This is a genomic window from Brenneria salicis ATCC 15712 = DSM 30166, assembly GCF_003315515.1.
Classification (GTDB): Bacteria; Pseudomonadota; Gammaproteobacteria; order Enterobacterales; family Enterobacteriaceae; genus Brenneria; species Brenneria salicis.
The window spans coordinates 1-48,459 of sequence record NZ_QNRY01000031.1; the positions used below are offsets into that span (position 1 = coordinate 1).

The 48,459-nt window shown below is 49.6% G+C and carries 49 protein-coding genes, 1 tRNA gene and 1 pseudogene; 18 read left to right on the forward strand and 33 right to left on the reverse strand.

Annotation, left to right across the window (positions count from 1 at the left end; genetic code table 11):
• The first annotated feature begins 166 nt into the window (after positions 1 to 166).
• Positions 167 to 1,087, forward strand: a complete 921-nt coding sequence (locus tag DES54_RS12855) for a glutamate/aspartate ABC transporter substrate-binding protein (protein ID WP_113867989.1) — start codon at positions 167 to 169, stop codon at positions 1,085 to 1,087.
• Positions 1,088 to 1,196: 109 nt separating this feature from the next.
• Here the strand turns inward: DES54_RS12855 and DES54_RS12860 are convergent, their stop codons facing one another.
• The 22 genes from DES54_RS12860 to yceD form a co-directional block, all read right to left on the reverse strand.
• A complete protein-coding gene (locus tag DES54_RS12860) occupies positions 1,197 to 1,736 on the reverse strand; it encodes a glycine zipper 2TM domain-containing protein (RefSeq protein ID WP_113867991.1) in 540 nt (179 codons plus the stop codon).
• Between the two features lie 394 nt (positions 1,737 to 2,130).
• Positions 2,131 to 3,435, reverse strand: coding sequence for an NAD(P)/FAD-dependent oxidoreductase (locus DES54_RS12865; protein ID WP_113867993.1), 1,305 nt, complete (start codon positions 3,433 to 3,435; stop codon positions 2,131 to 2,133).
• A 314-nt stretch (positions 3,436 to 3,749) separates the two neighbouring features.
• Positions 3,750 to 4,292, reverse strand: a complete 543-nt coding sequence (gene ycfP, locus DES54_RS12870) for an alpha/beta hydrolase YcfP (protein WP_113867995.1) — start codon at positions 4,290 to 4,292, stop codon at positions 3,750 to 3,752.
• A gap of 73 nt (positions 4,293 to 4,365) precedes the next feature.
• Positions 4,366 to 5,388: a beta-N-acetylhexosaminidase gene (nagZ, locus tag DES54_RS12875; RefSeq protein WP_113867998.1), complete on the reverse strand. Its 1,023-nt coding sequence runs from the start codon at positions 5,386 to 5,388 to the stop codon at positions 4,366 to 4,368.
• Positions 5,389 to 5,458: 70 nt separating this feature from the next.
• The gene (gene thiK / locus DES54_RS12880; protein WP_113868000.1) at positions 5,459 to 6,319 is read right to left on the reverse strand and encodes a thiamine kinase; all 861 of its coding nucleotides are present in this window, start codon (positions 6,317 to 6,319) and stop codon (positions 5,459 to 5,461) included.
• Positions 6,300 to 6,875, reverse strand: a complete 576-nt coding sequence (lpoB, locus tag DES54_RS12885; protein WP_113868002.1) for a penicillin-binding protein activator LpoB — start codon at positions 6,873 to 6,875, stop codon at positions 6,300 to 6,302. The genes thiK and lpoB overlap by 20 nt, the downstream gene beginning before the upstream one ends.
• A gap of 21 nt (positions 6,876 to 6,896) precedes the next feature.
• Positions 6,897 to 7,280 (reverse strand): YcfL family putative periplasmic lipoprotein, encoded by a 384-nt coding sequence (locus tag DES54_RS12890; protein WP_113868083.1) that lies wholly within the window; start codon positions 7,278 to 7,280, stop codon positions 6,897 to 6,899.
• Between the two features lie 11 nt (positions 7,281 to 7,291).
• Positions 7,292 to 7,642 (reverse strand): purine nucleoside phosphoramidase, encoded by a 351-nt coding sequence (gene hinT, locus DES54_RS12895; protein ID WP_113868004.1) that lies wholly within the window; start codon positions 7,640 to 7,642, stop codon positions 7,292 to 7,294.
• Positions 7,643 to 7,899: 257 nt separating this feature from the next.
• Positions 7,900 to 9,333, reverse strand: coding sequence for a PTS glucose transporter subunit IIBC (gene ptsG / locus DES54_RS12900; RefSeq protein WP_113868007.1), 1,434 nt, complete (start codon positions 9,331 to 9,333; stop codon positions 7,900 to 7,902).
• Between the two features lie 311 nt (positions 9,334 to 9,644).
• Positions 9,645 to 10,442, reverse strand: a complete 798-nt coding sequence (locus DES54_RS12905; protein WP_113868009.1) for a metal-dependent hydrolase — start codon at positions 10,440 to 10,442, stop codon at positions 9,645 to 9,647.
• A 19-nt stretch (positions 10,443 to 10,461) separates the two neighbouring features.
• A complete protein-coding gene (holB, locus tag DES54_RS12910) occupies positions 10,462 to 11,475 on the reverse strand; it encodes a DNA polymerase III subunit delta' (RefSeq protein ID WP_113868011.1) in 1,014 nt (337 codons plus the stop codon).
• Positions 11,475 to 12,146 (reverse strand): dTMP kinase, encoded by a 672-nt coding sequence (tmk, locus tag DES54_RS12915; RefSeq protein ID WP_113868013.1) that lies wholly within the window; start codon positions 12,144 to 12,146, stop codon positions 11,475 to 11,477. The genes holB and tmk overlap by 1 nt, the downstream gene beginning before the upstream one ends.
• Complete coding sequence (mltG, locus tag DES54_RS12920) at positions 12,136 to 13,155, reverse strand: endolytic transglycosylase MltG (protein WP_113868015.1); 1,020 nt, start codon at positions 13,153 to 13,155, stop codon at positions 12,136 to 12,138. The genes tmk and mltG overlap by 11 nt, the downstream gene beginning before the upstream one ends.
• A gap of 14 nt (positions 13,156 to 13,169) precedes the next feature.
• Positions 13,170 to 13,967 (reverse strand): aminodeoxychorismate lyase, encoded by a 798-nt coding sequence (gene pabC / locus DES54_RS12925; protein ID WP_113868017.1) that lies wholly within the window; start codon positions 13,965 to 13,967, stop codon positions 13,170 to 13,172.
• A 172-nt stretch (positions 13,968 to 14,139) separates the two neighbouring features.
• Complete coding sequence (gene fabF / locus DES54_RS12930) at positions 14,140 to 15,381, reverse strand: beta-ketoacyl-ACP synthase II (protein ID WP_113868019.1); 1,242 nt, start codon at positions 15,379 to 15,381, stop codon at positions 14,140 to 14,142.
• Positions 15,382 to 15,461: 80 nt separating this feature from the next.
• Positions 15,462 to 15,698, reverse strand: coding sequence for an acyl carrier protein (gene acpP, locus DES54_RS12935; protein ID WP_005970506.1), 237 nt, complete (start codon positions 15,696 to 15,698; stop codon positions 15,462 to 15,464).
• Between the two features lie 153 nt (positions 15,699 to 15,851).
• Positions 15,852 to 16,586: a 3-oxoacyl-ACP reductase FabG gene (gene fabG / locus DES54_RS12940; RefSeq protein ID WP_113868021.1), complete on the reverse strand. Its 735-nt coding sequence runs from the start codon at positions 16,584 to 16,586 to the stop codon at positions 15,852 to 15,854.
• Between the two features lie 14 nt (positions 16,587 to 16,600).
• Complete coding sequence (gene fabD, locus DES54_RS12945) at positions 16,601 to 17,530, reverse strand: ACP S-malonyltransferase (protein WP_113868023.1); 930 nt, start codon at positions 17,528 to 17,530, stop codon at positions 16,601 to 16,603.
• Between the two features lie 17 nt (positions 17,531 to 17,547).
• Positions 17,548 to 18,501 (reverse strand): beta-ketoacyl-ACP synthase III, encoded by a 954-nt coding sequence (locus DES54_RS12950; protein ID WP_113868025.1) that lies wholly within the window; start codon positions 18,499 to 18,501, stop codon positions 17,548 to 17,550.
• A 6-nt stretch (positions 18,502 to 18,507) separates the two neighbouring features.
• Positions 18,508 to 19,554, reverse strand: coding sequence for a phosphate acyltransferase PlsX (plsX, locus tag DES54_RS12955; RefSeq protein ID WP_113868027.1), 1,047 nt, complete (start codon positions 19,552 to 19,554; stop codon positions 18,508 to 18,510).
• A gap of 29 nt (positions 19,555 to 19,583) precedes the next feature.
• Positions 19,584 to 19,754, reverse strand: a complete 171-nt coding sequence (gene rpmF, locus DES54_RS12960) for a 50S ribosomal protein L32 (protein ID WP_113868029.1) — start codon at positions 19,752 to 19,754, stop codon at positions 19,584 to 19,586.
• Between the two features lie 16 nt (positions 19,755 to 19,770).
• The gene (gene yceD / locus DES54_RS12965; RefSeq protein WP_113868031.1) at positions 19,771 to 20,292 is read right to left on the reverse strand and encodes a 23S rRNA accumulation protein YceD; all 522 of its coding nucleotides are present in this window, start codon (positions 20,290 to 20,292) and stop codon (positions 19,771 to 19,773) included.
• A 140-nt stretch (positions 20,293 to 20,432) separates the two neighbouring features.
• On the opposite strand from yceD, the pseudogene DES54_RS12970 reads away from it, so the two are divergent.
• Positions 20,433 to 21,018: pseudogene (locus DES54_RS12970) on the forward strand (Maf family protein).
• Between the two features lie 45 nt (positions 21,019 to 21,063).
• On the opposite strand, the gene rluC reads toward DES54_RS12970, so the two are convergent.
• Positions 21,064 to 22,023, reverse strand: a complete 960-nt coding sequence (gene rluC / locus DES54_RS12975; RefSeq protein WP_113868033.1) for a 23S rRNA pseudouridine(955/2504/2580) synthase RluC — start codon at positions 22,021 to 22,023, stop codon at positions 21,064 to 21,066.
• 582 nt (positions 22,024 to 22,605) lie between these two features.
• On the opposite strand from rluC, the gene rne reads away from it, so the two are divergent.
• On the forward strand, positions 22,606 to 25,872 hold the full coding sequence (rne, locus tag DES54_RS12985; protein WP_113868035.1) for a ribonuclease E: 3,267 nt from the start codon (positions 22,606 to 22,608) through the stop codon (positions 25,870 to 25,872).
• A 68-nt stretch (positions 25,873 to 25,940) separates the two neighbouring features.
• Here rne and DES54_RS12990 read toward each other — a convergent pair whose 3' ends face one another.
• Positions 25,941 to 26,228 carry a putative quinol monooxygenase gene (locus DES54_RS12990; RefSeq protein ID WP_113868037.1) on the reverse strand — a complete coding sequence of 96 codons (288 nt, stop codon included), beginning with the start codon at positions 26,226 to 26,228 and terminating at the stop codon, positions 25,941 to 25,943.
• A gap of 186 nt (positions 26,229 to 26,414) precedes the next feature.
• Here DES54_RS12990 and pyrC point away from each other — a divergent pair, with 186 nt between their 5' ends.
• The 6 genes from pyrC (at position 26,415) to DES54_RS13020 (ending at position 30,302) form a co-directional block, all read left to right on the forward strand.
• On the forward strand, positions 26,415 to 27,458 hold the full coding sequence (pyrC, locus tag DES54_RS12995) for a dihydroorotase (RefSeq protein WP_113868039.1): 1,044 nt from the start codon (positions 26,415 to 26,417) through the stop codon (positions 27,456 to 27,458).
• A gap of 105 nt (positions 27,459 to 27,563) precedes the next feature.
• Complete coding sequence (gene dinI / locus DES54_RS13000) at positions 27,564 to 27,803, forward strand: DNA damage-inducible protein I (RefSeq protein WP_113868041.1); 240 nt, start codon at positions 27,564 to 27,566, stop codon at positions 27,801 to 27,803.
• 169 nt (positions 27,804 to 27,972) lie between these two features.
• On the forward strand, positions 27,973 to 28,230 hold the full coding sequence (locus DES54_RS13005; RefSeq protein ID WP_113868043.1) for a hypothetical protein: 258 nt from the start codon (positions 27,973 to 27,975) through the stop codon (positions 28,228 to 28,230).
• A gap of 212 nt (positions 28,231 to 28,442) precedes the next feature.
• Positions 28,443 to 28,697, forward strand: coding sequence for a biofilm formation regulator BssS (gene bssS / locus DES54_RS13010; RefSeq protein WP_113868045.1), 255 nt, complete (start codon positions 28,443 to 28,445; stop codon positions 28,695 to 28,697).
• A 442-nt stretch (positions 28,698 to 29,139) separates the two neighbouring features.
• Complete coding sequence (locus DES54_RS13015; RefSeq protein WP_113868047.1) at positions 29,140 to 29,694, forward strand: cytochrome b; 555 nt, start codon at positions 29,140 to 29,142, stop codon at positions 29,692 to 29,694.
• A gap of 29 nt (positions 29,695 to 29,723) precedes the next feature.
• Complete coding sequence (locus DES54_RS13020) at positions 29,724 to 30,302, forward strand: YceI family protein (RefSeq protein ID WP_113868085.1); 579 nt, start codon at positions 29,724 to 29,726, stop codon at positions 30,300 to 30,302.
• Positions 30,303 to 30,376: 74 nt separating this feature from the next.
• On the opposite strand, the gene trhO is transcribed toward DES54_RS13020, so the two are convergent.
• Positions 30,377 to 31,432 (reverse strand): oxygen-dependent tRNA uridine(34) hydroxylase TrhO, encoded by a 1,056-nt coding sequence (trhO, locus tag DES54_RS13025; protein ID WP_113868049.1) that lies wholly within the window; start codon positions 31,430 to 31,432, stop codon positions 30,377 to 30,379.
• Between the two features lie 228 nt (positions 31,433 to 31,660).
• Between trhO and DES54_RS13030 the strand changes: the two genes are divergently transcribed.
• The 3 genes from DES54_RS13030 (at position 31,661) to mdtG (ending at position 35,472) form a co-directional block, all read left to right on the forward strand.
• Complete coding sequence (locus DES54_RS13030) at positions 31,661 to 32,755, forward strand: NADH:flavin oxidoreductase/NADH oxidase (RefSeq protein WP_113868052.1); 1,095 nt, start codon at positions 31,661 to 31,663, stop codon at positions 32,753 to 32,755.
• A 357-nt stretch (positions 32,756 to 33,112) separates the two neighbouring features.
• Positions 33,113 to 34,033 carry a Kdo(2)-lipid IV(A) acyltransferase gene (locus DES54_RS13035; protein WP_113868087.1) on the forward strand — a complete coding sequence of 307 codons (921 nt, stop codon included), beginning with the start codon at positions 33,113 to 33,115 and terminating at the stop codon, positions 34,031 to 34,033.
• 212 nt (positions 34,034 to 34,245) lie between these two features.
• Positions 34,246 to 35,472: a multidrug efflux MFS transporter MdtG gene (gene mdtG / locus DES54_RS13040; RefSeq protein ID WP_113868053.1), complete on the forward strand. Its 1,227-nt coding sequence runs from the start codon at positions 34,246 to 34,248 to the stop codon at positions 35,470 to 35,472.
• Positions 35,473 to 35,536: 64 nt separating this feature from the next.
• Here mdtG and mdoH read toward each other — a convergent pair whose 3' ends face one another.
• From mdoH to DES54_RS13070, 5 genes are all read right to left on the reverse strand, one after another.
• Positions 35,537 to 38,086: a glucans biosynthesis glucosyltransferase MdoH gene (mdoH, locus tag DES54_RS13045; protein ID WP_113868055.1), complete on the reverse strand. Its 2,550-nt coding sequence runs from the start codon at positions 38,084 to 38,086 to the stop codon at positions 35,537 to 35,539.
• The gene (locus tag DES54_RS13050; protein ID WP_113868057.1) at positions 38,079 to 39,587 is read right to left on the reverse strand and encodes a glucan biosynthesis protein G; all 1,509 of its coding nucleotides are present in this window, start codon (positions 39,585 to 39,587) and stop codon (positions 38,079 to 38,081) included. Before DES54_RS13050 ends, mdoH begins: the two co-directional genes overlap by 8 nt.
• Before the next feature lie 509 nt (positions 39,588 to 40,096).
• Positions 40,097 to 41,767, reverse strand: a complete 1,671-nt coding sequence (locus DES54_RS13055; protein WP_113868059.1) for a methyl-accepting chemotaxis protein — start codon at positions 41,765 to 41,767, stop codon at positions 40,097 to 40,099.
• A 670-nt stretch (positions 41,768 to 42,437) separates the two neighbouring features.
• The gene (locus DES54_RS13065) at positions 42,438 to 42,701 is read right to left on the reverse strand and encodes a hypothetical protein (RefSeq protein WP_113868063.1); all 264 of its coding nucleotides are present in this window, start codon (positions 42,699 to 42,701) and stop codon (positions 42,438 to 42,440) included.
• Positions 42,702 to 42,860: 159 nt separating this feature from the next.
• Positions 42,861 to 43,139 carry a hypothetical protein gene (locus DES54_RS13070; protein ID WP_113868065.1) on the reverse strand — a complete coding sequence of 93 codons (279 nt, stop codon included), beginning with the start codon at positions 43,137 to 43,139 and terminating at the stop codon, positions 42,861 to 42,863.
• A gap of 254 nt (positions 43,140 to 43,393) precedes the next feature.
• Here DES54_RS13070 and DES54_RS13075 point away from each other — a divergent pair, with 254 nt between their 5' ends.
• Both DES54_RS13075 and DES54_RS13080 read left to right on the forward strand, forming a co-directional pair.
• Positions 43,394 to 43,579, forward strand: coding sequence for a GhoT/OrtT family toxin (locus DES54_RS13075; protein ID WP_113868066.1), 186 nt, complete (start codon positions 43,394 to 43,396; stop codon positions 43,577 to 43,579).
• A 119-nt stretch (positions 43,580 to 43,698) separates the two neighbouring features.
• The gene (locus tag DES54_RS13080) at positions 43,699 to 43,965 is read left to right on the forward strand and encodes a DksA/TraR family C4-type zinc finger protein (protein ID WP_113868068.1); all 267 of its coding nucleotides are present in this window, start codon (positions 43,699 to 43,701) and stop codon (positions 43,963 to 43,965) included.
• Between the two features lie 44 nt (positions 43,966 to 44,009).
• On the opposite strand, the gene DES54_RS13085 is transcribed toward DES54_RS13080, so the two are convergent.
• Entirely contained in the window at positions 44,010 to 44,438 is a 429-nt protein-coding gene (locus tag DES54_RS13085) for a universal stress protein (protein WP_113868070.1), read from the reverse strand.
• A gap of 763 nt (positions 44,439 to 45,201) precedes the next feature.
• On the opposite strand from DES54_RS13085, the gene DES54_RS13090 reads away from it, so the two are divergent.
• Complete coding sequence (locus tag DES54_RS13090; protein ID WP_113868073.1) at positions 45,202 to 45,462, forward strand: biofilm development regulator YmgB/AriR family protein; 261 nt, start codon at positions 45,202 to 45,204, stop codon at positions 45,460 to 45,462.
• Positions 45,463 to 45,734: 272 nt separating this feature from the next.
• Positions 45,735 to 46,046 (forward strand): hypothetical protein, encoded by a 312-nt coding sequence (locus DES54_RS13095; RefSeq protein WP_113868075.1) that lies wholly within the window; start codon positions 45,735 to 45,737, stop codon positions 46,044 to 46,046.
• Between the two features lie 331 nt (positions 46,047 to 46,377).
• On the opposite strand, the gene DES54_RS13100 is transcribed toward DES54_RS13095, so the two are convergent.
• Positions 46,378 to 46,465 (reverse strand) — tRNA-Ser (locus DES54_RS13100).
• Positions 46,466 to 46,690: 225 nt separating this feature from the next.
• Here DES54_RS13100 and yccA point away from each other — a divergent pair.
• Together yccA and tusE are read left to right on the forward strand one after the other, a co-directional pair.
• A complete protein-coding gene (gene yccA / locus DES54_RS13105; RefSeq protein WP_113868077.1) occupies positions 46,691 to 47,350 on the forward strand; it encodes an FtsH protease modulator YccA in 660 nt (219 codons plus the stop codon).
• Positions 47,351 to 47,476: 126 nt separating this feature from the next.
• Entirely contained in the window at positions 47,477 to 47,806 is a 330-nt protein-coding gene (tusE, locus tag DES54_RS13110; protein WP_113868079.1) for a sulfurtransferase TusE, read from the forward strand.
• Between the two features lie 3 nt (positions 47,807 to 47,809).
• Here tusE and yccX read toward each other — a convergent pair whose 3' ends face one another.
• On the reverse strand, positions 47,810 to 48,088 hold the full coding sequence (yccX, locus tag DES54_RS13115) for an acylphosphatase (RefSeq protein ID WP_113868081.1): 279 nt from the start codon (positions 48,086 to 48,088) through the stop codon (positions 47,810 to 47,812).
• Positions 48,089 to 48,459 lie beyond the last annotated feature (371 nt).

Consider the following 48,459-nt stretch of genomic DNA (forward strand, 5'->3'; position numbering starts at 1 on the left):
AAAAATGTCAGACAATTTATTAAAACCGCATCACCTTTCCCAGGCAACAAACCTGGACTAACAAAAGTGGAGCGGTAATAGGCGCAGTTATTTAGACTAAGGGACTGGGAAACGCGCCTGAGAAATCGTTCTTATGCGACATTCCCACATAACAATGGAGTACATAATGAAAGTACAAACACTGGTTCCATTACTGCTGATCGGGATAGCTTCCAATACGGCCTATGCCGCAGACGCCAACGCCAACGCCAAAACAGGGATAATGCAGACCGATACGCTCAAAAAAATCAAGGATACCGGAACCATCGTCGTCGGACACCGTGAATCCTCCGTTCCCTTCTCCTACTATGATAATAACCAAAAGGTCGTCGGTTACTCCCAGGAATACTCGAATGCGATTGTCGAGGCGGTAAAAAAACAACTGGCTATGCCCAACCTGACGGTAAAAATGGTGCCAATCACCTCCCAGGCGCGGATTCCTCTGCTGCAAAACGGCACGATTGATTTTGAATGCGGCTCCACCACCAACAATGCGGAACGTCAGCAGCAGGTAGCTTTCTCCAACTCCATCTTTATCGTCGGCGGAAAGTTGCTGGTTAAAAAAGGCAGCGGCATCAAAGACTTTCAGGATCTGTCAGGAAAACCCGTCACCACGACTTCCGGCACCACCAACGAAATTCTGCTCAACCAGTTGAATGATAGAAACAACATGAAGATGCGCATCATTTCGTCCAAGGATCACAGCGACGCCTTCCGCACGCTGGAAAGCGGACGGGCGGTAGCCTTTTACATGGATGATCCATTACTGGCTGGTGAACGCGCCAAGGCGAAGAAACCCGATCAATGGGAAATCGTGGGGACGCCGCAATCCAACGAAGCCTATGGCTGTATGTTGCGCAAGAACGATCCTGTCTTTAAGAAGCTGATGGATGAGACTATCGCCGATGCGCAAATGTCTGGCGAAGCGGAAAAATGGTATCAGCGCTGGTTTACTCAGCCGATCCCGCCCAAAAACATTAACATGAATTTTACTATGTCGGATGAGATGAAAGCGCTGTTCAAAGCACCGAACGATCGTATCCTGTAGGCGACGACATGGTTTCAGGCAGGTATCGCGTGACAAGCGCGTGATAAAAGAAAACGCCGCCCTGATAACAATGCTATCTGGGCGGCATAGAGAAAAGCCGTACCGGGTGTTAACTCTGTTGATTCAAAATCAACTGACCGTTTCTATCCACGGGAATCTGTGTTCCAGGATCGCGATCCATGCGGATTTTGCCCTGCTGGTCGCCAATTTTATAAGTCACGTCATAGCCCAGCACTTTCTGCGATTTATCGTATACCGTCTGGCAACGTTGCTGCGTGGTGGTATACGTATCATTGTCCTGCATACTGCCTTGAACACGGTTACCGGCATAACCGCCCGCTAAAGCGCCCGCAACCGTCGCCACATCTTTACCGCGCCCACCGCCGAATTGGTGCCCCAGTACGCCCCCCGCAACCGCCCCCAGAACAGACCCTGCAATCTTATTTTCATCCTGAACAGGACGACGATGCGTTACTGAGACGTTACGACATTCCTGGCGAGGCGTTTTCACCGTTTCTTTAATTGGTGTTGCCGTCAGTACCTGCGCATACTGCGGTTTAGATGAGAAAACATCCATACTCGCCACGGCTGCCACACCCAATGCCGCAGCCACACCGATACCTACACCCGCTAACATTGATTTGTTCACAGGATACCTCCCGAATATATTTCCGCGCATTCCCCATCCACAATCCCGTAATAACGATGCTTTATCTTTATTACGCCTCGCGTGATAAGCGATGGAACCGATGGCGCCTCCCAAATGATGTCATTCAGGATTTGCGGCGTGCGCGCAACGCCGTCTGTAAACAGTGGAGAGTCTGCACAATGTTTATTAACCTCGCAATAAGACTAATTAACCAAAAATGTCACTTTCGTAACATAAAACCATCATTTGAGAATTGTCTTAACGTGAATAGGTAATAAGCGCTATTTTATTCTGAGGAAAAACGAAGGGACAACCGTCTGTCCTGTCTTGAACGACAGGACAGACATTGAAGGACACTCGATAAACGCTGGCCCGGTGCTGCGATATCAGAGAATTAGTGCAGTTTAAGACGCGGCCGGATCACCCGGTTAATGCCGCCAACCAGCATCATCAGGCCGGTCTTCACATAACCATGCAGCGCAATCTGATGCATACGGTATAAGGAAATGTAAACAAAACGCGCTATGCGTCCTTCCACCATCACCGAACCACGCATCAGGTTACCCATCAAGCTCCCTACTGTACTGAACTTGGACAGCGATACCAGCGAGCCGTGGTCTTTATACACATATGGCTTCAGCGCCTGCCCGTTCAACAGCGCCACGATATTGCTATGGCAGCGCGAGGCCATCTGGTGCGCGGCCTGCGCACGCGGCGGTACAAAACCGCCGCCTTCCTGCGGGCAGGAAGCACAGTCGCCAATGGCGAAAATATCAGGATCGCGGGTGGTCTGCAATGTCGGTTCAACCACTAGCTGGTTGATGCGGTTGGTTTCCAGACCGGCAATTTCTTTCATTGCATCCGGTGCTTTAATCCCGGCGGCCCATACCATCAGGTCAGCTTCAATAAACTCGCCGTCTTTGGTATTCAGACCGCCAGCCTCGGCGCTGGTCACCATGGTTTTGGTGAGAACACGAACGCCGATATTCGTCAGTTCCTGATGCGCCGCTGCTGAAATACGTGCTGGCAACGCAGGCAAGATGCGCTCACCGGCTTCAACCAGCGTCACATTCAGCGTTTCCTTACCCAGCCCATCAAAACCGTAGCTGTGTAGCTGCTTCACCGCGTTATGCAATTCAGCGGACAGTTCGACGCCGGTCGCGCCACCACCGACGATGGTGATATTCACCTGCTCTTTTTCATCTGTCCTGGCGGTGAATTTCAGGAACAGATTCAACATTTCGTTGTGGAAACGCCTGGCCTGTTTGGGGTTATCCAGGAAGATACAGTGATCTTTTACCCCCGGCGTACCAAAGTCGTTCGAGGTACTGCCTAACGCGATCACCAGAATGTCGTAAGGAATTTTTCGGGCGGCCACCAGCAATTCACCCTGCTCGTCACAGATTTCCGCCAGTTGAATGTTCTTCTGCTCGCGATCGATATCCGTCAACATGCCAAGTTGGAACTGGAAGAAGTGATGGCGGGCATGTGCCAGATAGCTCAGCGCATCCATATCGTCATCCAGCGATCCGGTTGCCACTTCGTGCAGCAACGGTTTCCACAAATGGCTATGGTTACGATCAACCAGCGTCACTTCCGCTTTTTTCTTGCGGCCTAACTTGTGACCCAGGCTGGTCGCCAGTTCTAGTCCGCCGGCTCCCCCGCCGACAATAACGATTTTTTTGGTTGGTGATGTCAAAATGACCCCCTAAAATGTGAACCGATAGTTAATAAAGGGTAAAGGAATAATATCCTTATATTACATAGGGTTCGCGTAAGTTAAACTTGGTATCTGCGGAAAGAATATCACGGCAGGTCATTTGGTCATACCAAAATTGATATATATCAATTTATTTTCAGGAGCAAGCTGAAACCTATCAGCTTTTCAGTCGATTAGCCGATTATGCACAGCAAAAAAATGGGCTGGCGTCAGGCAAACCACGGTGCGGGAGAGAAAGCCCGGATGATGCTTTCTCCTGTTGCAGCAAAAAGACAGGGTACTGATTCAAGTCATCACCCCAGCGTCTTAAACGCCTTCATGCGTTGCAGGTGTGGTGAAATGCTTTTGAATTTATGTGACTGAACCTCATCCCAGACGATTTCATAGTAGTTACCCAACACCTGCGCGCTACGCTGGCTATCCAGCATTTCATCCTGACGCGACAGCACCACCAGACAACGATCTCGGTTCTTCTCACGGAAATTCGCCACGCACTTGGTGGCGATATCCAGATACTCTTCCGGGCGATCGATTTTGCCGATCATGTTTTCCTGCGGAAACAGGTTGGGATTGAATATCACCTGCCGGATATCACACAGAAACCCCACCCGTTCAGCCCAAAAACCGCCAAGCCCTACCCCGCATATCAGTGGACGTTCATCGTTGGCATGCTGAATCATTTTATCCACCTGTTTCAACAGGTGCTGCATATCATGACGCGGATGCAACGTGCTGTAGCTGAGCAACTGAACATCCTCATCGATAAACTGTAGCTGTAACACTTTTTCGTGGTTACCGGGGCTGTTTGAGTCAAAACCATGTAAATAGATAATCATCGCTATCCTCACCACTGTTTACGCACACGCCGTGGCTAACACCCGCGCATAAAGTGTAGCCTTGTTAACGTAATCAGGCAGATTTATACGCTTGCCAGCGTTCGCTGAGCGCCGTCAGCGTCTGATTCGCCAGCTTCCAGCGTGGCGAATCCAGCAACTGCCTGCGGGAATACTTTCCCTGATGATATAAATTGGATAACCGCTCCGCTTTGACCGGGGACAGATTATCCAGCACGCTGACTGCGCCATTCCGGTTATTGCAAACCAGAATCATGTCGCATCCCGCATCCAGCGAAGCCTGAGCGCGTTCGGGGTAACTCCCCATCACCGCCGCGCCTTCCATTGACAGATCGTCGGAAAAAATAACGCCATTGAAATTGAGCTCCTGACGCAATACCTGTTTTAACCAGAACGCTGAGCCGCTGGCCGGACGCGGATCGGCGGCGGTATAAATCACATGAGCGGGCATGATGGCGTCCAGTTGCTGTTGCTCAATCAACTGGCTGAAAATAAACATATCGTGCGCACGGATCGTCTCCAGCGGGCGAGGATCGTGCGGCGTTTCCTTATGAGAATCCGCGCTCACTGCGCCGTGACCGGGAAAATGCTTGCCCGTCACTTTCATTCCCGCGCTATGCATACCACGAATAAAACGTTGCGCCATCATCAGCGCCGTTTGCGGTTCGGCATGGAAGGAACGCTCGCCAATGGCCGCACTCTGGTGACCAATATCCAGCACCGGAGCGAAACTGATATCGATATCCATCGTAATCATCTCTGCCGCCATCAGCCAACCCGCTTCTTGCGCCAGCCGTTGCGCTTCGGTTTCCGTATTCAACGCGGCAAACGCCTGCGCAGCCGGTAAACGGGTAAACCCGTCGCGAAAACGCTGAACACGTCCGCCCTCCTGATCGACCGACACCACCAGACGCGTACGCGCGGCGGCACGGATCTGCCGCACCAGTTCACGCAATTGTTCCGCATCATGAAAATTGCGGGTAAATAAAATCACGCCGCCGACCAGCGGATGCGCCAATACTTCGCGATCTTCCGCATCCAGCTGATAGCTGGCAACATCTAACATTACCGGACCCACACCAACCTCATTCTTTGCTGTTTAATTACGCCAATCAAAAAACGCCCCTTATCATTGCCCGGCTTGGGATTCAATTTAGCCCCAGTTGCCGGCGCAAGGCTGGGAGCGCCCGCAAAAATCTGTCCTGCCGCGTTTGCCGCCAGCGGACTTCGAACCACATCAAGACCAAATAATCGACCCAGGGCAACCACTGCATAACATGCCGATAAAGCCGTCTGGTAGACAATCCAGGGCGATGCCGCTGATATGCCGCTAAAAAATCAAGTTGCGCGGGGATGTCCATCTGATTCGCACGAAAGATGAACGCCATCTCAAAAGCGATATCTCCGTCCGAAGCATATTCCCAATCGATAAGCATGATACCCGGTTCGGTTACCAACAGATTTTCAGCATGAACATCCAGGTGCAACGGCGCATAAGCCAATGGCGTCGGCCAGGACGAACGTTGGAAATGCTGGTGCAGACGCAGCAACGCTGGCGAGCGGCGCCGCGCATCCATCTGTTGCCAGTGTCGGGCGAACAGCGCTCTGAGATCCAACGGGTAACCGCTGCACGGCTGCTGATGAATTCGGGATAATACGCCCGCCAGCGTGCCATTGACCAGCAAGTCGGCAAATTCGTCCGCCGTGGCGATACGCCCTGGCACCCATTCAATGAGCAACCAGTCGCATCGCCAAAGTAGCGGACGCGGCGCTAATCCAACGGCGCTCATCCGGCGCAACAGATGAAACTCGCGCTGACGATCGGTGCCGGTCTGCCGGCCCCATGCCGATTGCGGACGCGCCAACCATTCGATATCCGGCCCGGAGATACGCCAGCTTTCACTGCTGAGGCCGCTGATAGGTTCGAAATGAAAACCGGCGGTATCAACCGCCGGAAAATAGTGCCGCACAAGTTCAGTAAGCTGCGGTTTACTGTTGAATGCTTTCATTGCCCGACCAGATAATTTCGCCCGTCTGCACCAGCATCAACTGCATATCGATGGTCGGCGACTTCACGTCGCCGCTCACGTCGCTGTACAACACATATTGCGCGCCGACATAACGCGCCAACCCAACGGCCTTGCTACGCGAACCTAAACTGTCATCCACGGATAATCCCAGCGTCTGCTTCGCCACCGCCAACTGTTCACGCGGCACCAGCGTGAAGGTGTTGTCGGACGACAAGGCGTTATACAACGCGCTATTGGCTTTTGCCGTTTGCAGCGATCCATTGGTGTTGTTTTTCACGCTATCCAGCAACAGGATACTGCCTTGCGTCACGCCATCGGCTTTCAACATTTGCGCAACCAGCGGGTCGATGCTGGCTTCCCAGTTTAATGTCTGAATTTTTGGCGGAGACGGAACTTGCTCGCCCGGCGGCGGCGTCGCCGGAGCAGGCGGTTCGACGGGCTCAATGGTCGCGGGCGGTTCAACAGGCTCCGGCGGACGACTCGGACACCCCGTCAATACCAACACGGCCAGCGCTACCCCTAGATACTTTTTCATGTTTCCTCTCTCAACACACCATTATAAAAATAGATGAAGGCGGATCTGACGCACATCAGGATTGCTGCGCGTTGAAGAAATTGTTATTTCCGTCTGAGGCGGGAGCACAAGCGTTTGTACATCGTCATACGGCAAGATATCCAACCCATTGTCATCATACCAATAGAAACGGTAATGCACAGTGACAGGCTGTTGCGCATCGTTGCTGACCACAGATGACGTTCGGCGTTTACCGTTTTCCAGACCAAGAGAAGGCGCATCGGCCGTAACTCCGGCTGATAACAGCGGCGCATCCATTACCAACGTTTGCCGTTCATTGATCGTCAGCACTTTTGGCGTGCTGCACGCCAAAAGTACGCCCGCCATCAACAGCAGCGACAAACACCGCATCATGGTATTACGCATCGCAAACTCCATTAGTCAGCCAGCAAAGGCCCCAATGGATGACCTCCCAGCAGGTGCATATGAATATGATAGACTTCCTGCCCGCCGTGGCGGTTGCAGTTGATAATCAGACGATAGCCTTCATCCGCAATGCCTTCCTGACGGGCAATTTTTCCGGCGACGGTGATCATGCGTCCCAGCGCGGCTTCGTGTTCAGCGCTGGCTTCATTGACGGTCGGAATGAATACATTAGGAACGATCAGAATATGGGTGGGCGTGCGTGGCACAATATCACGAAAGGCGGTTACCAATTCGTCCTGATAAACGATATCGGCAGGAATTTCCCGGCGGATGATTTTACTAAAAATGGTTTCTTCAGCCATGATTGATTTCCTTTTTAAACAAACGCAGATCAAAGTCGTATAGGCAGTATGAGTGACATATTCCATTTCTTTCAACCTTCTTCGTCTATTTCTGACGCGGATGATTAAAATACGACAGGTCTGACGCGCGCTAATTTCGCGTTCCCTCCCGGCGGGATGCTATTCCCTCGTAGATGGTCAATCCACTGGCTGCGAGGGCGTGCTGACGGCAACCATGAAAAAAGGGGCTTGCGCCCCTGATATTTCCCAATAACCGATCAGTGTTGACGAATGTAATCATCCATGTCGGTTTTCAGGTTATCGGATTTCGTACCAAAAATGGCCTGAACCCCGGAACCGGCGATCACCACCCCGGCAGCGCCCAGTTGTTTCAAACCAGCCTGATCGACTTTCGATACATCATCCACGCTAACCCGCAGACGTGTGATGCACGCATCCAGATTGGTGATGTTGTCTTTACCACCGAAAGCGCTGACCAGCGCCGCCGCCATCTCCGAGCTATTCTGAGCGGTCTGCTCCGAAGACGAATCTTCACGACCAGGGGTTTTCAGGTTCAGCTTGACGATCAATACACGGAAAATCGTGTAGTAAATCAACGCATAGCCCAGCCCGACGATAGGGAACAGCCACAACTTGCTGCCGTTGCCGCTCAACACGACGAAGTCGATCAAGCCATGCGAGAAACTTGTGCCGTCGCGCATGCCCAACAGGATACAGATCGGGAAAGCCAGGCCAGCAAGGATCGCGTGGATGACATACAGGATCGGCGCCACGAACAGGAAAGAGAACTCGATAGGCTCGGTAATACCGGTCAGGAACGCGGTCAATGCCGCGGAGATCATGATACCGCCGACTTTAGCGCGGTTTTCCGGTTTGGCGGAGTGCCAGATAGCAATAGCCGCCGCCGGCAGACCGTACATTTTGAACAGAAAGCCGCCTGACAGTTTGCCCGCCGTCGGGTCACCCGCCATGTAACGCGGAATATCACCGTGGAATACCTGACCGGCCGCGTTGGTGAACTCGCCAATCTGCATCTGGAAAGGCACGTTCCAGATATGATGCAGGCCAAAAGGCACCAAAGAACGTTCTACCAGTCCATACAGACCGAATGCCAGCACCGGGTTCTGATACGCGCCCCATTGGGAGAATGTCTGGATAGCGCGACCGACCGGCGGCCAAATAAAGGACAACGCGATACCGAGTACAATGGCGAACAAGCCCGAAATAATCGGCACAAAGCGCTTGCCCGCGAAGAAGCCGAGATATTCCGGCAATTTAATGCGATAAAAGCGGTTAAACATATACGCAGCGATAGAACCGGCGATAATCCCGCCCAGTATGCCGGTATCCGCCAGGCGCTGAGCTTCAATCTCAGCCGCCGGCAAGTGCAGCACCAGAGGCGCAACCACCGCCATAGTCTTCACCATAATGCCGTAGGCAACGACCGCCGCCAGTGCGGAAACACCATCATTATTGGTAAATCCCAGAGCAACGCCGATAGCGAAGATTAACGGCATATTGGCGAAAACGGACCCACCCGCCTCCGCCATAACATGGGATACCACCGCGGGTAACCAGCTAAAATTGGCCGCGCCGACGCCCAGCAGAATACCTGCGATAGGCAATACGGAAACGGGCAGCATTAACGACTTACCTACTTTCTGTAGGTTTGCGAATGCATTCTTAAACATAATTGAGTGTACTCCTGAGTAATAGTGCTTTACTGCTGATACTGCATATCGGCAAAGGGGAGGAAAAAATCCTTTGCATCTTGGGGTGTCTTAGCTCCCTTTAATTTTTACGCAGAGTAAAATAAATAGCATGCACAATGTTTGATTGCTATCACGTTTCCATGAGTAGACCGGTCAAAACAGCGCATAAATTAAGCTTATTTGTGATATTTAGCTAAAAAATAGTCAATTCTGACGAGAAAACACCAGAACATGATCGCTATGAATCATGATTAATTACACAGATAAAAAAAGTTTGTTATTTTCGACCACTATCGCGTGATGGTCAACCGTGCGGGATCGATGTGGAACAGCCGGTAAAAGTTATCTGTCGTGACAGCCGCCAGCGTTTCCAGCGTCGTCCCTTTCAGCACGGCTAAATATTCCGCTACATCACGAACATAGGCAGGCTGATTTTCCTGTCCGCGGTAAGGAACCGGCGCCAACCAGGGGGAATCGGTTTCAATCAGCATGCGCTCCAACGGCACGTAGCGCGCAACTTCACGCAGTGCTTCCGCAGTGCGGAACGTGATAATACCGGAAAAGGAAATATAGAACCCCATATCCAGCAGCGTTCTGGCCGTAGCCAGATCTTCGGTAAAGCAATGCAACACGCCGCCGCACTTCTCTGCCTGTTCTTCCTTCAGAATGGCGAGAGTATCTTCCCGCGCCGCACGGGTATGGACGATAACAGGCTTATGCAAATCATTGCCTATACGAATGTGCTCGCGAAAAGACGCCTGCTGCTGCGCTTTGGTTTCCTGCTGATAATAGTAATCCAGCCCCGTTTCTCCCATCGCCACCACCAGGCTGGAAGCAGCCAACTGACGCAGTTCGGCATAGTCATAGGGTTCATCCTGATTCAAAGGATGGACACCGCAGGAAAACGCCACGTTATCCCGCATGCCGATCTGTTCCGTCATGGCGCGGAAACCCGGCAACGTCGTCGCTACCGCCAGAATGAAACCGACCTCGCGGCTTTTCGCCTTCTCAAGCACGTCAGACACGTCTTTATGTAACGACTGATAATCCAGTCCGTCAAGGTGGCAGTGGGAATCAACTAACAACATGGTATTTACTCAAAATTGATTAAGCAGAGAATGGATGAAAATGTCGCTGAACCGTGGCGGACAGGCTTTGTTCAGCATCAAGCAGCCGTTCCGTCAACAGCAGTTCACGGTTAACACCGGTCACCGTCAATAACTTTTGTCGGCAAACCAACCATTGGCGCAGTTCATACTGTAATTGGGCGTTGGCGGATTCATGCGCTAAACGTTCAACCAGTATTGCCTGATCCTGATTAACCCGATGTTCACCCGCGCCTTGCTGCCATTTTATCGCATCCAGCAGCAATGAACTCAACCAATGAATACGTTCATCGACATCATCATGATTTAGCAGGGAAATTAGTGAGAGCATATCGTGTGAAACAAGCGAGCCAAGCAGCCCCTGACACAACGCGCCACGTTGTTTCCAGCGCTCCGGTCGCAACAGCGACTCGGCGGCCAGCGGCGCGCCCGCCTGCAACCTTAACGCGGTGCGTATCGCTTGCGTGTCGTTGCTATGACGCGAGTTCAACCATAGCACGCTCTGGGTTTCGTCTGGCACCGCCAGATACTGATACAGACAACGGCTGCGCATCGTCGCCAATAGACGCGATGGTTCGCGGCAGCCAAACAGAAAATAGGTGCTTTGCGGCGGTTCTTCCAATGTCTTCAGCAACGCATTGGCCGCAGCTTCGGTCAAAAGTTCGGCAGAAGGCAGCCAAATCACTTTAGCGCCGCCTTGTCGTGAATGCTGATAAAGTTTATCCAACACGTCACGCACGGCATCAACGCCCAGACTCTGCTTCCCTTTTTCCGGGCTGAGCGTATACCAGTCAGGGTGTGTCCCCGCGATCATCAAATCACAGGCGTGACACTTGCCGCAGCTTTTCACGCCGGCGGGATGTTGACACATCAGCCAGCGACTCAACGCATAGACCAACGAGTCACCGCCCATGCCGGTCAGCCCATGCAGCAAAATGGCGTGATGTCCTCTTCCCGCCTGATATTGCGCGATCAACTGACGGTAAGGCGCGTTAAGCCACGGATACCAATCCATTAGTCACAATCCTGAGAAAGCGCGACGGGCTGTTGAGGTAACCCCTGCTGTTGCAGCCATTCCCGCAAGGTTGCCTGAATAGCCGCACTGACGTTTTCCAGCGGTTGAGAAGCATCGATGGTGACGATATCAGGCTCTTGCGTGGCCAACGCCTGATAGCGGGCGCGTGTACGTTCAAAGAACGCCAACGACTCCTGTTCGATGCGATCCAGTTCCCCACGCGCCCGCGCCCGTTGCAGCCCGATGGCGGGCGGCAAATCAAGATAAAGCGTCAGATCTGGCCGAAAGTCGCCCAGCACGGTATCGCGCAATGACAGCAACAACTGCGGATCAATGCCGCGTCCTCCGCCCTGATAAGCCTGCGAAGAGAGATCGTGTCGATCGCCAATCACCCACTGACCGTTGGCTAACGCAGGCTTGATGACGTTATCGACCAATTGCACTCTGGCGGCGTACAACATCAGCACTTCTGCTTTGTCCGTCACCTTTTCATCCGCCATGCCTTGCTTGATCAATTCCCGCAACTTCTCGGCCAGCGGCGTACCGCCAGGCTCACGCGTGAAAATAACGTCCTGTATACCGTATGTCCGCAACGTTTCGACAACAATCTCGCGGGCGGTGGTTTTCCCTGCGCCTTCCAAACCTTCAATAACAATAAATTTACTGTTCATCCCGTTCCTTTAGCGCTGAGCGATATACCCTCACAGCACGGTTATGATCGGCAAGGTTAGTGGTGAAACGATGCCCGCCTTTGCCATCGGCCACAAAATAGAGATATGACGTTTTAGCCGGATGCGCGGCGGCTTCCAGCGACGCTCTGCCTGGCATGGCAATCGGCGTTGGCGGTAGACCGGAGATGATATACGTATTGTAAGGCGTTGGCGTATCCAGCGCCTTACGGGTAATCGTTCCTGTGTACGCCTCTCCCATGCCATAAATAACCGTTGGATCGGTTTGTAAACGCATGCCGATGCGCAGACGGTTAACAAAAACCGAGGCCACCTGAGGGCGCTCTTCGCTGACCGCCGTTTCTTTCTCAATGATCGAGGCCATAGTAAGTAACTCATCCGGCGTTTTGTAAGGCAAGCCGTCTTCTTTACCCTGCCATACTTCATCGATAGTGTTCTTCATCCGCTGGTGAGCACGTTGCAACAGTGCCCGATCGGTAGTGTTCGCCGTATACAGATACGTATCCGGGTAAAACCATCCTTCCGGGTTGGGTGTATCTTTTATACCAAGATCAATCGCCACTTCCTGCATGCTTTTATCATGCAGTTCATGTTTAATATAGGGCGATTGACGCAAGGTTTCGAGCCAATCTCTCAGTCGTGACCCTTCAGCAAACCGAATAGAAAACTGAGCTTCTTTACCGCTGGCTAACAACGCCAGCATCTCACGGACGGTCATACCGATGGTAAAGCGGTATGTTCCGGCCTTAAACTTTGCCAGTTCTGGCTCGGTACGCAGCAACCAGGGAAAGAAGGTTCCTTCGGTTATGATTTTCTGATCCAGCAATAACGTTTCCAACCCTTCACGCCCCGTCCCCGCTGGCAGCGTAAAAATCGTTTCTTGTTCAATCGCGAGTGGCGAACCGGCAAACCGCTGAAGTTTCTGCCACAGAAGCAGACTCGCCAACAGCAGCAAAGCGACTATCAGTACACCAATCTTCTTTCTCTTCATAAATCAACCATCGTCTAACAGTTAGGGCTCAGAAACCGGTAGAGATCTCTGGAGCGATAACACCAGACGTGCGCCTGGTTTACGGGGATAACGGGCATTAATGCGTTACAGACTAAAACCTCATCAGCCTCTTCGAGTGCGCTCAACGGTTCAGTGACAATGTGTACCTCAAAATCAGCGACGGCCAGCAGCGAAAGAATATGCTGTCGGGCTACGCCATCGACTCCGGCATAGGATAAATCCGGCGTATAAACCTGATTTCCCTTACGCCAGAATAAATTGGCCGCACAGCACTCCACCAGAGCGCCGGAAGTGTCAAGCACCAGCGTCTCATCGGCGGATGTCCCCTCAAGATGCAGTCGAATTAAAACCTGTTCCAGCCGATTAAGATGCTTGATGCCGGCCAGCAGTGGATTTTTTGCCAACGCGACAGGACTCAGGTTCAAACGAATGCCCTGCTCACGCCAGCGGACATAATGCGCGGGATAGTCAGCCTGCATAACAATACGCGTCGGCTGCGTACAACCCTGAGCACCGTATCCTCTGCCCCCCTGACCTCGCGTCAGCATGACTTTTACCACGCCTTGCCGACATCCCTGCGCGGCCTGTATCATTTCCGCGCTCAGCAGCGTCCGGTCAACAGGCGGCAACATCAGACGTTCAGCCGCGTGTTGCAGGCGCACGATATGACGTTCAAGCCAGATAATCCGCCCCTCGTCAACTCTGGCCGTGGTAAAGCAGCCATCGCCGTACTGAGTAGCACGGTCTGAAACCGGCAACATTTCCTGCCGCTGACCATTTATCCAACGCATGCCTTACTCCCTTTCAGCCAAAAGCCATTAGATTGCCAGTAAACCAAAGCACCCGACAAGCAGCCATATCCGATTTTAGACGGACCAACAAACGCGCAGCGTTGACCCGCAGAGGGGTTGCCAGGCGACAAAAAAACCCGGAAACCGGGTTTTTTTAACGGGATAACGATGCTCAAACCTTACGGAATACCAGAGAACCGTTTGTTCCACCGAAACCAAAGGAGTTACACAGCGTATATTCCATATTGCTGACCTGACGTGCTTCATGAGGCACAAAATCAAGATCGCAACCTTCATCTGGATTATCCAGATTGATCGTAGGCGGTACCGCCTGATCCCGCAGCGCAAGAATACTGAAGATCGACTCAATTGCGCCTGCCGCTCCCAGCAGGTGACCGGTCATCGATTTCGTCGAACTGACCAATACACGCCTGGCATCCGCACCAAACACCGACTTGACGGCTTGCGTTTCAGCTTTATCACCCGCAGGCGTAGAGGTGCCATGCGCGTTGATATAACCAATCTGAGAGGTTGCGATCCCCGCGTCAAGCAACGCATTTTCCATCGCCAGCGCTGCGCCTGCGCCATTTTCCGGCGGAGACGTCATATGGTAGGCATCGCTGCTCATACCAAAACCGACCAGTTCCGCATAGATTTTAGCGCCGCGTCTTTTGGCGTGCTCATACTCTTCCAGCACCAGCATACCGGCGCCATCACCCAGCACGAAACCATCACGGTCTTTATCCCACGGTCGGCTTGCCGCCTGCGGGTTATCGTTGCGGGTTGACAACGCGCGCGCGGCGCCAAAGCCACCCACGCCCAATGGCGTACTGGCTTTTTCCGCGCCCCCCGCCACCATGATATCCGCATCGTTATAAGCGATGATACGGGCGGCATGACCGATGTTATGCACACCAGACGTGCAAGCCGTGGCGATAGAGATACTGGGTCCACGCAAACCGTACATAATGGTGAGATGCCCGGCCACCATATTGACGATGGTGGAAGGCACGAAGAATGGACTGATTTTACGTGGCCCGCCGTTCACCAGCGAGCTATGGTTCTCTTCAATCAAACCCAGGCCACCGATGCCTGAGCCAATCGCGGCACCGATACGCGATGCGTTCTCTTGCGTTACTTCAATACCGGAATCTTTCATGGCCTGAATACCCGCCACGATCCCGTATTGTATAAAGGCATCCATCTTGCGTGCTTCTTTACGCGAAATGAATTCCTCATAGTTAAAACCTTTTACTAAGCCGGCAAAACGCGTTGCGTAGGCACTAGTATCGAAATGGTCCATCAGGCTGATACCACTCTGACCGGCAAGAAGAGCACTCCAGGTAGACTCAACTGTATTGCCGACAGGAGATAACATGCCCAGTCCGGTCACAACAACTCGACGCTTAGACACGCTTGTCCTCCAGGGAGGGAAAAAATTACACTGCGGGACAAAAAACTTAGGCGGTCGAATGACCGCCTAGAGATGTTCGCTTACTGCTGGTTAGCCTGAATGAAATCGATGGCTGCCTGAACAGTCGTGATTTTTTCGGCTTCTTCGTCTGGAATTTCAGTATCAAATTCTTCTTCCAGGGCCATTACAAGCTCAACAGTGTCAAGAGAATCAGCGCCGAGGTCGTCAACGAAAGAAGCATTGTTTACGACTTCTTCCTGCTTAACACCAAGCTGTTCAACGATGATTTTCTTAACGCGTTCTTCGATAGTGCTCATACTCTTAAATTTCCTATCAAAACTCGCTTTCGCGAAGGTTTTCGTAGTGTATAAAATGTTGAAAAAGATGCAACAAAATCCCGGCTGGTCGAACCACGATTTTGTGCTATTTTGCGGTCATCACCGCAAATAACGCAAATAGTTTCGTACTTTTTAGATCATATACAGGCCGCCATTGACATGCAATGTCTCGCCGGTAATGTAACCCGCCTCGTCAGAGGCTAAAAATACCACAGCACTGGCTATTTCTTTAGCATCGCCAAGCCGGTTGGCTGGAACCTGGCTCAAAATGCCTGCACGCTGTTCTTCTGTCAACGTCTGAGTCATATCAGTTTCAATAAAACCCGGCGCGACAACGTTTACTGTAATGCCACGCGAGGCCACTTCACGAGAGAGAGATTTGCTGAAACCAATCAGCCCAGCCTTCGCCGCCGCGTAGTTTGCCTGTCCCGCATTCCCCATCGAGCCAACAACGGAACCGATAGTAATAATGCGGCCAAAACGTTTTTTCATCATAGCGCGCATGACAGCTTTGGACAGTCGGAACACGGATGTCAGATTCGTATCCAGAATATCCTGCCATTCGTCATCTTTCATGCGCATCAACAGGTTATCGCGTGTAATTCCGGCGTTATTGATCAAAATGTCGATTTCACCGAATTCAGCGCGAATATCCGCTAATACATTCTCGACTGACGTCGCATCCGCGACATTCAGCACAAAACCTTTACCCTTCTCACCCAGCCAGGCGCTGATGGCTTCAGCCCCTTTTTCGCTGGTTGCGGTCCCAATGACTTTTGCGCCCCTGGCAACCAATGTTTCAGCAATCGCACGGCCTATGCCTCGGCTTGCTCCAGTAACCAGCGCAACTTTTCCCTCAAAACTCATTGCTTTCTCCGTCCTTATTTTTCAAGTGCCGCTGACAACGAGGCAGGATCATTCACCGCAGCGGCTGTCAGGGTATCGATGATTCGTTTCGTCAACCCGGTAAGAACTTTGCCAGGCCCCACTTCCAGCAATGACTCGACGCCTTCTGACGCCATTAACTCGACACACTCGGTCCAGCGGACCGGGCTGTAGAGTTGGCGCACCAGTGCGCTGCGGATCGCTTCCGGCGTCGTTTCAATACGCGCGTCAACATTATTGACCACAGGAATCGAAGGAGGCTGGAATTCGATGGACTCAAGCGCCGCAGCCAATCTTTGCGCCGCGGACTCCATCAAAGCACAGTGAGACGGTACGCTGACGGGCAACGGCAAGGCGCGTTTGGCCCCCGCCGCTTTACAAGCAGCGCCGGCACGCTCTACCGCTTCTTTGTCGCCGGCGATAACAACCTGTCCCGGCGAGTTGAAGTTTACGGGTGACACTACCTGTCCCTGCGCGGACGCTTCGCACGCTTTGACGATCGCCTCATTATCCAGACCGATGATCGCATACATGGCGCCCGTGCCTTCCGGCACCGCTTCCTGCATAAATTTGCCACGCAATTCAACCAGGCGGACAGCCTGTTGGAAATCCAGCACGCCCGCGCAAACCAGTGCTGAATACTCGCCCAGACTGTGACCTGACATCAGCGCAGGCAGTTTACCGCCCTGCTGCCGCCAGACACGCCAGATCGCCACTGAGGAAGCCAATAACGCAGGCTGGGTCTGCCAGGTTTTATTTAATTCCTCAGCAGGCCCTTGTTGGGTAAGCTGCCACAGGTCATAACCCAACGCGTCGGAAGCCTGAGCAAAAGTTTCGGCAACCACCGGATAGTCCGCGGCCAATTCAGCCAGCATACCGACAGTTTGAGATCCCTGCCCCGGAAAAACCATTGCAAATTGCGTCATATAAAAATCCTGTTTAATCAAAAACGAATCAGTGCGGAACCCCAGGTAAAGCCGCCGCCAAAGGCTTCGAGCAATACCAGTTGTCCAGGCTTGATACGCCCGTCGCGCACCGCTTCATCCAATGCGGAGGGTACAGAGGCCGCGGACGTGTTGCCGTGACGATCCAGCGTCACCACCACTTTATCCATCCCCATTCCTAATTTTTTCGCCGTCGCGTTGATAATACGCAAATTTGCCTGATGCGGAACCAACCAATCTAATTCGCTTTTCTCCAACTGAGCAGCCTGTAACGTTTCCTCAACGATGTGCGCCAGTTCCGTCACTGCAACTTTAAAGACTTCATTGCCCGCCATGGTCAGATAGGCTGGCGTCTCGCGATGGTGACGATCCTGATGCGGCAATGTCAGCAATTCGCCGTAGCGACCATCCGCGTGCAGATGAGTCGACAGAATGCCCGGTTGCTCCGATGCTGCCAACACGACGGCGCCGGCGCCATCGCCAAACAGAATGAGCGTACCGCGATCTTCAGGATCCAGCGTGCGGGATAAGGTATCGGAACCGATAACCAAAGCATAATCCACCGCGCCGTTTTTGATATATTGATCGGCAACGCTTAAGGCATAGGTAAAACCGGCGCAGGCCGCGGCCAGATCAAAGGCGATCGTATCTTTTATATCGAGCAATTGCTGGATCTGACAGGCTGAGCTTGGGAATGCATGGTTTGACGACGTCGTCGCAACGATCAGTAAACCGACTTTCGACTTATCAATGCCCGCCATGTCCAGCGCGTTTTTCGCAGCATGGCATCCCATGGTCGCGACATTTTCATCTGGCGCGGCAATGCGTCGTTCACGAATGCCGGTACGCGTCACGATCCATTCGTCAGACGTCTCCACCATCTTTTCTAAATCAGCGTTCGTCCTGATTTGCTCAGGCAAATAACTTCCCGTTCCGATTATTTTTGTATACATGTACGCTCAGTCACTCTTGGGTAATACAGCTTCTAGACGGGCGGCAATTCGCTCTGGCAGTTGCCGCCGTACCGTCTGCATTGCCTGTTCAATGGCAACGGCAAACGCTCTCTGATTCGCTGCGCCATGGCTTTTGATTACAGTTCCCCGCAATCCTAACAGACATGCGCCATTATATTGGTCAGGATTCAAATGACCGAAACGCTTTGACAATCGTTTTTGTAACAAACGGCCCAACCACTTCAACCACCAGGACTGTTTTGACTTATGCTCAGTACCGGAAGAAGAGGATTTCAGCAGCGATAGAAACATCCTTACCACGCCTTCCATGGTCTTCAAGGTAACATTACCGACAAAACCGTCACAAACCATGACATCCGTCTTTCCTGTCAACAATTCATTGCCTTCAAGATAACCTATGTAGTTAATCGACGGCGTATTTCTCAATTGGCTTGCCGCATCGCGGATGTTACTGAGACCTTTACTCTCTTCTTCACCAATATTCAGCAAAGCAACCCGCGGATTGTCCAGATCCAGCACGACTTCCGCCATCACTGAGCCCATCACGGCAAACTGAACCAACATCGTGCTGTCGCAGTCCACATTGGCGCCCAGATCCAGCACCACTGTTTTGCCATGCCGCTGATGAGGCAAAATGGAAACCAACGCCGGGCGCTCAATTCCCTCAATAGGCTTAATCAAAAGCTTCGCCAGCCCCATCAGCGCGCCGGTATTGCCCGCACTGACGCAAGCTTGCGCTCTTCCGTCTTTAATCAGTTCAAGTGCGATACGCATCGAGGTTCCGCGACTGGCACGGATAGCCTGCGACGGTCTTGCATCACTGGCAATAACCGATTCGGCCGGAATAATCTCTAACCGGGATAATCGTTCAGAATCGACTTTGGCAAGTAATGGCGTAATCGCAGCGGGATCGCCAACTAATAACAGACTGAGAGCAGGATTAGAAGCCAGCGCCTGCAATGCAGCAGGCACTGTTACGCGGGGACCGAAGTCCCCGCCCATCGCATCTAACGCCAGAGTTAGGCGTGTCAAGGTATTGCCTTGCTAATAATTCGCAAGAATTACTTGGCAATAACCTTGCGACCGCGGTAGTAACCGTCCGCCGTGATGTGGTGACGCAGGTGAGTTTCGCCGGAAACTTTATCTACGGATGCAGAAGAAGTGGTCAGCGCATCGTGAGCACGACGCATACCACGTTTGGAACGGCTAGGTTTGTTTTGTTGTACGGCCATGGACCTTACTCCTTAATTACTTACGCTTTAAACTGGCTAATACGGCAAACGGATTCGGCTTCTCCGCCTCTTCAGGCAGCTTGCCGAACACCATGTCCGCTTCGGACACTTCACAGTGTTCAGAATCATGTACCGGGGCGATAGGCAATGTCAGGATGATTTCATCTTCAATCATTGCCAGCAGATCGACTTCGCCAAACTCATCAACGTCGATCGGTTCATACACTTCCGATAAAGCTTCGGCCTGTTCATCATTGATGACCGGGCTAAAACAAAATGTCGCATGAACCTGATGCTCAAATGGCTTTCCGCAGCGTTGGCACATTAATGTCACCGTCACATCCGCACTACCGTCAATCACCGCCAGGCGCTGATTATCAATATGGAAAGACAAAGAAGCCTGAACATCACTGTCCACACTCACCACTGACGCAGCCACGCGCATTACTTGTTCAGACGTATAGATACCAACATAATCCAAACGCTTTTGAGCAGTGCGAACCGCATCAACGGTTAAGGGTAATTTTACCTTTTGCATAGGGCGCGCATATTAACGTCGTAACGACATAGAGTCAAAGAAAAAGGCGGTGAAGCACGACCTTTCACCAATATTCGCTTCCAGAGCGGCGCATAGTTTAAAATGCCTTTCATCATTACGCTACGGTTTATAAAAAAATTATGCATCAGATCGTTCTCGCTTCCACCTCACCTTATCGAAAAATGCTGCTGGAAAAGCTGGGTGTTCCTTTTATCTGCGCCGCATCGGAAATTAATGAAACCCCGTACCCCGGCGAAGATGCGAGGGCGTTAGTGGCACGACTAGCGCAAAGCAAAGCCAACGCATTAGCCGCGCGCTATCCCAACCATCTCATTATCGGCTCCGATCAGGTGTGTGCTGGGGGATAAGATTACCGGCAAGCCGCACAATAAATCCAATACTGTGCGCCAATTACAACGGGCAAGCGGTCAATGCATCTCTTTTTTTACCGGATTAGCGCTTTTCAACAGTGCGCAACAACGTATGCAAAGCGTGGTTGAACCGTTCGATGTTCATTTCAGGACACTGACGGATGATGAAATTGACGGCTATCTGGAAAAAGAACAGCCCTGGAACTGTGCCGGCAGTTTTAAAAGCGAAGGATTGGGCATCGCGTTGTTCGATCGCTTATCGGGACGAGATCCCAATACACTGATCGGCTTACCGTTGATAGCGCTGACCGCGATGTTGAAAAAGGAAGGGGTGAACCCGCTGTCCAGAGACTAACTCGTCGGCCAGCCTTCGCCAGGGGAAGCCGACAGGATTGAGAGATTACGTTTTTGTTTTACGCAATACTTGCAGACAGCGACGCAACTGTTCATCCAGCGGCGCTTCAATTCTGAGCGTCTCCCCGGTTTCAGGGTGCGAAAAACGTAACGCCTGCGCATGCAGGAAGAGACGTTTCAGCCCCGTCCCCGCCAGTTGCCGATCGAATTCCCGCTCGCCATAACGATCGTCAAACGCGATGGGGTGTCCGGCATATTGCGTATGCACGCGGATCTGATGAGTCCGACCGGTTATCGGGCTGGCGCGAACCAATGTCGCCAAATCATCAAAGCGCTCTTCCACCTTGAAGCGCGTTTCAGACGGCTTGCCTTCGCTATTTACACGCACAATACGCTCGCCGCTTTGAAGAATGTTTTTCAGCAGTGGCACCTGCACCACTTTACAGTGCGACTGCCACTGTCCGCGAACCAGCGCCAGATAATCCTTCTGCATCCCCTTGAGACGCAATTGCTCATGTAACGAACGCAGCGCCGAACGCTTTTTGGCTACCAGCAGCACGCCGGATGTGTCACGGTCGAGGCGATGCACCAATTCCAGAAAACGCGCTTCGGGACGTAACGCCCGTAGTCCCTCGATCACGCCGAAGCTCAATCCGCTGCCGCCATGCACCGCCGTACCGGATGGTTTGTTTAACACCAGCAGATAATCATCTTCATAGATGATGCAATCGGCCAGCGCCGCGACTTTGCCGAGGCTGGCGGAAACCGGCGTTTCATCACGTTCCGCTTGTCTGACCGGCGGAATGCGGATTTCATCCCCAGCCAGCAATTTATATTCTGGCTTTATCCGCTTTTTATTTACCCTTACCTCGCCTTTTCGCAAGATACGGTAAACCATACTTTTCGGCACGCCTTTTAACCGGGTATGCAAAAAGTTATCAATGCGCTGTCCCGCCTCATCAGCGGAAATCGTCACAAATTGTACTGAAGGATTGTCTGTTTTCATGATGCGCGATTCTAAATAGAGCCGCCAGATAGCGCCACTTCTTTTTCTGTGCTTAACTGTGTGTCTGACTTATGAAGATAATTGTTGCACCAACAGGTTTGGCTGATTTTAGTCGCAACCACTATCAGTTTGAGTGATGACAGCACAACTATCTTGATACTGACAGGCAAAGTCACCTTGCTATAACAGTGTCAGCAATGGAATAATGCTTTTGCGTTTTCCGTGCTGATTTCCATTAAAACAAGGGAAATTGCGGAATTATTAAGTTTGCCTGATAACACAAACACGCAGCAATGGCGTAAGACGTAATGTGTAATCAAGCAGTTAGCGGGCTGCGGGTTGCAGCTTGGCCGGCCAATGGAATCAGATCTGGCGACATTATTCAGAAGCTGTTCCCTCAGTAAATGCGCTGTTTTCCATCAGGAAACACAGGCTACCGAAACATGCGTCTCTATGCAGGCGACAACCGGGAGGTTGACGTCCCTGCGATAAGCCACGAGGCCATCGGTTCATTCCGGTCATGCGGGTCTTTTGTCCGCAGCTCTATCAATAATGCAAGTAAAAATAACGAGTAAGTTAAAGATGAAGAGAATGTTGATTAACGCAACTCAGCAAGAAGAGTTGCGTGTTGCCTTGGTTGATGGTCAACGGCTGTATGATCTGGATATCGAAAGTCCCGGTCATGAGCAAAAGAAAGCAAATATCTACAAAGGTAAAATCACGCGTATTGAACCCAGCCTTGAAGCCGCTTTTGTTGATTATGGCGCTGAAAGACATGGTTTTCTCCCTCTCAAAGAAATCGCTCGCGAATATTTTCCCAACAACTACGCTTCTCATGGCCGACCCAACATCAAAGATGTCTTGCGCGAAGGTCAGGAAGTCATTGTTCAGGTTGATAAGGAAGAGCGAGGCAATAAAGGCGCAGCACTGACAACGTTTATCAGTCTGGCCGGCAGCTATTTGGTGCTGATGCCGAACAACCCCCGCGCCGGCGGAATTTCTCGCCGGATCGAAGGCGATGACCGCACGGAACTGAAAGAAGCCTTAGGTTCATTGCAGTTGCCGGACGGTATGGGATTGATTGTTCGCACCGCTGGCGTGGGCAAATCCGCCGAAGCGCTGCAATGGGATTTGGCTTTCCGTCTGAAACATTGGGAAGCCATCAAAAAAGCGGCGGAAGGACGCCCTGCGCCGTTCCTGATACACCAGGAAAGCAACGTCATTGTACGCGCCTTCCGCGATTATCTGCGCCCTGATATCGGTGAAATCCTGATCGACAACCCCAAAATTCTCGATCTGGCCAAAGAGCACATTTCCGCGCTTGGTCGTCCCGATTTCAGCAGCAAAATCAAACTGTACAGCGGTGAAATTCCCCTGTTCAGCCATTATCAAATCGAATCACAGATCGAATCGGCTTTCCAGCGCGAAGTGCGTCTGCCATCCGGCGGCTCTATCGTCATTGATACCACCGAAGCGCTGACGGCCATCGATATCAACTCCGCCCGCGCCACCCGCGGTGGCGATATTGAAGAAACGGCCTTCAATACCAATCTGGAAGCCGCTGATGAAATTGCCCGCCACTTGCGTTTACGCGATCTGGGCGGACTAATCGTCATCGACTTTATCGACATGACGCCGGTACGCCACCAGCGTGAAGTTGAGAACCGTTTGCGTGATTCGGTGCGTCAGGATCGCGCTCGTATTCAGATTGGCCGCATTTCACGTTTCGGTTTACTGGAAATGTCTCGTCAACGCTTGAGTCCGTCGTTGGGCGAGTCAAGCCATCACGTTTGCCCTCGTTGCAGCGGCACCGGGACCGTGCGTGATAATGAATCGCTCTCGTTGTCTATTCTGCGTCTGATCGAAGAAGAAGCGCTGAAAGAGAACACCAAAGAAGTTCACGCCATCGTTCCCGTGCCTATCGCTTCCTATCTGTTGAACGAGAAACGTGACGCCGTTAATGCGATAGAGAAACGTCAAGGCGGCGTTCGCGCCATTATCGTTCCACACGATGGCATGCAGACACCGCACTACTCAGTGGTGCGCGTCCGTAAAGGCGAAGAAAAAACGACGCTCAGCTACCTGTTGCCACAGCGACTGGAAACCGAAGCGCAACAATTGCAGGAAGAACAGACTGTTGAGCGCAAGCTGCCGGAACAACCGGCGCTGGCAACCTTTACCATGCCGGATATGCCTGCGGTTGCAGAAGATCGCGCATCGGAGGCGGCGAAAGCCGTTCCGACGGCGACCTCAACCACAGCGGTGCAAACTGGCTTCATCAGCCGTGTTCTTGGCGCGCTGAAAGGTATTTTTGCCGCCGAAAGCGCGGCTGAAGCAACCGTCGCGACTGACGAGCAAAAGTCAGCATCCGCCACCCCAGGCGAAGGCCAACGTCAGGAGCGTCGTCCTTCTCGTCGTCAAGGTAATAATCGTCGCGATCGTGGTCCTCGCGATAATCGTGAACAACGTGAAGAGCAGCGCCGCAACAAACGTCCGGCCCCGGAGAACATTGCTGAGGAACCGGTTATTGGCGATGAAAAAGTCTCGTCGGATGAGCCGCCTCGTCGTGAACCACGTGTAGAACGTCAGCGCCGTCGTCAGGATGACAAACGTCAGCCACAGCAGGAAATCAAAGCGCAGAATGTGAGCGTTGCCGAGACGGATGACAACAGCGACGAACAGGAAAAACCCGCTCCGGTTATGCAACGCCGTCAACGTCGTCAGTTGACGCAAAAAATTCGCGTCCAATCCGAAAGCGAACTGAATGCCGTCGATACGATACCTGCCGTCGCTGTGGAGGCTGTCCCTGCGTCGGTCAAACCGGCTGTTGAACCCATTAACGCGGCAGATAATATCGAAACCGATAATGATCAATCGGCGGAGACCAACCGTGTCAATGCGGAGAATGGCGGTATGCCGCGTCGTTCGCGTCGTTCACCGCGTCATTTACGCGTCAGCGGACAACGCCGTCGTCGTTATCGCGACGAGCGTTACCCGACACAATCACCGATGCCATTGGAATATGCGGCCTCATCGCCGGAAATGGCGTCTGGGAAAGTGTGGGTAAACTACCCTGTCGCGCAGACTCATACCGCTTCAGCTTCGCAAGAGAGTGAAATGGCGGCGCTAACCACGCCACTTCTGCCGGTCATTGTCGATGATGTCGCGCCGATCTCTGAAAGCGCCGTGCAAAATGCTCCCATTCAGACAATTATCGACACCGCTTCCAGCGTAGCGGTCGCCACTGAAATTGTCGAGCAAGAGCAAGCGATCACGACTGAACAAGTCCCTGAAATATTTCAGGAACCTGAAGAGAGCACCACACACGCCGTGAATATTCAAACGGTTACGGCTGTTGAGTCAGCAGAAAAACCTGCCTTAGAATCAGCGGCTGCAGAAACCACCGTAGTGGAACCTGAAGTGATTGAGCACGAATCTATTGTGCAGGATCTCGTCGATACCGTTGCAGACGTTTCCACTGCCGCAAAGGAAGCCACGGCCGCGATACCGGAAGAGCAAACGGCAGAAGTCAGCAACCCGCCAGAAGAACCGGCGGCTGATGACGGCATTGCTCAGGTTGCGGCGAAACACGCAGCGCAGCCTGTTATCGTTACCGCTCAACCGGAAATAGCATCGGCATACGCTGGCGTTGAAAAACCGGCTTACAAACATCTTGCGACAGCCCCCATGACTAAAGCGCCGGCACCGGATTATCAGCCGGAACCTGCTCGTCATAGCGATTGGGTTCGTCCTGAGTATCAGTTTGCCGGAAAAGGCTCCGCAGGTGGACATGCCGCGGTTAACAAGGCAACGGCCCCTGCAACCAAACCAACCGCGATCAGCGAATAAAATTCTATTTGCTTTATTGCCAAACACAACACCCGCCGTTTGGCGGGTGTTTTTTATCCCTACTCCGGTTATCCCAGAGACTTAAGCAACTTTATCTCCATCCCTTCCGTTTTACCGTCCAGTTCGGCGATCAGGCGTTTAAAATGCGCGCTTTGTTCATGCTTATCCAGCATCGCCTGGCTCTTCCAGCGTTCGAAAAAAACCAAAGATCCAGGAGTGTCGATCTCTTCGTGAAGATCATACTGTAAGTTGCCTGGCTCCTGACGGCTGGGTTCGACCACCCTTTTTACCACCGCGGCGACATCATCTAAAAATTCAGCTTTCGCCTGCAAACTAGCAACGATACGAATTTCCATGCTAACCCTTACGTTAAGTGTTGATTAAAAGATCTTTCCATGAGAGGACAATTGCGACTTAATTTCAAGCAGTCATCAACAAATGGATGCATTCACCACGCATTGGGCTTATTCTTATTCCCCGCCGTTTCAGTCCCACATTCAACGGACAGATGATGTTTTTACTGACCGCCGGAGCGTTATTCCATGACCGCACTGCCAACTATGCTAAAAATTCGCCGCCCTGACGATTGGCACATTCACTTACGTGACGATCAGATGCTGAAAGCGGTTCTGCCCTATACCAGTCGCTTTTTCGGTCGTGCTATCGTCATGCCCAATTTGACGCCGCCCGTCACCAGCGTAGCAAGCGCTATAGCCTATCGAGAACGCATTCTTGCGGCGATCCCGGAAGGCGACAATTTTCAGCCCTTGATGACCTGTTATTTAACGGACTCACTGGATGTCGCTGAGATCGTAAACGGCTTTGAGCAAGGCGTATTCACCGCAGCCAAGCTATACCCGGCCAATGCCACCACCAACTCCAGCCATGGCGTCACAAACATTACCCATATCGCGTCTGTTCTGGAAAAGATGCAGGCGATCGGCATGCCGCTACTGATCCACGGCGAAGTGACAGAGCCGTCAGTTGATATTTTCGATCGTGAAGCCAGATTTATTGAATCGATTCTGGAACCGTTACGGCAGCAATTCCCGGAACTGAAAATCGTCCTTGAGCACATTACGACCAAAGAAGCAGCACAATATGTTGTCTCTGGTAACCAATATCTTGCAGCGACCATTACACCTCAACATTTGATGTTCAACCGTAACCACATGTTAGTTGGCGGAATACATCCACACCTTTATTGTCTGCCGATCCTCAAAAGAGATATCCACCAGCGGGCCTTGCGTGAAGCCGTAGCCAGTGATTGCGAACGGCTGTTCCTCGGCACAGACTCGGCGCCGCATGCCAGACACAGAAAAGAATCCAGTTGCGGCTGCGCAGGGGTCTTTAACGCCCAGGCTGCGTTAAGCGCCTACGCAACCGTGTTCGATGAAATGGATGCGTTGAGCAAGCTTGAAGCCTTCTGCTCCCTGAACGGCCCACGTTTCTATGGTTTACCGGTCAATCAAGACTGGATCGAGCTTTACCGCAAGCCGATGACTTTTCCGCAGGAAATCTCCATGGGAAGTGAATCATTGATTCCTTTCCTGGCCGGACAAAGCCTGAACTGGTCGGTTCGCTAATCGCACTCCCCATCATCCTCAGGATGATGGGCTAAATTTTTCCTGCACACCTTGCGAACCCTTAGCGATAACTGTATAAATAAACAGTTAAAAACGGAGGCAATCATGCATGTAGAAATCACCCTGTCAAAGTCGTCCCCTTTACCCGCGGGCGCAATAGAAGCGCTTCAGCATGAACTGGAGCAGCGCATCCACAAACATTATCCCGATACCCCGATTCTGGTTCGCTATGACGGCGCCAATAATCTGTCTATCATGGGAGCAAGCAAAGAGGATAAAGATCGTATTTCTGAAATCCTGCAAGAAACCTGGGAAAGTGCCGATGATTGGTTTATGTCGGAATGATTAAGAAAAAACTGAATATGTATGTCTCCACATAAGGTTTCCGCGATTTCGCCCTATGCTTTAGTCACCAGCGCGATGTTCCATCTGTTGAAAACTGCGTATGAATGATAAATTATGTTCAGTAATTTACAGTGGTGTCATGATGATGTGATAACGGAGGATACCGATTATGACAGTAGAAAAGCCTGAAGAAGCAATGACATTTGGGGAGCTGCTGGAGTTAATCGCTGAACAACAGCGAAAAATTGACGTTCTGGAGATTGCTTTTTCGTCTCTGGTTCTCTGTCTTGATGAAAAATCAAATCAGCTGATGATTCACAATCTGAAGCTGGAATCACAAAACGAAAACCGTGATCCAGCGATGAAAAAACATCTTGCCCGCTTTGCCGCTACATTAGAAAAAAATGCAGGTTTAAATACCGAGTAGTTTTTTCATCCTTTTCTGCTTGCCTATCATTTGGAGTAAATGGATATTAGTCTCATGCGTTTTAATTTATGTTAGTATTTTTTTGCAAAAAAATTGAAACTATTTTCCATAAATTAAATAAGCAAGGATATACTTAAGTTGCTCTGGTAAATAAAGAGCCGCCTAAACCTCGTTTGTCACTCATGTTAGTAACTAGTCAATAAGGGGTAATTATGGATAGAAAAAATGAAGTTATTCAGACACATCCTCTTGTAGGTTGGGACATCAGCACCGTTGACAGTTATGATGCCATGATGATCCGTTTACACTACTTGTCCACCTCGGATCAAGCACCTGACGAAGCGCAAGTTGACCGCACGCTATGGTTAACAACAGATGTGGCCAGACAATTGATATACATTCTTGAAGCTGGCATTGCGAAGATTGAATCCACGGATTGTCAGTCCAGTGACTACCGTAAACATTAGCTGTTGATTTCGCTTGTAATTTTGAGTACAGATTTATCTCATCACCTAGCTATAATGACAACACCGCTTTCATTGGCGGTGTTGTTATTTTTAATACAAAGCGCCATATCCTAAAATCACACCACCATAATTTTGCTCAACGCTGCATAATAAATAATCACGGACTGCATCATTATTCAACGAATAAACAAATGATGAAGTGGAGAATTTAATGCTGAGATACTATGATCTGCCTTGTCTGTATTGAAACGTTTACTGATAAATACGTAATACCCTTATCATCTATGTTGATTGCATTGAATGAGGCTCGAATTTAAATTCAAAATTTTTGCTGAAAGTTACAATAATGTGTTTTTTTGAAATTTTATTTTGCATTTGTTTTTTTTCATGTTTAATTTTTTCCACGTTGATCATGTTATCTATGTAACAAGGAGCTATCACCATGCTTTGGCGTAATACCTCGTCCCGCTACGGGCATGTCAGCATTCTTCTTCACTGGATATCCGCACTCACTATCTATGGCATGTTTGCGTTAGGGTTGTGGATGGTAACACTGGGATACTATAACGATTGGTACCATCGGGCGCCGGAAATTCATAAAAGTATCGGCGTTCTCCTGTTTGCGTTGATCATCTTTCGCCTCGTCTGGCGTTTCATCTCGCCGCCGCCCGCGCCGTTAAACAGCTATTCCACGCTTACACGCATCAGCGCCACGCTAGCGCATATTGCCTTGTATGTTGTACTGCTGGGCATTTTAATCAGCGGCTATCTGATCTCGACTGCCGAAGGGCAACCTGTTTCAGTGTTTGGCTGGTTTTCTATACCAGCCACATTAAGCGGTTTGACGGATCAAGCCGATATCGCAGGCACCGTGCATCTTTATCTTGCCTGGGCGGTGGTTATTCTCTCAGTCCTGCACGGGTTAGCCGCATTAAAGCACCATTTTATTGATGGTGACACCACGTTGAAACGGATGTTGGGTCGCAACATCTCTTAACTTTCTGGATTTATGGAGAAAAAACAATGCTGAAGAAAACATTATTGGGCCTGACAGCCTTTTCTTTACTTGCTTCCGCCAGTTCCGCACTGGCCGCTGAGTACAAATTGGATAAAGAAGGCCAGCATGCGTTTGTTCAATTTCGCATCAAACATCTCGGCTATAGCTGGATTTATGGCGGTTTTAATGATTTCGATGGTTCTTTCACTTTTGATGAAAAGAACCCTGCGGCAGATAAAGTGAATGTCACCATCAATACCAATAGTGTCGATACCAATCACGCAGAGCGTGACAAGCATATCCGCAGTGCGGATTTCTTGAATGTAACCAAATATCCGCAAGCAACCTTTACATCTACTGAAGTGAAAAAAGACGGTGATGATGAGTTTGATATCACGGGTAATCTGACGCTGAATGGCGTCACCAAACCAGTGAAACTGGAAGCGAAACTGATGGGCCAAGGTGATGATCCCTGGGGCGGTTATCGTGCCGGTTTTGAAGCTGAAGGCACCATCAAGCTGAAAGACTTCAACATTACCACTGATCTGGGTCCCGCATCACAGGAAGTGGAATTGATTATTTCTGTCGAAGGTGTTCGTCAGAAATAAGTTTTCCGTAGCAACCGAAATACCCGACAAGCCCTTTTATAATAAAGGGCTTGTTTCAAACAGGCTTCATCTACTCATCGGATGATGGTCCGGGAATAATGCAAAGCCGACTTCAATAATCCTTTCGATTTATTAAAGGCCTTCATCCCGTTTTCACGTCCGCTACGCCTTACCCGCTGTTCTTCCATTGGAAGCTTCATCTCTTCCTGACAGTTTAGACTACAACATCCATGATATTTTTCAGCACATGACGGACACTGAATAAACAGCAAATGACAACCTTGGTTACAGCAGTTGGTGTGACTGTCGCTGGGCGCGCCGCACTGATGACAATGGGCTATCACATCATCAGAAATACGCTCTCCCATACGCTCATCAAAAACAAAGTTTTTACCCATAAACTTCAACGGCAACCCTTTTGCTTTCGCCTGACGTGCGTACTCAATAATACCGCCTTCAACATGATAAACATTTTTAAAACCATGATGCAGCATATAGGCACTCGCCTTCTCGCAACGAATGCCTCCGGTGCAATACATGACGATATTTTTGTCACGCGCTTCATTGAGCATTTCTACCGCCATAGGCAATTGTTCACGAAACGTATCGGAGGGAACTTCCAGCGCATTTTCAAAATGCCCGACTTCGTACTCATAGTGATTACGCATATCAACGAATAGCGTGTTCGGGTCCTCCGCCATTGCGTTGACCTGCTCAGCTTGCAGATACTGGCCCACCTTAGCCGGGTTAAAGGTGGGGTCGTCAATACCATCCGCCACAATGCGATTGCGCACCTTCATGCGCAATACCCAGAATGATTTACCATCATCGTCCAGCGCAATATTCAGCCGAATTTGATCAAGAGCAGGATGCATATTGAACAGCGTCGATTTAAATGCCTCAAACTGATTACTGGGAACACTGATTTGCGCATTGATACCTTCAGACGCAATGTAAACGCGGCCAAAGACCTGTAACTGCTCAAATTGAATATACAGACGGTCGCGAAATGCTTGCGGCTCATCAATCGTAAAATATTTATAAAAAGAAACTGTGGTGCGCGGCTCGGTTTCCGCAAGCATACGCGCTTTCAGTTCCTCATTGGAAACCCGGTTATGTAACACTGGCATGGTGTACTTTTCCTGTCTGCATTGAGGTAAATGAGTGCTTTTAGCCGCCTGGATTCTCTCTGGCGGACAAAAGCGCCCGCATCATACCTGATCACGTGACGGCTGTCAGTGTGTGCAATTGTAGAGAGAGTATGAAATAGTTATCGCATTATACGCAGGACGCCATACTGTTAATCTGGAGTGTGTTCTCCAAATCTAATGAGTAAATCACAATCTAAGGTCGTCACTATGAGTCAGCTATTCTCTCCCGTTTCGCTTGGTAAACTCACGCTACCGAACCGAATCATCATTGCGCCAATGTGCCAATACTCAGCGGATGAAGGCAAAGCAACCGCGTGGCATACCATGCACCTGGGAAACCTTTCGCATTCCGGCGCGGGGCTACTCATCATAGAAGCAACGTCGGTCGCACCGGAAGGCCGCATCTCGCCCAAAGATCTGGGATTATGGGATGACGTGACTGAACAGGCGCTCGCGCCAGTGATCCAGGCAGTAAAGCGCTACTCTGACATGCCATTGGGCATACAACTGGCGCATGCTGGCCGCAAAGCGTCAACGGACGTTCCGTGGGGCAATCGCGCATTTCTGCGCGCAGGGCAAGGCGGCTGGCAGACGGTGGCGCCCTCCGCCATCCCCTACAATGAAACTGACGATGCGCCGCTCGCAATGTCGCAGCAGCAGATTCGTGAATTGATCACTGCTTTTGTTGAATCGGCCAGGCGCGCGGATCGTCTCGGTTTTGATTTGATAGAACTTCACGCTGCTCATGGATATTTACTACATCAGTTCCTGTCTCCATTGGCCAATCAGCGCACGGACGAATACGGCGGCTTATTGCAGAACCGTCAGCGTTTGCTGCTGGAAGTTTACCGGGCGGTTCGTGACGTCTTCCCTGCTCATAAAGCGGTGGGTGTGCGAATCTCAGCAACAGACGGCGTCGACGGTGGCTGGGATTTAGCGCAATCCCTTGAACTCAGTAAAGCGTTGCATGAATTAGGATGCGATTTTATTCATGTCTCCAGCGGCGGAATGTCTGCAAAACAGGAGATTCACCCGGCGCCAAACTATCAGGTGCCTTACGCCCAGCGAATCAAACAGGAAGTCGGCATTACTACGATTGCCGTCGGATTGATCACCGAACCTGAACAGGCTGAAGCCATTGTCGCAACGGGCGAGGCCGATGCTGTAGGGTTGGCTCGCGCCATACTGTTCAACCCGCGCTGGCCGTGGCACGCGGCAGTCAGGCTAGGTGCTCAAGTCAGTGCGCCGCCGCAATACTGGCGTAGTGAACCTCGTTATGCCAAAAATATATTTAAGCAGTGATGCATGATCGGCAATCCTGATGGGTTGCCGGTTCTATCCTTCCGTAACACCACCAAAGGTTAAAAAACCGCATCAGGAGATGATATCATTACGTTTGCTCCATTTTTTGTATAAAAATCAGGCTGAAACACGTTGCCAATTTGTTTTCTTATGAAACTGCCGCAATACTTTACCCTGCTGGGTAAAACTTTATAGCCAACAGATTTCAAGGCGCCGAAATCGGCTGCTCGTTCCCTTGTCTCATACTCAACGGTGTGACGGGATGAAAAGGTAGCCCAGACCTGAAAGATGGCGGATATATTCATTCTTTTTAACGGTATGTGTGCTGATACGCACCAAAATGTTGATACTAAGGCCATGACACAAATCCCTTATTTTAATCGTTCACTGTTGCACCCGCGTTACTGGGTAACCTGGCTGGGTATCGGCATGCTTTATCTCGTCGTGCTATTGCCTTATCCCTTGCTGTATTGGTTAGGCACCCGACTGGGGCGGCTATCCATGCGTTTGCTGCCACGGCGTGTTGAAATTACCACCCGGAATATTGAACTTTGCTTCCCCGACATGCCACTGGCGGAACGCCATGAGTTGGTCAAAAAGAATTTCGAGGCCGTCGGGATGGGCCTGCTTGAAACCGGTATGGCCTGGTTCTGGCCAGACTGGCGTATTGAACGTTGGTTCAGCATCAAGGGTTTTGAGCATATGCAGCCGCTGCGGGAACAAAATCGCGGCATTCTGCTGATCGGTCTGCATTTTCTGACGCTGGAACTGGGCGCGCGTATCTTCGGCATGAAAAACGCGGGTATCGGTGTCTATCGCCCCAACGATAATAAATTGATTGATTGGCTCCAAACCTGGGGCCGACTGCGGTCGAATAAAACCATGCTGGATCGTAAAGATCTGAAAGGGATGATTCGGGCGCTGAAACAAGGGGAAATCATCTGGTACGCGCCGGATCATGACTATGGCCCGCGCAGCAGCGTATTCGTTCCCCTGTTTGCGGTGGATAAAGCGGCGACCACAGTAGGAAGCTATATGCTGGCCAAAGCAGCGCGTCCGGCTATTGTGCCTTTTGTTCCCCGGCGTTTACCGAATGGGCGCGGATACGAATTACTGATCCAACCAGCGGAATTGGATATTCCGGTGGAAAACGAAACCGTGGCCGCAGCATGGATGAACAAAATCGTTGAACAAAATATTATGCTGGCGCCCGACCAATACATGTGGTTGCACCGTCGTTTTAAAACGCGTCCGACAGGTGAGCCCTCACTCTATTAATCGTCCCGCCATCCCTCCACGACAACGGCGTGGAGGGTGCTGCACCTGAGCGTCATCTGCCTGAAAAATTAAAGCATTTTTGCTAAACTGGTACGATCGCCTTGCCGATATCCGGTAAGCGGTTCATACTAAATCCATTGCCTGCTATGTAAATATTTTCGCTTTGCCGCTCGCCCTTCATCCAAAAATAGCAATAACATGCCCGGAAAATTATGACGCCAGAAACGGAACCGATTGATTGGAAGCGTAACCTTTATGTCACTTGGCTGGGTTGCTTTTTTACCGGTGTTGCATTCAGCCTTGTCATGCCATTCCTCCCCCTCTATGTCGAACAACTCGGTATCACGGGCCATAGTGCGCTAAACATATGGTCGGGGCTTGTTTTCAGTATCACATTTCTCTTTTCCGCTATCGCCGCGCCCTTCTGGGGACGGCTTGCCGATCGCAAAGGCCGCAAACTGATGCTGCTACGTTCAGCGCTGGGGATGTGTATCGTCATGATCCTGATGGGATTAGCCCAAAACATCTGGCAGTTTCTGTTCTTGCGGGCAGTGCTTGGCATTTTGGGTGGTTTTGTTCCCAATGCAAATGCCTTGATCGCCACGCAGGTGCCGCGCAATAAGAGTGGATGGGCATTGGGAACGCTATCGACCGGCGCGGTGAGCGGCGCATTAATCGGCCCGCTGATCGGCGGCTATCTGGCGGACACCTACGGGTTACGTCCCGTTTTTTTCATCACCGCCAGCGTACTGTTTATCTGTTTTCTGATTACGTGGTTATTCGTGCAGGAACGTTTTACCGCAGTACGTAAAAAAGACATGCTCAGCGGGCGTCAGGTGATGACGTCCCTGAAGAATCCCAGACTGATTTTAAGCCTATTCATCACGACGCTGATTATCCAGGTCGCGACGGGTTCGGTCGCGCCCATTCTCACGCTGTTTGTTCGCGATCTGGCTGGCACCACGCAGAATCTGGCTTTTATCAGCGGCATGATCGCCGCGATCCCCGGCGTGTCAGCGCTGCTCAGCGCCCCCAGACTCGGCAGATTGGGTGATAAAATAGGCCCGGAACGTATTCTCATCGCCATGCTGATTCTGTCTGTTCTGCTGCTTATTCCCATGGCATTTGTTCAAACGCCCTGGCAACTGGGCATACTGCGGTTTTTATTGGGCGCAGCAGACGGCGCATTGCTGCCGGCGGTGCAAACGCTGTTGATTTATCACTCTTCTCATCAGGTTGCCGGACGAATATTCAGCTATAACCAGTCATTTCGCGACGTAGGTAATGTCACCGGGCCGATCATCGGCTCGGTCATTTCAGCTAATTATGGCTTCCGTGCGGTATTTATCGTGACGGCGCTAATCGTTTTCATTAATGTCATCTACTCCTGGCGCAGCCTGCAACGCCGCACATCCAGAGTTGAATTGCCGGGAGAATAAAAAAGACAAGTAAAAAAAAGCAACAGCCAAAGCCGTTGCTTTTTATCTATCGTTTGAGGAAATATCAGGCTTTGATCAAAGGAGCCGAGAGTTTCCGATAATCGTCAGACCATGCCGCATACTCTTCAGGCTGCTGCCATACATGGTAATGCAGACGGGAAATCATCACCGGATCGCTGAGCAGCGCCAAACGCTGCTTGTTATCGACGTCTTCGGGTTTGCGACTCAGCGCATCACGAACACGCTGCTCACGCACCTCATCAATCGCCTGACTAAAACGATGACGCGCGGTTGCCATCGCGCTGGCAAGCGCATTGATGGAAGGATCAAACACCGCCTGCATGAAACCGTTTTCCAGTTTACGTTGGCGATTCAACTGGCAATATCTATCCGTTGCGACAAGCTCACGCGGCGGTTCGTATTCTTCCGGGATCAGCAATAATTTGGCACGTTTACAAACAAGCCCCAACGAGGCACGGCTAGAGTAAACCGAGACAAACGGCGACAGGATCAATGAGAATACGATCGGCGCAAGCCACCACAGGAAACGCAGATCCAGCCACGCCATACCGATAGCCCAAACCAGCCCCAACGCCAACTGGGAGCCGTGACGGACAAAGGCCTCTCCCCAGGGGGTGGCGTCGTCATCACGTTGCGGCGATTTCCATTGGACAGACCAGCCAAGGAACGCGCTAACCACAAAAACGGTATGGAACAGCATTCTGACTGGCGCCAGAAGCACCGAAAACAGCATTTCCATCAACAACGAAACGAATAAACGGAACACGCCGCCATAAGCTTTCGCGCCTTTCGCGCAAATCAAAATCACACTTAACAATTTTGGCAGAAACAACAGCACCAGCGTTGTTGAGAATAGTGCGATGGCGAGTTCCGGTCTCCATTGCGGCCAGACGGGAAATAGCTGTCTTGGTTGCAGGAAGTATTGCGGTTCCATCAAGGTATGCACCACCTGCAAAGCCGTCGATAACATCAGGAACATGAACCATAACGGCGCTGACAGATAAGACATCACCCCGGTGAGGAATACGGCACGGTGTACCGGATGCATCCCTTTGACCAGAAAAAGACGGAAGTTCATGAGGTTACCATGACACCAACGGCGGTCGCGCTTCAATTCGTCCAGCAGATTCGGCGGCAACTCTTCATAGCTTCCCGGCAGATCATACGCAATCCAGACTCCCCACCCCGCACGACGCATCAGCGCCGCTTCAACGAAGTCGTGTGAAAGGATAGCGCCGGCAAATGAACCTTCGCCTGGCAACGGGGCCAGCGCACAATGTTCAATAAACGGCTTCACCCGGATGATGGCGTTATGTCCCCAATAATGGGATTCACCCAATTGCCAGAAATGCAGTCCGGCGGTGAACAGCGGCCCGTAAACACGGGTGGCGAACTGCTGGCAACGCGCATAGAGAGTATCCATGCCTGACGCTTTCGGCGAAGACTGTATAATCCCTGCGTTCGGGTTTGCTTCCATCAGTCGGACGAGTGATGTCAGACATTCGCCGCTCATGACACTATCGGCGTCGAGGATTACCATGTAGCTGTATTGATTGCCCCAACGACGGCAGAAGTCATCAATGTTGCCACTCTTACGTTTCACACGGCGACGGCGGCGGCGGTAAAAAATACGCCCCGCGCCGCCGACATCGCAGCAAAGCTCCATCCAGGCTTTTTGTTCCGCAATACACGTATCCGGGTCGTCGCTGTCGCTCAGCACATAGATATCGAAGTGCTCAAGCATGCCGGTCGCTTCCACGGATTCATATGTAGCTCGCAACCCCGCGAACACGCGCTCTACATCCTCATTGCAGATAGGCATGATCAAGGCGGTGCGATGATCCGGGTTGAGTGGTTCATCCCCCACCGTGGTCGATGAAATGCTGTATTTGTCGCGTCCGATTAACAGTTGCAAAAAGCCCATCAGTGCCGTCCAGAACCCGGCGGAAACCCAACAGAACAATACAGCGAACAGAACCAGAATGCCGCTTTGCAGAACATAGGGAAGGATCTGCATCAGTGAACGCGTCAAAGGCTGCCCGGCCATTTCGAACGGGTCAATCAGCGCCCAACCCTGATAAGGCAGAATAGTCTTCATGTACCACGTGGCAATCGCCGTCTGGAAAAGCGTCAGGATCAACAGGACATAGCGGCGCATCGTACCGACCATACGCCAGCGATTTTCAGCAATTCGTTCTTCCGGACTGGAATGACGACGAGGCGGTGCTGAGCGCCCCAGCAGACTTTCCCACCATCGCACTAACGGATTAGTTCGCCAGATATCAGGAAACATGGAAGAGCGGGTAATTGTCGGCATGGCCTTCAATGCTGTCCGCCCTTCCCTGTCTTTACCCAGTTGCTTACCGCCGTTTAATCCATCCGGCCAGGCCATTTCCAGCCGGGTCTTAACCGATTTCAGCGCCGCATCATCTTCTGAATGAATATTAACCTGTTTGCCTTCGGACAAAACCTGATGCAATACAGACTGTTCGTTCTTATCTGATGGCGCGAGCTTTTCATGCAGAACCCCTGTCTGCTCGGCAGACAGGGGCAATTTTTCAATATAACCGAGATGAGAAGTTGACTTATTCATTAGCAGGTAGCTGATAGCTCCAGGTTTCAGTCAATGTCGTTTCACCATTAACCAGCGCCGCCCTCATTTCTGTTGGCTGCTTATTGTCTTTCACGCGTAGACGCAATGTCAGACGCCACCCCTTAGTCACCGGGTTATAACGAACGCTGTTCTCAACAATTTCACCATTGTCGCCGATGCTGACCTGAGAAGTGACAGGCGTCGTCTCATCCATCTCCTTCATCTGCGGACCGACAAAATCCACCAGGAAAGCGATGGAACCATCGGGTTGACGGATCAGATTCGACTGCTTCACATCCCCGGTAGAGCGACGGGTTTGCTGAACATAGGCGATTTCCGGCGAGTGCAACTGGTCTTCATTAAGGGTGAAATGCAGGCGATAACGCATTTCCAGCGGTTTACCGGTTTCAGGCAACACATCCGGCGTCCAGAACGCAACGATATTATCGTTGGTTTCATCAGCCGTCGGAATCTCTACCAGTTCGACTTTACCTTTGCCCCATTCGCCTCTCGGCTCGATCCATCCGCTTGGGCGCAAATCATAACGATCATCCAGATCTTCGTAAGCGGAGAAATCACGGCCACGTTGCAGCAGACCGAACCCTTTAGGATTTTCCACCGCATAGGTGCTAACAGACAAGTGTCTGGGGTTGTTCAACGGACGCCAAATCCATTCGCCATTACCGGCATGGATCGACAGGCCATTAGAGTCATGCAGCGCCGGACGATAGTTGAGCGTAGGGGAAGGCTGATTCGGCCCAAACAGGAACATACTGGTCAGCGGAGCCACACCCAGCTTGCCGACATTGTCACGCAAGAAGACTTTGGACTGGACATCGACCACACTATCGCTTCCCGGATAGACAATGAAGCGGTATGCGCCCGTCGCACGCGGCGAATCCAGTAGAGCGAAAATCACCAGATGTTTGTCATTCGGTTTCGGACGCTCAATCCAGAACTCACGGAAGCGAGGAAACTCCTCACCGGAAGGCAACGCCGTATCGATAGCCAGACCACGCGCGGACAACCCATAAATCTGGCCTTTCCCGACCACCCGAAAATAGCTCGCGCCCAGCATACTGACGATTTCATCGTCCTTATCCGCTTTGTTGATGGGATAAAGAATTTTGAAGCCAGCGAAGCCAAGGTTCTTCACCGTTTCAGGATCATGTTTGACAGAGCCGAAATTAAAATAATCTGTTGAATATTTAATCTCCTTGACTGTCGTCGCCGTCACCTCATTAATTTTGACCGGCGTATCGAAATACATACCCTGATGGTAGAACTGAAGTTTGAATGGCGTCTGTAACGTGTTCCAGTATGATTTTTCGTTGTTGAAAAGAATCTGCTGATAATCCGCAAATTTCATATCCCGAAATTGCGCCGGAAGATTACTTTTCGGCGCTTCAAAACTCTTAGCCGCCAGCTTTTCTGCCTCTTTTGCAACATCGTCAATAGAAAATGCCCAAGCCGGTGTTGCGCTTAAAGACAACATAACCATCGCTGAAAGCCAGCGAAGGCTGACAACCCGCTGTTTAACTCCAGATTTATTAACCAGCACAACTCCCCCTATACGTGTGCTTCAATCAACTAAAATCCATATTAAAGGATAAGTTAGCTTTCCGACAACTTGGTTCATCATAATAGGTCAGCGTTAAAACAACCAGAACACCTAAAAAAGCGCACTTCAGACAGAAAAATAGAAAACGAATATTCCCTATTGCCGTCTTCATTAAGAATAACATCTGACAGACAATCCGCTCAAACGCTTGTCATCGCGGATGATACACCGCTTCAGCGGTTCTTCGTCAGTATTTGTCAGTAAAATAACGGCGGTCCGAACAATCTGAAAATTCTTTTTTCAGACACCGTATGGGAAAAGTCTTAATCCATATTTAATCCCCGCATGATGATTGATTTTGTTGTTCCGCGTTTTTAAAAAATTGGTGGATAAGAAAAAACCGCCATTGAATGCTTCCATGGCGGTTTGGCAAATTTACGTTAAACGGATTAGAACGAAGTCCAGTCTGCCGGCTCCCCGATTTTCTTCTCTTTCTCGCCTGTATTCGCCGTACTTTTGGCGGCAAGCAGGACCGATGTTTGTGGTTTTTGACCGCTAGCCGGGCCAGTGAAAGCTGAGCCGAGTTTGAAAAGACTGACTGTCTGGGTCAGGTTATGCGCCTGATCCTGCAACGAGAGCGCAGCAGCCGCGGACTCTTCGACCAAAGCCGCATTCTGCTGGGTAGTAGTGTCGATCTGTCCGACCGCCAGATTAATTTGATTAATGCCATCACTTTGCTCGCGGCTAGCCTGAGCTATCTCACTAATGATGTCGTTGACCCCCTGCACATTTGTCACCAGAGAATTCATTGTGACGCCAGTCTCCTCCACCAGCCCCATACCGGCCTGAACCTTTTGAAAAGAATCATCGATTAGCTCTTTGATTTCTTTGGCTGCTGTCGCGCTGCGTTGCGCCAGCGCTCGGACTTCGCTGGCGACGACCGCAAACCCTCGGCCCTGCTCACCCGCACGGGCCGCTTCCACAGCGGCATTCAACGCCAGAATATTGGTTTGAAAAGCGATACCGTCAATCACGCCGATAATTTCCGACATCCGCTGCGAGGAGTCTCTGATGCCGCGCATTTCTTGCGTCACTCTGGACATCATATCGCCGCTTTTTTGCACTGTTTCTGATGTGCTCGCAGCCAGCGAGGTAGCCTGAACGGTATTATCAGCCGTATTTTTGATGGTGGACGTCAATTGCTCCATTGACGATGCGGTTTCCTCCAGAGAACTCGCCTGCTCCTCCGTTCTGGCGGAAAGATCCTGATTACCCGCCGCAATCTGTGACGCCGCACTCGAAATGGTTTCAGCGCCATCTCTGACCTGGCTGACAATCTGCCGCAGGCTGATGTTCATATGATGCAATGCCGTCAACAGCATGCCGGTTTCATCTTTACGGTTGATACGAATTTCTGACGTCAAATCGCCTTGCGCCACATTTTCCGCCACCACCAACGCTTCTTTTATAGGATGTGTCACGCTGCGGGTAATCAGAGTGGCGATGATCAAGCCTATAATCACACTGGTGATAATAATGATAGTCAGCAGAATTAATGTCTCATGGTAGCTGGCCGCCACGTCTTGTGCGGCGATGCCCATGTTGTCATCCTGCACATCGATAAACTCAGTGACCTTCTCTATATATCTTTGCTGGCTCATGCGGGTAATATTGAAGTATTCCGCCAATGCCTCGTCGGTGTTTCCAGCCAGGATAAAGGTGGTGAGTTTATTTGTTGAACCAAGAAATTCACGCCGTATCTCCGCGATATTCTGCAAAATCACGAGCGACTTCTCATCACTGACCGATTTTTGCAGGTCATTCATCAGTCCGGATATTATGGATGAACTCTCTTTGGTCAATGCCAATTGCTGATTGATCTCTGTTTGAGATTTGAGCAATAAAAGCAATTGCTGATTGTTGAGAAAACGGTTCAACTCATCAATAAGCTGATTACCCTTCTGCGTCAGCTGATAACTTTGAGAAACGATGCTATCCATTTTATTCTGAAAATCAGTCAATTTAGAAATCGTAATACCGCCGACTATCAGCAGCATCAATAGCAAAAAAGAAAAACCTGCCCCCAGTCGATACCCTATACGCCAGTTGGATAAACTCATATCAATCTCCTTTATTCATCCTTATCTATCCGCACCAAAACCCGCACACATCATTGATTGCAGAAACCGGATGAGATGCCATTATTGGTCAGTGCCTATATATAATTTCAATGTACTTTTTATATTAAAAACCCCTGAATACTGGGCTTGGCATGTATTAAATTTGGTGATAAGCATAATTAAACGCCAGGAGACAATATCATTAAATATCGTCGCCAACGGCGAAAAAAAAGCATTCATCAACTCTAAATAACTGATAAATAGCATAAATACAACTCAAGGCTTAAACAAAGCGCTCAACGCAGATCATAAAAGCCTATCAGTAAAGTTTAGTGATAAATATTAATTAATCATGCTGGTAAAGAAATAGAGAACCCACCAACTTCTTTATACACCGAGAGGGGTATCGGCACAGAATCGCTATTCTTTATATTTATTTATTTTAAAAATTTAACCTACATATCAATTTAATCGATCAATTATAGATAATTTACCTATTTATTAGATAAATGGGGTTATTCGTGGTTGTTGGAATAAAAATTTGAATCGGTGAAAATTGAAATAATTTATAAAATTTATTTCTGTGCTATTTATCATAATAACGAACCGACATCATTAATAATGCCGGCCTTGAAAAAAGTAAAATTATCTTTCTATTATATATTTAATTTTATAATGATCTCATCACAAGGTAATTTTCTTTCCAGTGAGACTCGCATTCCTTTCTGGCATTGGGAATATAATGTGATCTAAGATCATAATGTGAATTTTCAATTACCCAGGTAATAAAAAAAGAACCATCAGCAATAATATTTTTTTGCATGTAGATAACAGCAAAAAAACCGCCTTTACTGTCATTCTTATAGATCTCATACCGATGGGAACCCACATTATTATCTTGCCTGAAAACCAAGGTTTCTTTCAGTGTTCCCATAAATATAATTGCCTCCCACTAATCCAATGATTAGCGTTTATCGGCAAAAAAAACGAAACCTTATTGATCTATATCGCAAAAAAATGATTTTTGTTATACTAAATAGCACGCTATCAGCCTGAGTGAGAGCAGACTCGTAGCATGCCGCACAATAATGAATTATTTTTTCTTTGAAGAATGCTTTGACCTAATTTTCAGTAACTCTCTGATTCTTTTTATTTCTTTCTGTGTTAGTGGTGACTCGGACACTTCTTCGGTGCTCTGATTATCGACAGACTCCACCGAAAGCATAGATGCAGTATTGCTGTCATCAAAGCTTTTGAGTAGTCGCGCACAGACTTCAGCACTAATGGAGACATTATTCTCAAGAGCGGCGACTCTAATCTGCTCTTTCAGATCCATTGGGATTTTCAACGACAGGCTAGATATCTCACTCATTTTATTCCCTTTCTCGTGTGATAAAGCATCAAACTATAACAGTCTTTAAATAAAGTCCATACTGAAACAAAAAATTAATATTTCTGTAACAGATAATTATGTGACAACTATCTCATTCATCAAACTTTAACCCGGTGGCGGATCCAAAATCTTTTTTTGCATATTATTATCTATGAATTCACAGCGTTAAAAAATTGATCATGGAATATTAACAGCATAGAATGCGGGAGCGTTAAATACAAAAGGAAATATCCGTGCCACATTCCTCTGTGTGGGAAATCATTAAGCTTGTTTACTTCATCGGTTTTGCGATTTCGATGCTGGTGACTTTACTGCTAAGCAGAGACAAATCCTGGTCCATGCGATTACTCGCCGCGTTGTTGATCGGGCTGACGTGGCCATTAAGTTTTCCTGTTGTGTTGCTCTTCTCTATTTTCTAAGGGTTACCAGGAAAGGAAGGTCGTTTTTTCTGTCCTGCAAAAAACTAAGACGTCCGCTTGAATCGCTTAAAATCTCCCCAATACTGAGAATAGAGGTACGCGACGCTGAGGAGATAATCATGGCGAGTGGCTGGTCAGGTGATGGTTCCGTTCAGGAGCAAATTGATGCGACGATAGAAGATGCAATCGCCCGTGCACGTAGCCAGTTAAATCACGGTAAAAGCGCCCGCTGCTGTGAAGAATGCGGTGCGCTGATCCCTGAGGCACGGCGTAATGCGTTGCCGGGAGTTCGCTATTGCATTCAATGTCAGGAACAATATGATAAAAAACAGACGCAAAACAGCGGCTATAATCGGCGAGGCAGTAAAGATAGTCAACTGAGATAGCAGTACTTCGGCTTGCTCAGCAATCTGAACAAGCCGATTGCGTACTAACGGATCACTAATACCGACGTTTTCGCATGTCGCACAATTGCAGCTGCATTTGAGCCAAGCAAATACGTTTTTACGTCAGGCCGGCGCGATCCTATCACGATAAGATCAGCATTTAATTCTTCCGCCAATTGCAAAGCTTCATCTCGTGGTGTGCCGAAACTCACACTGAATGATACGCGAGATGCCGGAAGATCAATGCTTTTTGCCAACGCTTTCAGCTTATCGTTAGCCTTGACGACAGCTTCATTCTCAAATTCCTTCATCCCGAAAGAATAGGCAGATAAAAAAGCGGATGCATCTGGAAGAGCATGAAAAAGATGAATAGTAGCGTTGGACATTTTCGCTAACCTTACCGCATGGGTAAGTGCGTTTTGGGTTAACTGTTCTTCGGTAATATCAACGGGAACTAAAATAGCGCTATACATGGCAACCCCTCACTATGGCCCTTCATATAAAAAGCGTAGCTTGCCTTATGTATAAGAAATATGATCTTGTTCACCTTTGTGAATTTCCTTTCATAGAATAAACCGCGCTTCTCCCAGCCGTTGAAAACCAAACCGCGTCAATCCCTTCACATTGTCGTCAACACACGTCCCACGTAGCAAGGATTTCCTGCGTCGTTTTACGCCGATAATTTTGATCAGGCCGCCGATGGTTTCTGTACCGTGAACCACATCATGCTGATAAAACGTTTTATTTTTGAAGCTGCCGCCATATACGAAAACAATTTCCTCCGCCAGGTTTGTTATAAAATAATTGATTCAACCCTTTATCAAACGATATGAGCGGTTGGGCAACACTTATCGTGCAAAAACATTATTTAAGCGTTCATGCTGGTTTTTATGAAATAACAAATGTTAAGTTATATTTATTGAACCATATCCAAACCATAATATTTACCAATCTCTAGAATTGAATAAGACTGGCTGTATAATCAAGAATATTAGCGAAATTTTGTTAAAAAACAATAATATATTTATTGAACCTGCATTTTATTTTTATCACTCACCAATTATTTTTTCTTAAAAAAATTTAACTTTAAAAATATTTGGGGTTATACCCGATATACGCTAAAGTTAATTTAATCATCTCATCACAGGCTCGCCGCTTTTGGGCTTGCCTTTTTCCGGTGGTTCTTAGAGTCAGATGCCAGCCAAGGTAATAAATGTTCACCCTGGAGGATTATTTATGCATGAAAACACATTTCAGTCAGAAGCCGATAAACTAATATCAGACTATTTGAATACGGAAAATCAAATGAATGATATTACAATGCTGGGTCATATTGTTGATGAAATAATCCAGTGCGGTGATGCAGTGACAAATAAAGCAATAATTTCAAAGTTGCTCCATAGGATTGATACCGAAACAGATGCCATCACTTTGGACAGATATCGTACTTTACTGCAACTGATCGTCCATAAAACTCAGGACGACTTTGTTATTTAATTTATTTTATGTTATTTAAATTAAAAACAATAGCTTCATCAATGAGATACACTTTCATTATCCTTATACAGACAGCATATAATAAAAATAGATAGTTTATTCATCAGCAGATACCTTTTTTACCACATCTAATAAGAGTGTATGCCAATGCGGTTTGCCAGCGGACACCAGCACATCAAGCGTTTCATAGCCGGCGCCTGACAGAGACAACATCTTCCTGTTATTATTTCATTCGGTTAATTTATTGGTTCTATTATGACCGGAGCCGGACAATGATAGTAAGAACATGGCACGGGTGTGTGCCGCTGGAGCATGCGGAAAGCTTTGCAATTCATCTTCAATTAACGGGTGTCAAGCATTCACAAGATATCAAAGGTAACCAGGGCGCTTTTGTCAAACGTGTAACTCAGGGGGACTGGGAGCATTTTTTCCTTGCAACTTACTGGACTGACATTGATGCAGTTAAGGCTTTTGCCGGTGAGGATTATCATATCGCCGTGACCTACCGTGAAGATAATAAGTTTTGCCTTTTATCCGATCCTTACGTTTTTCAGCATGAAGTGCAGGTTATACGTCCATTATAAATACAAAATGTGCCATATGGATAAGAGCAATCTCCGTACTGCCTACATCCATCAGGCTGAACATCTTGAACAACACAGCCTGATGCTGCGGTAGCGGGCTGATTTCCTGATATCAATCGGGAGATGGTTAGGTCGTTTTCGTCCAGTGTTTAAGGGCAAAAGCGATTTGTTCCTAAGTAAAACGGGTTTTCTGCATGACGGATTGTTTTTTGAAGAAAAAGACGAACCGAAAATTCTAATTTAGCTGGCACGGTTTTCTGGGAAAAGATCAACGTAACGCCAAGCCACCAAAAAGAAAACGGGCTAGCCTAAGCTAACCCGTTGAATTTGTTGGCGGAGGAGTAGAGATTCGAACTCTAGAACGCTTTCGCGTCGCCGGTTTTCAAGACCGGTGCCTTCAACCACTCGGCCACTCCTCCGTAATGAGGCGCACTATAAACAGAGTGCCAGACGTTGTAAAGTATCATTGCGTTTAATCGCCTGAAAAATCATCTACCTGGTATCAAACGCATGTAAAATCGCCATAACGCTCATAAATTTAGCGATTTATAGCGTAAAGAAGGGTAAAACGTCTTTAATAACGATCTGTAACTATTTATTCTTTGCTATTGAATAATGGCACCCTTAAAGAGAGAGTCGCTTATATGGATCGTATTGTTGTTTCTTCTACACGTGAAAACTCCCTACTCAGCACACATAAAGTGTTGCGTAACACCTATTTTTTGTTGTCGCTGACTCTCGGCTTCTCCGCTGTCACCGCAACCGCAAGCACCGTACTTAATTTACCGGCTCCCGGCTTACTGTTAATGCTGGTGGGTTTTTATGGTTTGATGTTCCTGACCCATAAACTGGCTAATAGTCCGGCTGGCATTCTGGCCGCGTTTGCGTTGACGGGTTTTATGGGATATACGCTTGGTCCCATCTTAAGCACGCTGATCTCATCTGGCGCAGGTGATATCGTGATGTTGGCTCTGGGCGGCACAGCTTTGGTATTCTTCTGCTGTTCAACATATGTTTTGACCACCCGCAAAGACATGTCTTTCCTGTCCGGTATGCTGATGGCAGGTTTTGTCGTATTGATTGTGGCGGTCATTGCTAATCTGTTCCTGCAAATCCCGGCCTTGCATCTGGCAATCAGCGCCCTGTTCATCCTGTTCTCAGCGGGTGCGATCCTCTGGGAAACCAGTAACATCATCCACGGCGGCGAAACCAACTATATTCGCGCGACCGTTAGCCTGTATGTTTCGATCTACAATATCTTTGTCAGCCTGTTAAGTATCCTGGGCATTGTGCGTAACGATTAATTCGCCTTAGTGTTGTAAATTCAAAAAGCTCCACACTGTTGGAGCTTTTTTTCGTCCAAACCAAAGGTTCTTGGCCTGAAAAAACTTTGCTAAACTTCGGTACAATCGTATTACATCCGGGGAATTATTTTGGAGTTTGCAGGCCGTATCATTGAAACCGATGCCCAGGGATATCTGATGGACAGCGCTGACTGGAATGAAACGCTGGCGTTGCGGTTGGCTGAGCAAGAGGGCATTCAACTTACTGATGCACATTGGGAAGTGGTACGTTTCGTTCGGGTATTCTATCTGGAGTTCAACACTTCACCAGCAATCCGTATGCTGGTTAAAGCGATGGTGCAAACGTATGGCGAGGAGAAAGGCAATAGTCGTTATCTGTATCGTCTGTTCCCGAAGGGGCCAGCGAAACAAGCGACCAAGATTGCGGGCTTGCCAAAACCAGTCAAATGTATCTGACCGCTAATAGTGAATTTTAAAACCATCGTAATCGGTTATCCCGCGTGGTTCGATCAGTACTTTTTCCACACTGGCGCTGCGCGGACCACCATTCTTCAACCAGTCAATCAATTGTTCAACCTCTCGCTGCTCACCACAAGCGACGACCTCCACACTCCCGTCATCGTTATTGCGGACATAACCGTTGACACCGAGTTCAATGGCGCGGCGCTGCGTACTGTAACGAAAGCCCACGCCCTGAACAACCCCGTAAACATTGGCGGCGATTGATAACGTTGCCATCCGTACTCTCCTCTTCTATCAGCATGCTGCTCGTTTTCGCTAAGCGAGATTCTATGCACCAGACTGTTTCTTCGCCAGATTTAAACCATACTCTGAGTATGATGGTCAGCAGGGGAAACGCTGTATAAAAGCCACGCGACACGCTGCAGCGACTTGAAAAAAACCATTTAGCCCACATATAGAAGGTGTCATTGTGTGCTCAGGAGATTATATGATTATCTGTAAATTTGGTATCGGACAGTAGATCAGTCATAAACTTCTTGGGTATCCAGGTGTAGTGGAATACTGAATTTGGCCACCTGAACAGAGGTGATATGCTCACCTCAGAACAACACAGGTGCTCCAATGAAAAAAAGAAATTTTAGTGCAGA

Bases quoted from the DNA above. Each gene is read 5' to 3' on its own strand.
- DES54_RS12855 (WP_113867989.1), top strand. From the start codon at position 167: ATGAAAGTACAAACACTGGTTCCATTACTGCTGATCGGGATAGCTTCC.
- ycfP (WP_113867995.1), bottom strand. From the start codon at position 4,292: ATGATTATCTATTTACATGGTTTTGACTCAAACAGCCCCGGTAACCAC.
- thiK (WP_113868000.1), bottom strand. From the start codon at position 6,319: ATGAAAGCATTCAACAGTAAACCGCAGCTTACTGAACTTGTGCGGCAC.
- lpoB (WP_113868002.1), bottom strand. From the start codon at position 6,875: ATGAAAAAGTATCTAGGGGTAGCGCTGGCCGTGTTGGTATTGACGGGG.
- DES54_RS12890 (WP_113868083.1), bottom strand. From the start codon at position 7,280: ATGCGTAATACCATGATGCGGTGTTTGTCGCTGCTGTTGATGGCGGGC.
- hinT (WP_113868004.1), bottom strand. From the start codon at position 7,642: ATGGCTGAAGAAACCATTTTTAGTAAAATCATCCGCCGGGAAATTCCT.
- ptsG (WP_113868007.1), bottom strand. From the start codon at position 9,333: ATGTTTAAGAATGCATTCGCAAACCTACAGAAAGTAGGTAAGTCGTTA.
- DES54_RS12905 (WP_113868009.1), bottom strand. From the start codon at position 10,442: ATGTTGTTAGTTGATTCCCACTGCCACCTTGACGGACTGGATTATCAG.
- holB (WP_113868011.1), bottom strand. From the start codon at position 11,475: ATGGATTGGTATCCGTGGCTTAACGCGCCTTACCGTCAGTTGATCGCG.
- tmk (WP_113868013.1), bottom strand. From the start codon at position 12,146: ATGAACAGTAAATTTATTGTTATTGAAGGTTTGGAAGGCGCAGGGAAA.
- mltG (WP_113868015.1), bottom strand. From the start codon at position 13,155: ATGAAGAGAAAGAAGATTGGTGTACTGATAGTCGCTTTGCTGCTGTTG.
- pabC (WP_113868017.1), bottom strand. From the start codon at position 13,967: ATGCGTTGGATAAATGGTCAGCGGCAGGAAATGTTGCCGGTTTCAGAC.
- acpP (WP_005970506.1), bottom strand. From the start codon at position 15,698: ATGAGCACTATCGAAGAACGCGTTAAGAAAATCATCGTTGAACAGCTT.
- fabG (WP_113868021.1), bottom strand. From the start codon at position 16,586: ATGAGTTTTGAGGGAAAAGTTGCGCTGGTTACTGGAGCAAGCCGAGGC.
- fabD (WP_113868023.1), bottom strand. From the start codon at position 17,530: ATGACGCAATTTGCAATGGTTTTTCCGGGGCAGGGATCTCAAACTGTC.
- DES54_RS12950 (WP_113868025.1), bottom strand. From the start codon at position 18,501: ATGTATACAAAAATAATCGGAACGGGAAGTTATTTGCCTGAGCAAATC.
- rpmF (WP_113868029.1), bottom strand. From the start codon at position 19,754: ATGGCCGTACAACAAAACAAACCTAGCCGTTCCAAACGTGGTATGCGT.
- yceD (WP_113868031.1), bottom strand. From the start codon at position 20,292: ATGCAAAAGGTAAAATTACCCTTAACCGTTGATGCGGTTCGCACTGCT.
- rluC (WP_113868033.1), bottom strand. From the start codon at position 22,023: ATGAAAACAGACAATCCTTCAGTACAATTTGTGACGATTTCCGCTGAT.
- rne (WP_113868035.1), top strand. From the start codon at position 22,606: ATGAAGAGAATGTTGATTAACGCAACTCAGCAAGAAGAGTTGCGTGTT.
- DES54_RS12990 (WP_113868037.1), bottom strand. From the start codon at position 26,228: ATGGAAATTCGTATCGTTGCTAGTTTGCAGGCGAAAGCTGAATTTTTA.
- pyrC (WP_113868039.1), top strand. From the start codon at position 26,415: ATGACCGCACTGCCAACTATGCTAAAAATTCGCCGCCCTGACGATTGG.
- dinI (WP_113868041.1), top strand. From the start codon at position 27,564: ATGCATGTAGAAATCACCCTGTCAAAGTCGTCCCCTTTACCCGCGGGC.
- DES54_RS13005 (WP_113868043.1), top strand. From the start codon at position 27,973: ATGACAGTAGAAAAGCCTGAAGAAGCAATGACATTTGGGGAGCTGCTG.
- bssS (WP_113868045.1), top strand. From the start codon at position 28,443: ATGGATAGAAAAAATGAAGTTATTCAGACACATCCTCTTGTAGGTTGG.
- DES54_RS13015 (WP_113868047.1), top strand. From the start codon at position 29,140: ATGCTTTGGCGTAATACCTCGTCCCGCTACGGGCATGTCAGCATTCTT.
- trhO (WP_113868049.1), bottom strand. From the start codon at position 31,432: ATGCCAGTGTTACATAACCGGGTTTCCAATGAGGAACTGAAAGCGCGT.
- DES54_RS13030 (WP_113868052.1), top strand. From the start codon at position 31,661: ATGAGTCAGCTATTCTCTCCCGTTTCGCTTGGTAAACTCACGCTACCG.
- DES54_RS13035 (WP_113868087.1), top strand. From the start codon at position 33,113: ATGACACAAATCCCTTATTTTAATCGTTCACTGTTGCACCCGCGTTAC.
- mdtG (WP_113868053.1), top strand. From the start codon at position 34,246: ATGACGCCAGAAACGGAACCGATTGATTGGAAGCGTAACCTTTATGTC.
- mdoH (WP_113868055.1), bottom strand. From the start codon at position 38,086: ATGAATAAGTCAACTTCTCATCTCGGTTATATTGAAAAATTGCCCCTG.
- DES54_RS13050 (WP_113868057.1), bottom strand. From the start codon at position 39,587: ATGGTTATGTTGTCTTTAAGCGCAACACCGGCTTGGGCATTTTCTATT.
- DES54_RS13055 (WP_113868059.1), bottom strand. From the start codon at position 41,767: ATGAGTTTATCCAACTGGCGTATAGGGTATCGACTGGGGGCAGGTTTT.
- DES54_RS13065 (WP_113868063.1), bottom strand. From the start codon at position 42,701: ATGGGAACACTGAAAGAAACCTTGGTTTTCAGGCAAGATAATAATGTG.
- DES54_RS13070 (WP_113868065.1), bottom strand. From the start codon at position 43,139: ATGAGTGAGATATCTAGCCTGTCGTTGAAAATCCCAATGGATCTGAAA.
- DES54_RS13080 (WP_113868068.1), top strand. From the start codon at position 43,699: ATGGCGAGTGGCTGGTCAGGTGATGGTTCCGTTCAGGAGCAAATTGAT.
- DES54_RS13085 (WP_113868070.1), bottom strand. From the start codon at position 44,438: ATGTATAGCGCTATTTTAGTTCCCGTTGATATTACCGAAGAACAGTTA.
- DES54_RS13090 (WP_113868073.1), top strand. From the start codon at position 45,202: ATGCATGAAAACACATTTCAGTCAGAAGCCGATAAACTAATATCAGAC.
- DES54_RS13095 (WP_113868075.1), top strand. From the start codon at position 45,735: ATGATAGTAAGAACATGGCACGGGTGTGTGCCGCTGGAGCATGCGGAA.
- yccA (WP_113868077.1), top strand. From the start codon at position 46,691: ATGGATCGTATTGTTGTTTCTTCTACACGTGAAAACTCCCTACTCAGC.
- yccX (WP_113868081.1), bottom strand. From the start codon at position 48,088: ATGGCAACGTTATCAATCGCCGCCAATGTTTACGGGGTTGTTCAGGGC.